Source organism: Pseudomonas sp. B20(2017), from assembly GCF_002113125.1.
Lineage (GTDB): Bacteria > Pseudomonadota > Gammaproteobacteria > Pseudomonadales > Pseudomonadaceae > Aquipseudomonas.
On the sequence record NZ_NEJP01000015.1, the window covers coordinates 1 to 57,671 of the forward strand.

Genomic DNA, 57,671 nt, shown 5'->3' on the forward strand with positions numbered 1-57,671 from the left:
AACAACTTCAACCACTTGCGCTTCCGATCTCTCGTTAGCGGGAGGCGAATTCTACAGCGTTACACGCTGCTGTCAACACCTCTTTTTCTCCGCTTTCGATCGAGAAGATCGAACCGTTGAAAGCGCCAGAAAAACCGGCATTTCCAACTCCTTCCAGGCTCCGATGAACTGAAGCGACCCATGCTCGAAACCTACTTAACTCATTGAATATCAAGGAGTTTTCCGTTTCGACTGCGCCGGAAGTGGGGCGAATTATAGACATCTAAAATTCGCCGTCAACCCCTTATTTCAACTTTACTCAGATTTCAGCGTAATCCGTGCAAAAGCTTTCTTGCCCGCCTGACAAACGTGCGTCGCACCCAGTACGTATATAAAGGAACGATCAACAACCTCACCATCTACACGCACACCACCGGAAGCCAGCAGATCACGAGCAGCCGCCGAGTTCTTCACCAAGCCTGCCTTATTAAGGACAGCAGCAATCGGCATATCCTCGGCAGCAGTCAGCTCGACCTCTGGCAGATCATCCGGCAGCTCGCCATCCTTCATACGGTTACCCGCACCACGGTGAGCATTGGCCGCAGCCTCTTCACCATGGAAGCGCGCAACAATCTCTTCAGCCAGCTTGATCTTGATATCACGCGGATTGGCACCCGCTTCAACATCGGCGCGGAAAGCGTTGATCTCATCCATCGAACGGAAGCTGAGCAACTCGAAATAACGCCACATCAAAGCATCCGGGATCGAGACCAGCTTGCTGTACATGACACCCGGCGCTTCCTGGATACCGACGTAGTTACCCAGCGACTTGGACATCTTCTTCACGCCATCCAGACCTTCAAGCAATGGCATCGTCAGAATGCACTGGGCTTCCTGGCCATAACCGCGCTGGAGCTCACGCCCCATCAGCAGGTTGAACTTCTGATCAGTACCACCCAGCTCAACGTCAGCGCGCAAAGCTACCGAGTCATAACCCTGCACCAGCGGATAGAGGAATTCGTGAATGGCGATCGGCTGATTGGTGGTGTAGCGCTTGTCGAAGTCGTCACGCTCAAGCATGCGAGCAACGGTGTACTGCGAAGTCAGACGAATAAAGTCTGCAGGCCCCATCTGATCCATCCAGGTGGAGTTGAACGCAACTTCGGTTTTCGCCGGATCAAGAATCTTGAACACCTGAGTCTTATAGGTCTCGGCGTTTTCCAGAACCTGCTCACGAGTCAGCGGAGGGCGAGTGGCGCTCTTGCCGCTCGGGTCACCGATCATTCCGGTGAAATCACCAATAAGGAAGATCACCTGATGCCCCAGCTCCTGGAACTGACGCAGCTTATTAATAAGCACAGTGTGACCAAGGTGCAGATCCGGCGCAGTTGGATCGAAGCCGGCCTTGATTCGCAGCGGCTGGCCACGCTTGAGCTTTTCGATCAGCTCGGACTCGACCAACAGTTCTTCCGCACCACGTTTAATCAGCGCTAGCTGCTCTTCAACCGACTTCATAACAGACCCGCAAGGCTCAGATTCAAAGGGAACCAACCATACAAGATCGCGCACCAAATACAAGTTTTGCCCGGCGCACGGACGCCAATCCACGGACAGGGCGTCCGCAGACTTGCTTCAGGGATGATTTGGTTATATTTTATACAGTTATTTCATCTTCATCATGTCATTCATCTTTTCCAATTCATCTTTTTCAAAGTCAAATTACTTATGACCACTGAACCGTCTAAAGCGCCACCGCTTTACCCGAAGACCCACCTGCTCGCCGCAAGTGGTATCGCCGCCCTTCTCAGCCTGGCGCTCCTGGTGTTTCCATCCAGTGATGTTGAAGCCAAAAAGACAACGCTGAGCCTTGAACTGGAAAGTCCTGCTGAACAACTGACACAAGATCAAGACGCTGCCGACGCCGCTCAAGCCACAAATGAGTCTGTAGCCTCCCCTTTCGCCCAGATCGAAAACAGCGCCGAAGAGACGCAGGAAACAGCTCAGGCCGCACCAGCGCCGACACCGGTAGCCGAAGAAAAGAAGGCCCCAAATCACAGGGAAGTGATCGTCTCCAAGGGCGATACGCTTTCTACACTGTTCGAGAAAGTCGGCCTCCCGGCCGCGGCCGTCCATGAAGTCCTGGCCAGCGATAAACAAGCCAAGCAGTTCAGTCAGCTCAAACATGGCCAGAAACTCGAATTCGAATTGAATCCACAAGGCCAACTGACCAACCTGCACAGCAAGGTCAGCGACGTTGAAACCATCACCCTGACCAAGAACGACAAGGGTTATGTGTTCAACCGCGTTACCGCCAAACCGACTGTTCGCACTGCTTATGTGCACGGTGTGATCAACAGCTCGCTGTCGCAGTCCGCCGCACGCGCAGGCCTGTCCCACAGCCTGACCATGGACATGGCCAGCGTGTTCGGCTACGACGTCGACTTCGCTCAGGATATTCGCCAGGGTGACGAGTTCGATGTGATCTATGAACAGAAAGTGGTCAATGGCAAAGCCGTTGGCAACGGTCCGATCCTGTCCGCCCGCTTCACCAACCGCGGCAAGACTTACACCGCCGTGCGTTACACCAACAAGCAGGGCAACAGCAGCTACTACACCGCCGATGGCAACAGCATGCGCAAAGCGTTCATCCGTACACCGGTGGACTTCGCCCGCATCAGCTCTAAATTCTCCATGGGCCGCAAACACCCGATCCTCAACAAGATCCGCGCCCACAAAGGCGTCGACTATGCCGCCCCGCGCGGTACGCCGATCAAGGCTGCCGGCGACGGCAAAGTGCTGCTGGCCGGCCGTCGCGGCGGTTACGGCAACACCGTGATCATCCAGCACGGCAACACTTACCGTACGCTGTATGGCCACATGCAGGGCTTCGCCAAAGGCGTGAAGACCGGCGGCACAGTTAAACAGGGCCAGGTGATCGGTTACATCGGCACCACCGGCCTGTCCACCGGACCGCACCTGCACTATGAGTTCCAGGTGAACGGTGTTCACGTCGATCCGTTGGGCCAGAAGCTGCCGATGGCCGACCCGATCGCCAAATCCGAACGCGCTCGCTTCCTGGCGCAGAGCCAGCCGTTGATGGCTCGCATGGACCAGGAAAAAGCCACCATGCTGGCTTCGAGCAAACGTTAAGCCATGGCCCTGTATATCGGCGTGATGTCCGGCACCAGTCTCGACGGGCTGGACATCGCCCTGATCGAGCAATCCTCGGCGATCAATCTGGTCGCCACGCACTACATCCCCATGCCTGAAACCCTGCGCGCCGAGATGCTTGGCTTGTGCGCCAGCGGCCCCGACGAGATCGCCCGTTCGGCGATTGCCCAGCAGAACTGGGTGAAGCTCGCCGCGCACGGGATCCATACCCTCCTCGAACAGCAACAGCTCAAGCCTGAAGCCATTCGCGCGATCGGCAGCCACGGCCAGACCATTCGCCACGAACCCGCACGCGGTTTCACCGTGCAGATCGGCAACCCTGCCCTGCTCACGGAACTGACCGGCATCACCGTCGTCAGCGACTTCCGCAGTCGCGATGTGGCGGCTGGCGGTCAAGGCGCTCCGCTGGTTCCTGCCTTTCATGAAGCGTTATTCGAAGAGCGTACCGGTAACCGTGCAGTCCTGAATGTCGGCGGTTTCAGCAACCTCAGTCTGATTGAGCCGAACAAACCTGTAGCCGGTTTCGACTGTGGGCCTGGGAATGTGCTGATGGATGCCTGGATTCATCAGCAACGGAGCGAGAACTACGACCGTAACGGGCAGTGGGCAGCCAGCGGCAAGGTCGAACCGACCCTGCTGAAAGCCCTGCTCAGTGATCCGTTTTTCGTGACCCAAGGCCCGAAGAGCACCGGCCGCGAAGTCTTCAACCTGCCTTGGCTGGAGCAGCAACTGTCGCGCCTGCCAGGTTTCGCACCCGAAAACGTACAGGCGACACTGCTCGAACTGACGGCGCTGACCATCGTCGAATCGCTGCAAAGCGCTCAATCGAATACAGAAGAACTCCTGGTCTGCGGGGGCGGCGCCCACAACGCCACGCTGATGAAGCGCTTGGCCGACCTGCTACCCAACGCCAAAGTCGCCAGTACCGCGACCCACGGCGTCGATCCGGACTGGGTCGAAGCCATGGCCTTCGCTTGGCTGGCCCACTGCTGTCTGGAAGGGATCACCGCCAATCGCCCGAGCGTCACCGGCGCCAAAGGCCTGCGCGTACTCGGCGCCATCTACCCCAACTGACAAATCGCAGATAACAAAACGCCGCAGAACCGTGAGATTCTGCGGCGTTTTATTGTGTACGGTGAAGCGCGATCAGATCGAGAACGAGGAGCCGCAACCACAAGTGGTGGTGGCATTCGGGTTCTTGATCACGAAACGCGAGCCTTCCAGACCTTCCTGATAATCCACCTCGGCACCCGCCAGGTACTGGAAACTCATCGGATCGACCACCAGACTGACGCCTTCGCGCTCGACGATGGTGTCGTCCTCGGCCACATCTTCATCGAAGGTGAAGCCGTACTGAAACCCTGAACAACCGCCGCCCGTAACGAATACGCGCAGCTTCAAGCGATCATTCCCCTCTTCATCGACCAGGCTCTTCACCTTGTGCGCGGCACCTTGAGTGAATTGCAAAGCCGTGGGGGTGAAGGATTCGACGCTCATGCTGACTATCTCCCGGCGTTACGCCGCCATAATGCGTGATGACGCGCATTATCCGCTTGTCCTAGAAAATCGGTCAACTATTGTTACGGTATATCAATAAACCTGATCAACCGACCAGAATGCAAAAAGGCCCGTCAAACGGGCCTTTTACCAAGCAAGATCAGTCGTTACGGCAGCATGCCCGCATGGGACAGACCCAGACGCTCATCCAGCCCGAACAGGATGTTCATGTTCTGCACCGCCTGTCCCGACGCGCCCTTGACCAGGTTGTCGATCACCGACAGCACCACCACCAGATCACCATCCTGTGGACGGTGAACGGCAATGCGGCAGACGTTGGCGCCACGCACGCTGCGGGTTTCCGGATGGCTGCCGGCCGGCATCACGTCGACGAACGGTTCATTGGCATAACGTTTTTCGAACAGCGCCTGCAGGTCCACCGAGCGATCTACGACGGTCGCGTAGAGCGTGGAGTGAATGCCACGAATCATCGGCGTCAGGTGCGGCACAAAAGTCAGACCGACATCCTTGCCTGCGGCACGACGCAGCCCCTGGCGAATTTCCGGCAGATGACGGTGACCTTTCACCGCATAAGCCTTCATGCTTTCCGACGTTTCGGAGTACAGCGAGCCTACAGCAGCGCCACGACCGGCACCGCTGACACCGGATTTGCAGTCGGCGATCAGATGAGAAGCGTCGGCAATGCCCGTCTCAAGCAACGGAAGGAAACCCAGCTGCGTCGCGGTCGGATAGCAACCCGGCACCGCGATCAGGCGTGCTTTCCTGATTTGCTCACGATTGACTTCCGGCAAGCCGTAAACCGCCTCGTCCAGCAACTCCGGCGCACCGTGCGGCTGGCCGTACCACTTGGCCCATTCATCGGCGTCCTGCAGTCGGAAGTCAGCCGACAGGTCGATGACCTTGGTGCCGGCCGCCAGCAATTCGCCGGCCAGTGCGTGAGCAACGCCGTGCGGAGTCGCGAAGAACACCACGTCGCAAGCGCCCAACGTTTTGATGTCCGGCACGCTGAATGCCAGACCATCGTAGTGACCGCGCAGGTTCGGGTACATGTCAGCCACGGCCAGACCGGCCTCGGATCGGGAAGTGATCACAACCACTTCTGCCTGCGGATGCTGTGCCAACAGACGCAGCAGTTCGACACCGGTGTAACCCGTGCCGCCGACGATACCGACCTTGACCATAAACCTGCCCTCAACGAACCCACTGGAAAGCCGTCGATAATAGGGGCCGCGCGCCCCTGCGACAACCGTCAAGGTGACGTGCGGGCGCTCAAGCCTCTACTATCCGGCCTACCGTGAATTAGGGAATTACCAAAAATGCTCTATCTGTGGATCAAAGCGCTACATATCGTCAGCATCGTGTGCTGGTTTGCCGGCCTCTTCTATCTTCCGCGACTGTTCGTTTATCACGCGCAAAGTGAAGACACGATCAGCAAGGAACGCTTCAGCATCATGGAGCGCAAGCTGTATCGCGGCATCATGGGCCCGGCGATGATCGCCGCACTGATCTTCGGCGGCTGGCTGATCTACCTCAACCCGGGCATCTTCAGCAGCGGTGGCTGGATCCACGCCAAACTGACGCTGGTCGTGCTGTTGATCGGTTACCACCACATGTGCGGCGCGCAGGTAAAACGTTTTGCCCGTGGCGAGAACACCCGCAGCCATGTCTTTTATCGCTGGTTCAATGAAGTGCCGGTTCTGATATTGCTGGCTATCGTAATTCTGGTCGTGGTCAAGCCGTTCTAACTTCAACAAATACAACTTTCCGGGGTACTTCCGATGTCGCTGCCCGCTCTGCTCGAACAAGGTCTGCGCCTGCCCGTGGTGGCAGCGCCGATGTTCCTGATCTCCAATCCTGAACTGGTGCTGGCGTGCTGCCGCAACGGCGTGGTTGGCAGCTTCCCGGCGCTGAATCAACGCGAAAGCAGCGGTTTCAAGGCCTGGCTGGAGCAGATCGAAGCGGGACTGGCGACGTTGGAGAACCCGGCGCCGTACGCGGTGAACCTGATCGTCCACCACAGCAACCCGCGTCTGCAGGCTGACCTGAACATCTGCGTCGAGCACAAAGTCCCCATCGTCATCACCAGTCTTGGTGCCGTGAAGGAACTGGTAGACGCCGTGCACAGTTACGGCGGCCTGGTCTTCCACGACGTGACAACCCGTCGCCATGCCGAGAAAGCCGCCGAGGCCGGTGTCGATGGCTTGATCGCTGTTGCAGCCGGCGCCGGTGGGCATGCCGGGACGTGGAGCCCGTTTTCGCTGATTGCCGAGATCCGCGAGTTCTTCGACAAGACCCTGTTGCTTGCAGGATGTTTGAACCACGGGCATGAGATTCTCGCCGCACAACTGCTCGGCGCGGATCTGGCCTACTTCGGCACGCGATTTATCGGCACCACTGAAAGTCATGCGCCTGACGCCTACAAGGAGATGCTGCTGACTGCCAAAGCCGCCGACATCATTCATACTCCTGCCGTGTCCGGTGTACCGGCCAGTTTCATGCGCCAAAGCCTGGAGGCCGCCGGTTTCGACATGGCAGCCCTGCAAGGCAAGGGCGAAGTGAATTTCGGCGACAAGCTCAAGCCGATCAACGACGAAGCCAAGGCCTGGAAAACCGTGTGGTCTGCGGGCCAGGGCGTGGGGCAGATCGACGATCTGCCAAGCGTGGATCAACTGGTGGCGCGTCTTGATGCCGAATACCGCCAGGCCCTGGAGCACGCAGCGCAACTGCCGAAACGCTGGCCACGTTGAATGAAACCCGGCCAGTCGCTGTCTGACTGGCCTTAGTCTCAATTTATCTCGCGACAAGGATGCCTCGGCCATGAGCGAACCCCGTTACAAGATCGTTTTCGACGGCGCGCTCCAGCCCGGCGTCGATATCACCACGGCCAAGCTCAACCTGGCCGATCTGTTCAAAAGCGATGTCGCCGCCATCGAGCGTCTGTTCAATGGCCGCACCGTCGCGCTCAAGCGTGATCTGTCCCACAGCGATGCGCAGACTTATCTGCAAGCGCTGGGCAAGACCGGGATCGATGCCCGGATCGAAACCGAAACGCCCATCGAGCTGAACCTGTCGGATGTCCACGAGCAAAGCGCCGCCCCGACTGAGCCCGATTCGCCTTATGCGCCCCCTCGCGCCGCCGTCGGTGAAACCCTGCCGGCATTCGCGCCTCTCAAACCGTTCAGCGTTGAAGGCCGGATCGGCCGCTTGCGTTACCTGGCATGGTCGATGGTGTTGAGCCTGGTAGCCCTGCCAATCGTCAGCGTGTTCGCGCTGATCGGACTGGGCCTGGTGAGCGCCGACTCGACGACCGGCCTGATCATCGGCGGTCTCCTCGCCTTCTTACTGTTTCTGGCCTTCGCGATCGTCGGCATCCTCTTCAGCGTCCAGCGCTTACACGATATCGGCTGGTCGGGGTGGCTCTGGCTGCTGACCCTGGTGCCATTCGTGGGCAGCTTCTTCCCTCTGGTGATCATGGTCGTGCCGGGTAATGCCGGCGCCAATCGCTATGGCCCACCGCCTCCGCCGAACAGTACGGCAGTCAAAGTGCTGTGCTCGCTGTGGATCGTGTTTATCGGGCTGTTTTTCATAGGTGGCATGCTGGGCGGAATCACTGCGATCCAGCAGGAATATGAAAGCAGCCTTGAAAGCAGCTACGAGAGCGGTTCGGTGACCACCGATGAAATCGATGTCGAAGTCGAGCCCGCCGTGAATTCGGCAGACGATGCAGCCGAAGCCGCCCTCGCCCCTGTAGACTCTGCGAAAGAATGAACAACGCTCCCCGCCGTGACACCTGCGTCCACGGCGCGGCGCTGTTGCGATGGAGATTTGCATGACCCGTTACGCTCTGATCACCGGCGCCTCCAGCGGCATCGGTCTGGCCATGGCCGAAGCCCTGGCGCGCCGTGGCCGCAGCCTGATTCTGGTGGCCCGCCAGCGTGATCAGCTGGAAAGCATTGCGCTTGAACTGACCCAGCGCTTCGGCGTGGAGGTACTGTTTCGCGCCTGCGATCTCGGTGAGCCGCTGCGCCTGTCCGGTTTTCTGCTGGAGCTCGAGGAAGGCGACCGGCAGATCGATCTGTTGGTCAATTGCGCCGGCATCGGTACTTGCGGCCCGTTCCTGGCCCAGGACTGGATGACCGAACAGGACCTGATCGAAGTGAACATCCTCGCCCTCACCCGCCTCTGCCATGCCATCGGCAACAGCATGGCGTTGCAGGGTGGCGGTCAGATTCTCAATGTCGCGTCGGTGGCCGCCTTCAACCCCGGCCCCTGGATGAGCACCTACTACGCCAGCAAGGCGTATGTTCTGCATTTCTCGGAAGCACTGCGGGTGGAACTGAAGAAGTGTGCGGTCAAAGTGTCGGTGCTCTGCCCCGGCCCGACCCGCACCGCGTTTTTCCGTACAGCACAACTGAATGACGACAAACTCAAAGGCAGCAATTTGCTCATGAGCCCCGAGGAAGTCGCGTTGTATACCGTGCGCGCCCTGGAGAAAAACCGCGCGATCATCATTCCCGGACGCCGGAACCGCTGGTTCGCCTTTTTGCCTCGGCTCGGTTCGCGCTGGCTCAATCGAACGATTGTCGGCATGGTCAACAAGGCTTACTGCCCGCGCTGAAAAGCCCTACGGCAAAACACTGGGCGGGCTTATCCCCCTATGAGTACACTCAGGCCAGCCCAAACAATGGAGAAAACAGCTGTGGATACTCTGTTCACCAAGATCATCAACCGGGAAATCCCGGCGAAGATCATCTACGAGGACGACCAGGTTCTGGCGTTCCACGACATCGCCCCACAGGCACCGGTGCACTTTCTGGTGATCCCGAAGAAACCGGTGCGCACTCTCAACGACCTGACCGAAGACGACAAGGCACTGGCCGGGCATATCCTGTTCACCGCCCAGCGTCTGGCGCTGGAACTGGGTTGCGAGGAAGGCTTCCGGGTGGTGATGAACTGCAATGAAATGGGCGGGCAGACTGTCTACCACATTCACATGCACGTGCTCGGTCAACGCCAGATGAACTGGCCTCCGGGCTGATTGAACTCCAAGATCGGTGGGAGCGCCCTGCTCCCACATGACCCAGCGCAAACCTTCCCCGGCCGATTCGGTTAAACTGGCCGCCGAGATTCTTCCCGGAGGTCAGCATGACTACCCAACGTCACTACTCGCCCATTGATCGTCTTCTGCTGCAAGCCGATGCCGCGATGCGTACCCTGCTGCCCTTCAGTGGCCAGCCGTACCGTCCGTCGCCGGCGATCGTGCAGCCCGATGTGCAAATGAGCGATGAGGACACCCGCCACGTCGCCGGCCTGATGCGCATCAACCACACCGGTGAAGTCTGCGCCCAGGCGCTGTATCAGGGCCAGGCGCTGACCGCCAAGCTGCCACAGGTACGCGAGGCCATGGAGCATGCGGCCGAAGAAGAGATCGATCATCTGGTCTGGTGCGAACAGCGCATTCACCAGTTGGGCAGCCACACCAGTGTGCTCAACCCACTGTTCTACGGGATGTCGTTCGGGATCGGCGCAGTCGCCGGGTTGATCAGCGACAAGGTCAGTCTCGGGTTTGTCGCCGCCACCGAGCATCAGGTCTGCAAGCACCTGAACGAGCATTTGGAACAATTGCCGGCCGAGGACGAAAAATCCCGGGCGATTCTGGAGCAGATGCGTATCGATGAAGAACATCACGCGGAAAGTGCACTGGAGGCCGGCGGTTTCCGCTTCCCGGCACCGGTAAAGTTCGGCATGAGCCTGTTGGCCAAAGTGATGACCAAGAGCACTTACCGTATCTGAAAAACGCCCATGAAAAAGGCGACTGCCGCAAAGCAGTCGCCTTTTTTTGTGCCCGGAGTTCTTAGCTCGGCATATTGCGCGCGTAGAAAATTTCCAGCATTTCGTGTTTCACACGCTCAGTCACCTGAGCACGTTGCTCGGAAGACAGGTTGCTGGTGGCATCGCCGAACAGGTAATTGTCCAGTTCGAAGTTCTTCAGCAGCATTTTGGTGTGGAACAGGTTTTCCTGGTACACGTTCACGTCGGTCATCTGGTACGCGTCGCGGGTGTCTTCGGAGAGGTAGTTCTGGATCGAGTTGATCTCGTGGTCGATGAAGTGCTTGTTGCCTTCAACGTCACGGGTGAAGCCGCGCACACGGTAATCCACGGTCACGATGTCCGAATCGAACTGGTGAATGAGGAAATTGAGCGCTTTGAGCGGTGAAATGACACCACAGGTCGACACGTCGATGTCCACACGGAAGGTCGCGATACCGGCGTCCGGATGGATTTCCGGGTAGGTGTGCACCGTGATGTGGCTCTTGTCGAGGTGGGCCAGGATGATTTCGGGCAATGGGCCCGGAGACTCTTCGATCTGGCTTTCGGTCGGGGTCACCGGCTCTTCCGAGATCAGAATCGTGACGCTGGCACCCTGAGGCTCATAGTTCTGACTCGCAATGTTCAGAATGTTGGCACCAATGATTTCGACAACTTCCGTGAGGATCTGCGTCAGGCGTTCGGCGTTGTACTCTTGATTGATGTACTCGACGTAAGCCTGCTGGTCTTGCGGGGTTTCCGCGTAGCAGATGTCATAGATGTTGAAGCTCAAGGTCTTTGTCAGGTTATTGAACCCGTGGAGCTTGAGTTTGCTTTTCACCGTTAAAAACTCTCTATGTATGCGGCACGGCCGCGTGATCAAGCATGCCCGTCAAGTGCGAACAACGCACCTGCGTAGGACGGTTAACACCTCTTCGCGATGGCGATTTTGGTTATCTGTTCAGGCGGATGACCCGTCGGTTGACTGATCACGGCCCTGAAAAAAGTGGCGCATTATGCAGACGTCAGCGGGGGATCGCCAGAGTCTGCACTGCTTTTATGATAGTTGAATGTCGGCTCAGCCGAGTTCGACGATTTCGTAGTCGTGGGTGATCGCTACACCGGCGGCGCCGAGCATGATCGAGGCCGAGCAATACTTCTCGGCAGACAGTTCGATGGCGCGTTTGACCTGGGCTTCTTTCAGGCCACGGCCCTTGACCACGAAGTGCATGTGGATTTTGGTGAACACTTTCGGATCTTCGGTCGCGCGCTCGGCTTCCAGAAAGGCTTCGCAGCTTTCAACGGCCTGACGGGACTTCTTCAAAATGCTGACCACGTCGAAATTGCTGCAACCGCCGACACCCAGCAGGAGCATTTCCATCGGGCGGACTCCGAGGTTACGACCACCGGCGTCCGGCGGACCGTCCATGACCACGACATGACCGCTGCCGGATTCGCCGAGGAACATGGCTTCGCCAGCCCATTGGATGCGTGCCTTCATCGCCAAGACTCCACTGTAGAAAAAAGGGTCGCCAGCTTAGCACAGGGCCCTGCCCGGACAGCGAGCACGTTCCTAGGACGAATGCACCTTTAACGTAGGTGATTTCTCGAAATTTCGACGAAGTGTCTGGTAAGCTGGCGCCAATTCGCTGGCGCCCTCGCCAGACTGTGTAGCAACCGCCTCAGCGCCTCATATAAAAACCAAATATAACCGTGCAGTCTTTTCGGGATACAACCATGGTTGGTATTACCCCCACACCCAAAATCAAGAACCTCGACAAGCTGCTGATGCATTGCCAGCGCCGGCGTCATGCGGCCAAGAGCAACATCATCTGCGCCGGGGATCGCTCCGACACGCTGTACTTCATCATTCGCGGTTCGGTCACGATCCTGATCGAGGATGACGACGGCCGCGAAATGATCATCGCGTACCTGAATGCCGGGGACTTCTTCGGTGAGCTGGGTCTTTTCGAAGAGGCCGGCCAGGAGCAACAGCGCAGCGCCTGGGTGCGGGCCAAGGTTGAATGCGAAGTCGCGGAAATCAGCTACGCCAAGTTCCGCGAATTGTCGCAGCAGGATCCAGACATTCTTTACGTCCTCAGCGGACAAATCGCACAACGCCTGCGCAACACCACTCGCAAGGTCGGAGACCTGGCGTTCTTCGACGTCACCGGCCGTGTCGCTCGCTGTTTGCTGGAGCTGTGCAAACAACCGGACGCGATGACCCACCCCGATGGCATGCAGATCAAAGTGACCCGTCAGGAGATCGGCCGGATTGTCGGTTGTTCACGGGAGATGGTCGGCCGCGTCCTCAAGGATCTGGAAGAACGCAACCTGGTGGATGTGAAAGGCAAGACCATGGTGGTCTTCGGTACTCGCTGAATTCCAAAGCTCAGTCGGCGTAGATCTGCGCCAGCATCAAACGAAAGAGCTCATCAAGACGCGCCAGTGCATGGGGCGCCGGGAATTTCTCATGCAGAGCGATGTGGCTGGCGGCACGAACCCGCTGCTCCAGACCACACGCTTCGTTGAAGCGGTTGACCGCCGCCACCATCGACTCACGCTCGTCCTCCACCAGCATCGCGCCGTGCACCAACCCCACCGGACGCTGACCGCCCTGACTCTGACGCCAGCGCTGGGCGGTGCCGACCATCTTGCGACCGTCGAGATTGACGTTGAAGCGCCCATCGCAGAACGCCCCGTCGATTTCACCCAACGACGAAGTGCCACCCAACTCGTCCAGCAACTCGCAGATCGGATCGCATAACCGCCGGTAAGCGGTTTCGATGCGGTTCAGATCGCCTTCGCTGCGAGGCGGTGCGTAGACCAGTGCAATGTTGATGGTGGAAGCCGATTGCGGAACAGGTTCGCCGCCGGTTTCACGCAACAGCACCGGCCAACCGGCAGCAGCGGAGACTTCGCAGGCGTGATCGAATCCTGGGAGGCGATTCAGGCGGCGCGGCATGACCAAAGCACGGTCGCTGGGTTGCCAAAAAAGCAGACCAGATTCGGCATCACCAGCGCAGACCGAGGCCAGAAGATCCTGTTCGGCTTGCAGGCCGGCTTCGATGGTCAGGGAAGTTGGAGTCATCAAGGTATCCACCAGACAGTTAAATCTGTAGAGCTTTCAATGCCGTCATCGCGAGCAGGCTCGCTCCCACATTGGAATGAGTTTCCCTGTGGGAGCGAGCCTGCTCGCGATTGGGTCCGACTCGGTCTACCGAAACTCAGTCGAGGGTCGAACCACTCACCGGAACGCCGCGCTCCGGGAAGAACAGACGCTGCAGTTCGATGCCCGGGCTTTCGGCGCGCATGAACGCTTCGCCGACCAGGAACGCGTAAACATCGCTGATTTCCATCAGTTCGACATCGGCACGATTGAGGATCCCGCTCTCGGTGACCACCAGCCGATCGCGCGGAATGCGTGGCAGCAGGTCGAGGGTGGTTTCCAAACTGACATCAAAGGTGTGCAGATTGCGGTTGTTGACCCCGACCAGTGGCGTGTCGAGGGTTTTCAACGCGCGCTCCAGCTCGTCGCCGTCGTGCACTTCCACCAATACGTCGAGACCGACGTCTTTGGCGACTGACGCCAGTTCAGCCATTTTCACGTCATCCAGCGCAGCGACGATCAATAACACGCAATCGGCGCCAAGGGCACGGGCTTCGACGATCTGATACGGATCGATCATGAAGTCCTTGCGGATCACCGGCAGCGAGCACGCCGCGCGGGCCTGTTGCAGGTAAACATCGGCGCCCTGAAAGTAGTCGATATCGGTCAGCACCGACAGGCAGGTCGCCCCGCCCTTCTCGTAGCTTTTGGCGATGTCGGCGGGAACGAAGTTCTCGCGGATCACGCCCTTGCTCGGCGACGCCTTCTTGATTTCGGCGATCACGGCCGGTTGTTTCTTCTTGGCCTGCGCCAGCAGTGCCTGGGCAAAACCACGGGGTGCATCGGCCGCCTTGGCCAGACTTTCCAGCTCGCTCAGGCTCACACGGGTGCTACGCTCGGCGACTTCCTGAACCTTGCGGGCCAGAATGTTTTCCAGAACCGTCGGTACACTCATCCCTCATTCTCCACTTTGAATACCGCGGTAAAGGCACCCAACTCCTCGAGTTTCTCCCGAGCAAGACCGGTGTGCAGAGCGTCGTGGGCCAGTGCCACGCCCTCTTTCAGACTTGTTGCCAGGTCGGCGGCGTACAGCGCCGCGCCGGCATTGAGCACGATCATTTCGGCAGCCTTCTGACCGTTCTCGGTCTTGCGCTTGCCCAGTGCATCGCGGATCAGCGCCAGCGAGGCTTCCGGGCCTTCGACCGACAGACCGTGCAGGCTCTGGCTCTTCATGCCCAGATCTTCCGGTTCGACCCAATATTCGGTGATTTGATCGTCCTTCAACTCGGCAACAAAGGTCGGTGCCGCCAGACTGAATTCGTCCAGACCATCCTTCGAATGCACCACCAGCACGTGTTTACTGCCAAGACGCTGCAAGACTTCAGCCAACGGCCGGCACAGCGCAGGCGTGAACACGCCCACCACCTGATGTTTCACACCGGCCGGATTCGTAAGCGGGCCGAGCATGTTGAACAAGGTACGCAGGCCGAGATCGCGACGCGGGCCGGCAGCGTACTTCATGGCTTTGTGGTGAGTCTGGGCAAACATGAAACCGATGCCGACGTTGTCGATGCAGCGCGCCACTTGAACCGGGGTCAGGTTGAGGTAGATGCCGGCGGCTTCCAGCAGATCAGCGCTGCCGCTCTTGCCCGACACCGCACGGTTACCGTGTTTGGCCACGGTGCAGCCCGCCGCCGCCACCACAAAGGACGATGCGGTCGACACGTTGAAAATATTCGCGCCGTCACCGCCGGTGCCGACCACATCAACCACGCCGTCGAGAGTCTTGAGTTCGACCTTGTCCGCCAGCTCGCGCATCACCGATACGGCGCCGACGATTTCGTCGATGCTTTCGCTCTTCATGCGCATGGCCATCATGAACGCGCCGATCTGCGCGTCCGTGCATTGGCCGGTCATGATTTCGCGCATCACGTCGCGCATTTCATCGGTGCTGAGGTCGAGGTGATCGACGATACGGCTCAGGGCTGTCTTGATATTCATGGAAAGTCCTTAGCGCGTGCCGCCGGTTTGTTTGAGGAAGTTGGCGAACAGTTCATGGCCCTGTTCGGTGAGGATCGATTCCGGGTGGAACTGTACGCCCTCGATGTTCAGGGTCTTGTGACGCAGACCCATGATTTCGTCGACCGAACCGTCATCGTGCTGGGTCCACGCGGTCAGCTCCAGGCAATCGGGCAACGTTTCGTGTTTGACGATCAGGGAATGATAGCGAGTGACGGTCAGCGGACGGTTCAGACCGGCAAACACACCCTTGTCCTCGTGGAATACCGGGCTAGTCTTACCGTGCATCACCTGGCGGGCGCGGACGACGTCGCCGCCAAAGGCCTGGCCGATCGATTGGTGGCCGAGGCAGACGCCGAGGATCGGCAGTTTGCCGGCAAAGTGCTTGATGGCTTCGATGGAAATGCCGGCTTCGGTCGGCGTACACGGGCCTGGGGATACAACGATCCGCTCAGGGTTGAGCGCTTCGATTTCGGCGATTGTCAGTTCGTCGTTGCGCACCACTTTGACCTCGGCACCCAGCTCGCCGAGGTATTGCACAACGTTGTAAGTAAAGGAGTCGTAGTTGTCGATCATCAGCAACATGGCGTTTCGAACCTCTTGAATTCTGACTTGAAGACAGCCTTCGGATGACTTGCCAGGGCGCTGCACACTGCCGGACGCGCAGGTCGCATCGGCACAGCGGCATTTCAAACGGGCAAGGAAGGCAAAGCGATACAGATCCGGCGGGGCCGGCAGAAAAGATTCAGGCGCGCCAACGCCAGCGGGCGTGTGCCTTGATGACTTGATCCAGAAGTTTGCTGGTGATCAACACGGGGAAGGTCTCGTTCATACGTTTCGGCACAGTAACTTAGCTGGGCGGAGCGTGCAATATGGCCGGGGCCGTGGGGACTAAAACAATGGGAGGGTTGACGACCGATGGCAAAACGCCGGAAGTTTTTGGTACTGTCGTTTCGTTCACTACAACAATAAATAAACGGACTTGCTCATGATCAAACAGACGTTGTTTGTACCGCTCGCCGGATGCCTGCTCGCGATGGCCTGCGCCCAGGCGAACGCCGCACCCAATCCTTATTCGAATTTCGTGGTCTTCGGCGACAGCCTTAGTGATGCGGGGACTTTCACCGACAGCGGCGGCCCGGCCGGCGCCACCGAACGCTACACCAACCGCACGGGCCCGAACTATCAGGACGGCAGCGGTGAGTTCTACTCACTCAACGCCACGCAATTGCTCGGTGGCCGTCTCGGCTTCACCCCGGACCAGACCGCCTCCTCGTCCTCAGCGGTACGTGCCGGCCAAGGCCAGCCGGACGGTAACAACTGGGCTGTGGGCGGCTACCGCACCGACCAGATTCTCGACTCGATCACCAGCCAGTCCGCCACTGGCGAACGCACCCGCGCCGGTTATCTGCCGTCGAACGGTTTCCGCGCCGACCCGAATGCCCTCTATTACCTGACCGGGGGCGGCAACGATTTCCTCCAGGGCCGCGTCACCAGTCTCCCTCAGGCGAATGCCGCCGCCGATCGACTGGTCGACAGCGTACGCACACTGCAAGGTGCCGGCGCCCGTTACATCATGGTCTGGCTGTTGCCGGACATCGGCCTGACACCGGCTATCAACGGCTCGCCGCTGCAAGCCTTCACCTCGCAACTCAGCGCCCAGTTCAATACCGAACTGGTCAGCCAGTTGCAGAGCGTCAACGCCAACGTCATTCCGCTGAACGTTCCGGTTCTGCTCAAAGAGGCATTCGCCAATCCGGCGCAGTTCGGCCTGGCCACTGACCAGAATCTGGTCGGTACCTGCTTCAGCGGCAGCGGCTGCACCGAGAACGCCCGATACGGGATCAACAGCGCCACCCCGGATCCGACGAAGCTGATCTACAACGACGCCGTCCACCCGACCGAAGCCGGGCAGCGCCTGATTGCCGATTACGCTTACTCGCTGCTGGCCGCGCCATGGGAAGCGACCCTGTTGCCGCAAATGGCTCAAGGCACCTTGCGCTCGCATCAGGATGAGCTGCGCAACCAGTGGCTGGCGGATTGGGAAAACTGGCAGGCCGTTGGCCAATGGCGGGCAATTGTCGCCGGCGGTGGCCAGCATCAGGATTTCGACAGCCAGAGCAGCGGCGCCAGCGCCGACGGCAACGGTTACAACCTGAACATCGGCGGCAGCTACCGTCTCAACGACGCGTGGCGCGTGGGCGTGGCGGCGGGTTTCTACAACCAGAAACTCGAGGCCGGCGACAACGACTCGGACTACAAGCTGAACACTTATCTGGGCACCGCGTTCGCCCAGTACCAGCAGAACCGCTGGTGGGGTGACGCCGCCGTGACCGCCGGGCATCTGGATTACGACAGCCTCAAACGCAAATTCCAGCTGGGGGTCAACGAGCGCGGCGAGAAAGGCGATACCGACGGTTATGTGCTGGCCTTCAGCGGACGCGTGGGTTACGACATTGCGCCGCAAGCGAGCAGCCCATGGCATCTGTCGCCGTTCGTCAGTGCCGACTTTGCCAAGGTTGAAGTCGATGGTTATTCGGAAAACGGCGCCGACTCCACCGCACTGACGTTCGATGACCAGTCGCGCATCTCCCGCCGTCTCGGCCTCGGGATTCAGGGCAAGTATCAGATCACCTCGCAGACCCAGGTGTTCGGCGAATTCGCCCATGAGCGCGAGTACAACGACGACACCCAAAATGTGACGATGAATCTCAACAGCCTGCCGAACAACCGCTACACCCTGGCCGGCTATACCCCTCAAACCAACCTGAACCGCCTGAATCTAGGCGTGAGCCACAACCTCACCAAGGACCTGGCATTGCGCGCCAGCTACGACATCCGCAAGGATGACGACTTCACCCAGCAAGGGATCAACGTCGGCGTAGCACTCGACTTCTGATTCGCAGGCCATAAAAAACGCGGTGCCCTCACAGGCGCCGCGTTTTTTTATGGCTGAATCATCAATCACTCAGTCCGGGGTTTGCTCGGCCAGCGCAACAGCGCGGAACATCGCCCGACGCTTGTTGATGGTTTCTTCCCACTCCAGCGCCGGCACCGAGTCGGCGACGATACCGCCACCGGCCTGCACGTGCAGTTCGCCGTTCTTGATCACGGCGGTACGGATCGCAATCGCGGTGTCCATGTTGCCGTTCCAGGCGAAGTAGCCGACCGCACCGCCATACACACCACGCTTGACCGGCTCCAGCTCGTCGATGATTTCCATCGCGCGGATCTTCGGTGCGCCGGACAAGGTACCCGCCGGCAGGATCGCCCGTAGTGCGTCCATCGCCGTCAGCCCGGTTTTCAACTGACCGGTCACGTTGGACACGATGTGCATCACGTTGGAATAACGCTCGATGACCATCTTCTCGGTGAGCTTCACCGAACCGATTTCCGAAACGCGACCGGTGTCGTTGCGTCCGAGGTCGATCAGCATCAGGTGCTCGGCAATCTCCTTGTCGTCCGACAGCAGGTCTTCTTCCAGCGCCACGTCGGCCTCTTCGGTGGCCCCGCGAGGACGGGTGCCGGCAATCGGGCGCACGGTGATCAGGTTGTCTTCGACCCGCACCAGCACTTCCGGCGAACTGCCGACGACGTGGAAATCGCCGAAGTTGAAGAAGTACATGTACGGCGTCGGGTTGAAGCAACGCAGTGCGCGGTACAGATCGATCGGCGCCGCCTTGAAGTCGATCGACATGCGCTGGGACGGCACGACCTGCATGCAGTCACCGGCGAGGATGTATTCCTTGATGGTGTCGACGGCTTTTTCGTAGTCGTCCTGGGTGAAACTGGAGCGGAACACCGGCTCGGCCGCCTGCTGCTTGCTGAAATCCAGGCCACGGCGCGGGGTGATCGGCTGACGCAGTTTTTCCAGCAGTTGCTGCAATTGCGCCTGGCCCTGCTCGTAGGCATCGGCCTGCGCCGGATCGGCCAGCACGATCGCGTGCATCTTGCCGGCGAGGTTGTCGAACACCACCACCGCATCGGAAACCATCAGCAGGATGTCCGGCACGCCCAGCGGATCCGGGTTCGGGCATTTGCCGAGGCGCTTCTCTACATAACGCACACAGTCGTAACCGAAGTAACCCACCAGACCGCCGTTGAAACGCGGCAGACCGGCGATGGTCGGCACGTTGTAGCGGGCCTTGAAGGTTTCAACGAAAGCCAACGGGTCTTCGACGTCGTGGCTTTCGGTCTCGACGCCATCGACGGTGATGCTGACGTGATGATCGTGAACCCGCAGCACCGTGCGGCACGGCAGGCCGATGATCGAGTAACGACCCCATTTCTCGCCGCCCTGCACCGATTCGAGCAGGTAGGAATTGGGCTGGTCGGCCAGTTTCAGGTAGATCGACAGCGGCGTGTCGAAGTCGGCCAGGGTTTCACAGGCCAGCGGGATGCGGTTGTAGCCGTCAGCGGCCAGACGCAGGAATTCTTCGCGAATCATAGGGTGCCTCGTGGTGTGAGGTGCAAATCAGTCAGGTGTGCAAACGCGCCGGCAGGCCGGCCAGGAACAAGTCAGGCGCGCCAACGCCAGCGGGCCAGGGCCTTGATGACTTTCATCCAGAGTTTGCGGGTGACCACCACGATGGCGTTTCCAGAAGGGGATTGAGAAGCGTCGGGCAACGTTATCTCAGCGGCCGTATCCAGGCAACCGGGAATTAGCTTGCGCAGATCGTCGATCACCAGCGCTGGGGATTCCTCGGCAATCGGCCGGCCATGGTTGTAGCCGTAACTCAACGCAACACATTTGACCCCCGCCGCTTTCGCCGCCAGCACGTCGCTGCGCGAATCGCCGACGAACAGCGATTGCGAGGCCGGAATGCCGGACATCTTCATGACGAAGAACAGCGCCGCCGGGTCGGGCTTCTTCTGCGGCAGGGTGTCGCCGCCGATGATCCACTTGAAGTAGCGGCCGATCTTCATCTGATCCAGCAGCGGCGCGACGAAGCGCTCCGGCTTGTTGGTGATCAGCGCCATGGCCACGCCCTGCTTGTGCAGCCATTTCAGAGTGTCGCGCACGCCGGGATAGACCACGGTCAGCTCATGGCTGGCGCCGTAGGCTTCCATGAAAACCTCCAGCGCATGCTCGGCTTCGACGTCATCCACGGCGGAATGATCGATGCCGCCGGCCAAAGCGCGGCGCACCAGCACCGGCGCACCGTTGCCGACCCACTCGCGCACCGACTCGATACCGGCAGGCTTGCGCCCGAGGGAGAGCAGCATGTTATCCACAGCCGCCGCCAGGTCTGGTACCGAATCGATCAGCGTGCCATCCAGATCGAACATCACCAACCGCGGCAGTTGCCCCGGGAACAGCTGCTCAAAACCGCTCATGGGCGAGCCAGCGCCAGTTCGGAACGCATCTTGTCGATGACTTCTTGATAGTTCGGCGCATTGAAGATCGCCGAGCCGGCCACGAAGGTGTCGGCGCCAGCGGCAGCGATTTCACGGATGTTGTTGACGTTGACGCCGCCGTCGATTTCCAGGCGGATGTCACGGCCCGAAGCATCGATGATCGCGCGCGCTTCGCGCAGCTTCTCGAGGGTGCCGGGGATGAATTTCTGCCCGCCGAAGCCCGGGTTGACGCTCATCAGCAAGACCATGTCGACCTTGTCGATCACGTACTTGAGCACATCCAGCGGAGTCGCCGGATTGAACACCAGGCCGGATTTGCAGCCGCCCTCACGGATCAGTTGCAGCGAACGATCGACGTGCAGCGTGGCTTCCGGGTGGAAGGTGATGTAGGTGGCGCCGGCCTCGATGAAATCGCCGACGATGCGATCCACCGGGCTGACCATCAGGTGCGCGTCGATCGGCGCGGTCACGCCGTACTTGCGCAGCGCGGCGCAGACCATCGGGCCGATGGTCAGGTTCGGTACGTAGTGGTTGTCCATGACATCGAAGTGGACGAAGTCGGCACCGGCGGCCAGTACGTTGTCCACTTCCTCGCCGAGGCGGGCGAAGTCGGCGGAGAGAATCGACGGAGCAATAACGAAGGGCTGCATGACGCACCTTTTCTGAGCTAAATCACGATGGCGCGCATTGTATACCTCAAGTTTCCGCGCGCGCACCGTGACCGCGATGATTGGGTTGTGCCATGACCGGCGGCCGCCAGATTCTCAGTAGGCCGCCCGGTAGATCTTCTCGATGTCGGCGGCGCTGAGCTTGCGCGGGTTGTTGCGCATCAGACGCTCGATCCCCGCGGCCTCTACGGCCATGGCCGGGATCGCTTCTTCGGGCACGCCGAAACTGCGCAAACCCAGCGGGATTTCTACCGCCGCGCACAGTTCGGTCATCGCAGCGACGGCGCTGTCGGCCGCTTCATTGAGACTCAGATGAGCGGTCTTTACCCCCATGGCTTCGGCAATATCCTGCATCCGTTCGACGCAGGCCATCTTGTTCCAGGTCATCACATACGGCAGCAACAGCGCATTACTGACGCCGTGGGCAATGTTGAAGCGCCCGCCCAGCGGATACGCCAGCGCATGCACCGCGCCGACCCCGGCGTTGCCGAACGCCATGCCGGCCATCAGGCTGGCGGTGGCCATGTCTTCCCGGGCCTGCAGGTTGGACGGATTGGCGTAGGCCTTGGGCAATGAGCGAGCGATCAACTTGATCGCGCCGATGGCCAGCGAATCAGTGATCGGCGAGGCATTCAGCGACAAGTAGGATTCGATGCCATGCACCAGCGCGTCGACGCCACTGGCGGCGGTGACACTGCGCGGGCAGGTCAGGGTCATCTGCGGGCTGACCAGCGCCACATCCGGCAACAAATAATCGCTGACGATGCCCTTCTTCAGTTGGGCGACCTTGTCCGAAAGAATGGCGACATTGGTCACTTCGGAACCGGTGCCGGCCGTGGTCGGGATGGCGATCAGCGGCGGGCCCTTGCGCGGCACCTGATCGACGCCGAACAGATCCTCCAGCGCGCCGTGATAACCGGCATACGCCGCGACGCTCTTGGCGATGTCGATGGCACTGCCGCCGCCGAGACCGATCAGCCCGTCATGCCCGCCCTCTCGGTAGACACGCATGCAATCCTCGACAATGGCGATTTCCGGATCCGGCAGCACCCGGTCGAAGATTTCGTACTCGCGCTCGCCGATCTGCGCCAGCGCCAGCTCCACCGTGCCGGATTTCACCAGCGCGGCATCGGTGACGATCAGCGGGTTGTCGATGTCCAGCCGCGTGAGCTCGGCCGCCAGTTGCTCGATGGCCCCGGCGCCGGTGATCAGTTTGTGAGCGATCTTGAACGAGGAAAGACTCATCGTGCGCAGCCTCTTATAGATGTGGGAGCTGAGCACAAGCGTAGCTGGGGAATTCGGGTTGTCTGTCATTCAGCGCATGAATGATCAGAGCAGCACTTGTGGGAGCGAGCTTGCTCGCGAAGGCGGCGTCACATGTGTAATCTGTATCGCCTGACACATCGCTTTCGCGAGCAAGCTCGCTCCCACAGGTTTTGGTGGCGGACTCTTAGACCTGAGCAGTACGCAGCTTCTCACTCCGCCCACGCAACCACTCCAGCGTCAGCAACAGAATCACCGAGAAGGCAATCAGCAGCGTTGCAGCCGCCGCAATAGTCGGACTCAGGTTCTCGCGAATCCCGCTGAACATCTGCCGTGGCAACGTCGCCTGCTCAGGACCTGCGAGAAACAACGTCACCACCACTTCATCGAACGAAGTCGCAAAGGCAAACAGCGCCCCGGAAATCACCCCCGGCGCAATCAGCGGCAAGGTCACCCGACGGAATGTCACCAGCGGCGAGGCACCGAGACTGGCCGCCGCCCGCACCAGATTGTGGTTGAAGCCCTGCAACGTCGCCGACACCGTGATGATCACGAACGGCACACCGAGCACCGCGTGCACCACGATCAGCGAGAAGAAACTGTTGCCCAGCCCCAGCGGCGCGAAGAACAGGTAACTGGCCACACCGATGATCACCACCGGCACCACCATCGGCGAAATCACCAGCGCCATCACCAGCGGCTTGCCGGGGAAGTCGCCACGGGTCAGGCCGATGGCCGCCAGCGTGCCGAACACCATCGCCAGCACGGTCGCGGCCGGGGCGACGATGATGCTGTTCTTCAGCGAGCGCATCCATTCCGCCGAAGCGAAGAAGTCCTGATACCAGTGCAGCGAAAAGCCCTGCAGCGGGTACACCAGGAAACTGCCCGAGTTGAACGACAGCGGCACGATCACCAGCACCGGCAGGATAAGGAACAACAGGATCAAGCCGCAGAGAATCCGCAAGCTGTAGAACCACACCCGCTCGACGGGCGACATATAAGGACTCAGCATTTCAAATTCCCCTTAGCTTAGGCGCAGGCGACTGGCGCCCACCAGCCAGCTGTAGATCAGATAAAGCACCACGGTCGCCAGCAGCAACAGCCCGCCGAGCGCGGTGGCCATGCCCCAGTTGATGCTGGTGTTGGTGTAGAACGCGACGAAGTAGCTGACCATCTGATCGTTCGGGCTGCCCAGCAGCGCCGGGGTGATGTAGTAGCCGATGGCGAGGATGAACACCAACAGGCAACCGGCGCCGACACCGGCGTAGGTCTGCGGGAAGTACACCCGCCAGAAACTGGCGAACGGATGGCAGCCGAGGGAAATCGCGGCGCGCATGTACGTCGGCGAGATGCCTTTCATCACGCTGTAGATCGGCAGGATCATGAACGGCAGCAGGATGTGCACCATCGAGATGTAAACCCCGGTGCGGTTGAACACCAGCTCCAGCGGTTTATCGATGATGCCCATCGCCATCAGCGCGCTGTTGATCAATCCGCCGGATTGCAGCAACACGATCCACGCGGCGACTCGCACCAGAATCGACGTCCAGAACGGCAGCAGCACCAGAATCATCAGCAGGTTGCTTTGACGCGACGGCAGGTTGGCCAGCAGGTACGCCAGCGGATAGGCCAGTACCAGGCAGATCACGGTGATGATCAGGCCCATCCAGAAAGTCCGGGCGAAGATATCGAGGTAGATCGCCTGATCCGGGGTGGCCGGGGCAATTTCGCCGAGGTCGTCGATGCGGTGATCCACCGCCGCCAACAGATAGAACGGGGTGATGCTGCTGGTGTTGCGCTTCACCGCTTGCCAGTAGGCCGGATCGCCCCAACGCTCGTCGAGGCCCTCCAGCGCTTCTTTATAAGAGGCCGGTTCGCTGGCAAACGGCAACGAGCGGGCGGTTTTGGTCAGCAGGCTGCGATAGCCGGCCAACTCCATGTTCAGGCGCTTGGACAGATCGCCCAGGGTCTGGTTTTTGCGCGCTTCGGCGAGGTCTTCGCTGGCGGCTTTATAGACCGGTTCTGCGGGCAGGCCTCGACCGTCCCACGCAGCAATTGCGGTCACGGTGCGCGGCATGCCGCCGACCACTTCCGGGTTGCCGACGCTTTTATAGAGCAGCGCCACGATCGGCACCAGGAACACCAGCAACAGAAACAGCACCAGCGGCGCGATCAGCGCCTGGGCCTTCCAGCGGTTGACCCGCTCGGCGTGCTTGAGCCGCTGCTTCAAGGTGGGGCTGTTGCCCTCGTTCAGGGGAACGGCGATGGCCATGACGTACTCCGCAAATCTTTGATCGTTACAGAGGTGGCAAGCCACCTCGAACTTTTAATGTGGGAGCGGGCTTGCTCGCGAAGGCGGCGTGTCAGTCGACATCAAGGTGAATGTGCTGACGCTTTCGCGAGCAAGCCCGCTCCCACAGGAGGGCGAGCCCTCTGGTTACTTCGCAGCCCAGGAATTGAAGCGCTGCTCCAGTTGCTCGCCGTTGTCAGCCCAGAAGCTGACGTCGATCTGCACCTGGTTGGCGATGTTTTCCGGGGTGGTCGGCATGTCTTTCAGGATTGCCTTGTCCAGCAACGGCACTGCCTGAGAGTTGGCCGGGCCGTAGGCGATGTTTTCCGAGTAGGTCTTCTGCTGCTGCGGCTGCACCGAGAACGCGATGAATTTCTTCGCCGCTTCTGCACGCTTGGCGTCCAGGCCTTTCGGAATGGCCCAGGCGTCGAAGTCATAGATACCGCCGTTCCACACCACTTTCAGGTTGGACTCTTTCTGCACGGCAGCAATACGACCGTTGTAGGCCGAGCTCATGACCACGTCACCGGAAGCGAGGTATTGCGGCGGCTGGGCGCCGGCTTCCCACCACTGGATGTTCGGTTTCAGCTCATCCAGTTTCTTGAACGCGCGATCCTGACCGCCCTTGCTGGCCAGTTCCTTGTACACGTCTTTGGGCGCAACGCCGTCGGCCATCAGTGCAAATTCGAGGGTGTACTTGGCGCCTTTACGCAGGCCACGCTTGCCCGGGAATTTCTTGGTGTCCCAGAAATCCGCCCAACTGGTCGGTGCGGTTTTCAGCTTGTCGGCGTTGTAGGCCAGCACGGTCGACCACACGAAGAAGCCCACGCCGCACGGCTGGATCGCGCCTTTGACGTAGTCTTCGGACTTGCCGAACAGTGCAGGATCCAGTTGTTCGAACATGTCTTCGTCGCAGCCACGGGACAGTTCCGGCGATTCAACCTCTACCAGATCCCAGGACACGCTCTTGGTGTCGACCATGGCTTTGACCTTGGCCATCTCACCGTTGTACTCGCCGGCGACGATCTTGCCGTTGCCCGCCGCTTCCCACGGTGCATAGAAGGCTTTGACTTGCGCCGCCTTGTTCGCCCCGCCAAACGACACCACGGTCAGATCCGGCCCAGCGGCCATTGCGCTTGCCGCACCCATCAGGCCCAGGGTCAGGGCTGTGAACTTCAGGGATCTCAACATTTATTGTTCTCTCCACGTGCAGGGTTGGTGTTGGTATTGCCGGGGCGCTTAATGCGCCTCTAAAAGTGGGTCGAGCGCGCGAACGTGCTCGACCTGCCAGCCAAGCGGAACCACGTCACCGACCGCGAGCGCAGGATCGAGCTCGGCAATCGGTTGTTTCACGAAGAAGTCGGTCTTGCCGCAGACTTCCAGGCGCACCCGGACGTGGTCGCCCAGATAGATGAATTCGGCCACCCGCCCGGAGAAGCGGTTGACGCATTGGTCGCTCGAACCGTTGAGGCTGACGCGCTCCGGACGAATCGACAGGGTGACCGGTTCGCCGGTCTGGCCGATGTTGACCGCCAGCGCCTCGACCTTTTCTCCGCGTCCCAGCTCGACCACACAGCGCTCGCCGTTCTGGCTGAGCAGGCGACCGTTGAGGCGGTTGTTCTCGCCGATGAAGTTGGCGACGAAGGTGTTTTTCGGTTCTTCGTAGAGGGTACGCGGCGGAGCGATCTGCTGGATCTCGCCCTGGTGGAACACAGCAACGCGGTCGGACATGGTCAGGGCTTCGCCCTGGTCGTGGGTCACGTAAACCACGGTCACGCCGAGGCGCTGGTGCAGGTGTTTGATTTCCATCTGCATGTGCTCACGCAGTTGTTTGTCGAGAGCACCCAAAGGTTCGTCCATCAGCACCAGTTGCGGCTCGAACACCAGTGCGCGGGCCAGCGCCACACGCTGTTGCTGACCGCCGGACAGTTGCGCCGGGTAACGCGATGCGAAGGCATCGAGCTGGACCATGCTCAGGACTTTCTTGACCTTGTCGCTGACGTCGCTCTTGTTCAGGCCACGCACGGTCAGCGGGAACGCCAGGTTCTCGGCGACGGTCATGTGCGGAAACAGCGCGTAGTTCTGGAACACCATGCCGATGTCGCGCTTGTGCGGCGGCACGTTGTTGATCGCCCGCCCGGCCAGGAGGATTTCACCGGCGGTCGGGGTTTCGAAACCGGCGAGCATCATCAGGCTGGTGGTCTTGCCCGAGCCGGACGGCCCGAGCAAGGTGAGGAATTCGCCCTTGCGAATGTCCAGGTTGAGGTCTTTGACGATCAGGTTCTCGCCGTCGTAGCTCTTCTGCACTCCACGAAAGCTGACCAGCACATCGCTGGCCCCTGCGTTTGATTCGACCTGGCTCATACCCACACCTTTGTTATTGATGACTGCTGTGGGATTAAGCCTAGTGGCTGCTCGCAGTCACGCAAATCGGGGCGCAGGAGAGAATCGCCTCAGCCGGATGGAAGGCCGGGGGTAGGGATTGCCCTACAAGGATGGCGTTAATGGATAAAGCAGTGGCGAGCGCTGAGCTGCAAGCTTCAATAACAAGCAGAAGCGCGTGTCGCTAACAGATATGCCCAATATCGCAGGATCGATGAAGAAACCTGTGGGAGCGAGCTTGCTCGCGAAAGCGGTGTGTCAGTCGCCATCTTTTCTGTCTGCCACGGCCTCTTCGCGAGCAAGCTCGCTCCCACAGTGGATAGAGGTGTGGTTCAGAGAAGTTTGTGCTCCATCGCGTACTTCACCAGCTCGGCGAGCGAAGTGATGTTGAGTTTCTGCATCAGCCGCGCCTTGTGGGTGCTGATGGTCTTGCTGCTCAAGGCCAGTTGCTGGGCGATGTCATTGACGTTGGCACCCTGGGCCAGGCGTTCGAACACCGAGAACTCGCGCTCCGAAAGCAACGAGTGCAGCGGCCGCGCATCGGTCAGGCCGACTTCGAAAACCATGCGGTCGGCCAGCTCCGGATCGATGTAGCGCCCGCCGGCCGCGACCTTGCGAATCGCCGTCAGCAGCAACGCCGGATCGCTGTCCTTGGTGGCATACCCGGCGGCGCCGACCTTCAGCGCCCGGGCGGCCATCTGCGCTTCGTCGTGCATCGACAGCACCAGAATCGCCGGTGGATGGTTCAGCGCGCGGATCCGCGGAATCGCTTCGAGCCCGTTGACGCCGGGCATCGAGATATCCAGCAGCACCACTTCGCAGGGCACGTTGCGCAGGGTTTCCAGCAACTGCTCGCCATTGCTCGCCTCCCCCACCACTTGCAGATCCTTGGCCAGGCCGATCAATTGCTTGATGCCTTCGCGAACGATGGTGTGGTCTTCGGCTACGAGTACACGGATCACTTACTTCTCCTCATCCAGTGGCACCCGCACGCTCAGTGTGGTGCCCTCGCCCGGCTCGCTGTCGAGTGACAGCTGCCCGCCCATGATTAACACCCGCTCGCGCATGCCCACCAGTCCGAAGGATGTCGGCCTGCCGGCAGCGGCGACAAATCCTACGCCATCATCGCTGACCGTCAGACACAATTCGTCGCCTTCCTGCGCCAACGTCAGTTCCACAGTATGCGCCTGGGCATGGCGCATGACGTTGGTCAGCGCCTCCTGAAGAATGCGGAACAGGCCGATGGCCTTGGCGTCGCTGAGCGGCGCAAGATTGTCCGGCACCTGCACCAGACACGGAATCTGCGTGCGCGCCTCGAACCGCCGCGCCTGCCACTCGATCGCCGAAGCGATCCCGGCATCGAGGATCGGCGGGCGCAATGCCGTCGCCACATCCCGCACCAGCTGGAACAACTGGGCAATCAAACGCTTCATGCTGTTCAGCCGTTCGTTCAGACCCGGGTCGAGTTGCGCGTAGGCCAGTTCGCACATCGACGTCTCCAGTTTCAGCACCGTCAGCATCTGTCCCAGCTCATCGTGAACCTCGCGGGCAATCCGCGCCTTTTCTTCTTCCCGCACGCTTTCCAGATGCGCCGACAACTCGCGCAGTTGCTCGCGGGAGGCCGCCAGCTCCAGTTCGATGCGTTTGCTTTCGGTGATGTCCCAGACAATGCCGTCCCAGACATAGGCGCCGCCCTCCAGCTGACGGGTGATGGCCTTGATCTCGGCCCAGCGCTGCTCGCCCTGGCGCGTGAGAATCCGGCCCTGCCACGACCAGTCGCTGTCGGTGTCCAGCGCCTGGTCCTGGGTCTGGTGATAAGCGGCCCGGTCATCCGGATGCACCAGGCTGCGCAGGCCCATGTCGCGATGGGCGATGGCGGCCGGCGCGTAGCCGACCAGACTTTCGCTGCCCTCGCTGATGTAGGCAAAGTCGATCTGCCCGGTCACCGGTGCGCGCTCGAGACGGAACACCAGCCCCGGTACATTGGCCGCGATGCCTTGCAGCCGCGCCTCGCTTTCCTGCAACGCAGCCAGGGCACGACGACGCTCGGTGACATCGGTGAGATAAACCACCAGGTACTCGCCATCGCGAAAACGCAGGAAGCTCAGCGACACGTCCGCTGGCAGCACACTGCCATCGGCGCGCACACAGTTGGTTTCAAAACTCAGCGGCCCTTCTTCGCTGGCCCGGGCGCGTTTCCACAAATTGAGCCAGCGATCCATGTGCAGGTCCGGTTCGAAGTCGATCAACGGCCGGTCGATGATGGCGCCCTGTGGATAACCGAGCATGTTTTCTGCCGCACGATTGGCGTAGCGCACATGGCTATCCCAATTGACCCAGAGAATGCCGACGGTGCTCTGATCAATGGAAAACTGGGTCAGACGCAGGGCTTCTTCGCTGGCGGCGCGCAGGGCGATGTCTTCCCGCGCATCGAGCAGGCGTTGCTCAAGACTGCGTTGCTGGCGGCGTTGCCAGAACACAATCGCCACGCAACTGAGCAGCAACACCGCGAACAACAGACTCAGGTTCTGCCAGAAGCCCGGTGATTCTGAGAGCCGTGGATATTTGGGTTGCAGCCATTGAGCATGCAGGCGCTCCAGATCCTTGGCCGGAATTGCGCGCAGGGCGTTCTCGACGATTCCGGCCAGCTCCGGCCAGTCACGACGGGTGCCGATGCGCAGCAGTTGCGGCAAACCGATGTCACCGACCACCACCAAACCGGCAAACTCCGGCTCCGCCGACAGCCGACCGAGCTGCGCCTCATCAACCACCGCGTAGGACGCCTGTTGACTCAGCAACAGTTGCAGCGCCTGACGCTCCATCGGTACGCCTTGCAGATTCAGGTGGGGATAGTTGCCGCGCAGGTAATCGGCGGTGACGCCGGGCATGCGCACGGCGACGCGGGTCTGGCTGTCGAGTTTTTCCAGCTCCACGGTCGCGCTGCTCCTCTGGTCGCTGACCACCAGTTGCGGCACGCGCATGTACGGGTCGGAGAACTGCCACAGACGCAGTCCGCCCGGGGTCTGGGTCAGGCCCGGAGCGATGTCGATTTCGCCGTCCCGGGCAGCGGTCTCGAGTTGTGCCAGATCCTGAAAATTGCGCCAGCTCAGCTCGACATTCAGTGCCTTGGCCAATGCCTTCATCACTTCGACGTTGGCCCCCGACAGCCGCTGCAAGCGCCGGTCGTATTGCGCGTACGGCGCCTGCAACACCAGACCGACGCGCAGTTCATTGTGCTGCGCGAGCCACTGCTGTTCGCTCGCCGACAACCGTGCGAGGTGACTCGGTGGCGCAGGCGCCGCCCAGCCCATCAAGGGAAACGCCAGACAGCCGATAACCCACAGGCAGCAAAAACGCATCATTGAAGTCTCATACACTGACAAATTCTGACCAACCCATTAGGCTGCCGGGATAACTTCTGGCCTGGAATAACCGATGCCCCCTGTCTATCGCCTGGCAATGCCAGCATTGTGCCTGTCGCTGATCCTGCCTTGTGCGTTTTCCGTCGAAGCCGCGGATCCGGCACCCGCCCCCGCCGCAGAAAAAGCCGCCGAAGAAAAACCGGTCGAACGCCAGCCACTGCTTGAGCGTAGTCAGGAAGAAGCCGCAGCACTCGAACGCAAGGTTCCGGCCCAGGAACAACAGCAACTGCAAGCGGGCAGCGACACCTTCCTCGCCCTGTGGAAACCGGCCAACACCGCCGAACCCAAAGGCGCGGTGATCCTCATTCCCGGCGCCGGCGAAACCGCCGACTGGCCCCAGGCGATCGGCCCGTTGCGCCGCAAGTTGCCGGACGTCGAGTGGAGCAGCCTGAGTATCACCCTGCCCGACCTGCAAAGCGATGCCATCGCACCGCGCGTGGTCGAAGCACCCGCCGCAGCGAAAACCGCTGACCCCGGCAGCAAGGATTCGACCACTGCCGAGCCGATCGAACAAGCCGCCGGTGGCGAAGCCGATGTGGCCGATAAGGTCGTTGCAGAAACCTCCGAGGAACAGTCCAAGGCCGACGCCGAGCGAATTTTCGCCCGCATCGACGCCGCGCTGGCCTACGCCGAACAACAGAGCGCGCGCAGCATCGTCGTCCTCGGCCATGGCACTGGCGCCTACTGGGCGGCGCGCTACATGAGCGAGAGGCAGAACTCGCAGATCGAGAAGCTGATGCTGGTGGCCGCGCAGACCCCGACCAAGGCACAACCGCAACTGGTGGAACTGACGCCGACCCTGAAGCTGTCGACTGTGGATATTTTCTACATGGATAAACCGCTGGATCGCAATGCGGCGCTGGAGCGCATGCAGGCGAGCAAGCGACTGAAGACCTCCGCGTTCAGTCAGGTCGCACTCAAGGCCTTGCCGGACAACAAGGCCGAGCAGGAACAATTGTTCCGCCGGGTGCGGGGCTGGTTGAATCCGCAGAGCCCGGACTAAAATTCCGGACCGTCAAAACGCAGACAAAAAAGTCGCAGCCCGACGCTGCGATTTTTTTATGCCTAACGAAAATCCCGCCGTTCGCGAATCAACGTGTAGGCATTGTGCAATTCGCGGGTCCTCTCGGTGGCATCGCGCACCTGCGCCGGCGTGGCGCCCGTCCCGGCCACCTTGTCCGGGTGATGCCGGCTGAGCAGACGTCGATAGGCACGTTTGATCTGCGCCGGTTCGCTGGTGGCCGATACGCCGAGCAGGCGCATCGCCTCCTGATAGCTGACCGCCGCGCTAACGATCGGACGCTTGTGCGGCTCGTAGTCCGCCGCCAGCGCCTGGATCTGGTGCGTCGTCCAGCCCAGCCACTTGCCCCACTGCCCCAGCAATTCCCGCTCGCTGACACCGGCCCGACCATCGGCCCAGACCATCCGCCAGCAGGCGCGCAACACGCCTTCGGCCGCATGGGGTTGAGCACTCAAGCGACGCAGATAACCGCGCAGATTATCGTTGCCGGACTTGCCGCGATTGAACGCGGCAATCGCCCGGCGCTGTGCCGGCTCGCTCATTTCCAGCGAGCGCATCTCCTGACGCGCCTGCTGGATGTGACCGTCCGTGACCCGCCCGTCGCTCTTGGCCAGACGCCCGAGCAACACGAACAACAGTTCGTCGTTGCGCAGCATCGGCCTACCACCGAGTTTTTCACGCAAATGCCCCCAGCTCTGCAAATGCAGGCGCCGATCCAGCGCCTGCCCCAACAAAGCACCAAGCATGGCCCCCGGAATGCTGGCGATAGCAAAACCCGCTCCGGCTCCAATCAGAGTCCCTGGCCACAACATATCAGCGACTCGCTTCTATCAAGGCTTCGGCTTCGGCCAGACGCTCGTGCGTACCGACATCGACCCAGTGACCTTTCAACCGCTCGCCGGTCACCTGCCCGTCCGCCATGGCTTTACGCAACAGCGGCGCCAGTTTGAAGGCACCGTCGCTGCAGCCGTCGAACAACTGCGGATGCAGTACGGCGATGCCGCTGTAGGTCAGGGTCGCCGCATCGGCCTGGCCATCATGCACTTGGCCGTCGGTCAAGGTGAAATCGCCTGTCGGGTGATGGGCCGGGTTGTCCGCCAGCACCAGATGCGCCAGGCCGGAGACCGGCTGATGCAGCACGCTGAAGTCGTAATCGGTCCAGATGTCACCGTTGACCACCAGAAACGCCTCATCGCCCAACAGCGGCAACGCGCGGAAAATACCGCCGCCGGTTTCCAGTGGCTCACCCTCTGGCGAGTACTGGATCGACACGCCGAACTGCGAGCCATCGCCCAAGTGATCTTCAATCTGCTGGCCGAGCCAGGCATGGTTGATCACGATCTCATTGAAACCGGCCGCGGCCAGGGCACGCACGTGATATTCAATCAGCGGCACGCCGCCGGCACGCACCAGCGGCTTCGGGGTGGTCAGGGTCAGCGGGCGCATGCGCTCGCCTTTGCCGGCCGCCAGAATCATTGCCTTCATGCCGTCACTCCACCACGCAGACTGGCGAGCAGTGCCTGCAAATCCGCCAGCTCGGGACGGCGCGCGATGACCGCTTCTATATAAGAGAAGAAACGCGGCACATCACCGAGGTAACGCGGCTTGCCATCGCGATGGCAGATGCGGGCGAAGATGCCGATGACTTTCAGATGGCGCTGCACGCCCATCAGGTCGCTGGCACGCAGAAACTCTTCGAAATCCGGCTGCACCGGAATGCTCAGTGCCGACGCCTGCTGCCAGTAGCTTTCCAGCCAGCCGCGCACACGTTCTTCAGGCCAGCTGAGGAATGCATCCTTGAACAGGCAAGTCACGTCGTAGGTCACCGGGCCATACACGGCGTCCTGGAAATCCAGCACGCCGGGATTCGGCTCGCTGAGCATCAGGTTGCGCGGCATGTAGTCGCGGTGCACCAATACTTTCGGCTGGGCCAGGGCGCTGTCGATCAGCAGTTCGCTGACCCTTTGCCACTGCTGCTGTTGGGTGGCATCGAACTCGACGCCCAGCTCGCGCTTCACGTACCACTCGGGGAACAGCTCCAGCTCGCGGCGCAACAACGCGACGTCATAGCTCGGCAGCGGCGCCACCATCGGCAGCTGCTGAAAAGCCAGCAGCGCTTGCAGGGCATCGCTGAACAACGCGTCGGCATTTTCGCTGTCGATCACGTCCAGATAGGTCTGGTTGCCCAGGTCATTGAGCAAAAGAAAGCCACGTTCGAGGTCTTCGGCATAAATTTTCGGCACGTTGATACCGGATTTCGCCAGCAAAAAGGCGATATCCACGAACGGTTTGCAGTTTTCCTGAGGCGGCGGCGCGTCCATCACGACGAAGCTGCGACCCGCGCCTTCCCAACGGAAATACCGGCGGAAACTCGCGTCGCTGCTGGCCGCGGTCAACGTGGCCGGGGGTACGGCTCCCCAGCCCTGATCTGCAAAAAGGGTTGCCAACTGTTCATCGAGCCAAACTTTCAGGTGTTGCAAGCGTACATCTTGATCAGGCATTGCAAGGGTCTCCGACGGCGCTAGCCGTCAAGCGGGTCATGCTTTATTATCCAGCATCTTTTTCAGACCATCGAGAGGCGTGCGGCCCACACCGCGGGCAGATGGCACGCAGGAAGCCCGGACTAATAAGATGGCATTGAAATCCCCCGCGTTTCGTAAAAAATTTCCGTTGTTGGTAACCGGCAGTCTGCTGGCTATGCAACCTCTGGCCAGTTCATTCGTTGTTGCCGCCGAGCAGTATGACTGCGCCGTGTCGGCAACGGGTGGCTGGGCCTGCTCGCCGAAGACGCCGGCCGCTGCCTTGCCGCCGCGTCCCGTGCATGACGGCAGTGCCGTCAGCGCCGCTGGCGAAGCCCCGGCTCAGAGCGGCTCCACCGCGGAGTCCGGGCCCAAGCCGGTACTGGTTACCGAGTCCAAGGGCCGCGGCCTGAAATCCCGTAGCGAAGACTACAGTCACCTCGACTGGGTTCCGCGCGAGAAGCTCACCGCCGCCCAACTGGCCGAGACCGGTCCTTACTGCTCTGGTTCCTATATCGAACCGATTCGTCCTGGCATGAATGACAAGACGAATAAAAGTGACGCCCCGACCTTCATCGGTGCCAAGGCATCGCGTTATCAGCAGGATTCGCAGGTCGCGAGTCTGGCCGGTGACGTGGTCATGCGTCAGGGCAGCATGCAGGTCGAAGCCGACGAGGCCAACCTGTATCAGGCCGAAAGCCGTGGCGAACTGGCGGGCAACGTGCGCATTCGCGACAACGGCGCGCTGATCGTCGGCGACCACGCCGATGTGCAGCTCGACACCGGTGAAGCCAAGGTCGACAACGCCGAATACGTGATGCACAAGTCGCGCATCCGCGGTAACGCGCTGTACGCCAAGCGTGCCGAAAACGCGATCATCCGTCTGAAGGACGGCACGTACACCACGTGCGAACCGAACAGCAACGCCTGGCAGCTCAAGGGCAACAACATCACCCTGAACCCTGCCACCGGCTTCGGTACTGCGACCAACGTGACGCTGCGGGTCAAGGACATTCCGGTTCTGTACACGCCGTACATCTACTTCCCGATCGACGATCGTCGTCAGTCGGGTTTCCTGCCGCCGACCATCGGCACCGGCAGCGACACCGGCTTCATGCTGGTGACCCCGTACTACTTCAACCTGGCGCCGAACTACGATGCCACGTTGTATCCACGCTACATGGCTAAACGCGGTCTGTTGATGGAAGGCGAGTTCCGCTATCTGACCAAGTCGAGCGAAGGCCAGTTCGGTGCCGCGTACCTCAACGACGAGGACGACGAGCGCAAGGGCCAGACCGACTACGACAAGACTCGCTACATGTACAACTGGCAACACAAGGGTGGTCTCGACTCCCGCGTGTTCACCCAGGTGGATTACACCAAGATCAGCGATCCTTATTACTTCCAGGACCTGCAGACCGACCAGATCGGCGTGAAAAGTGCCGACTACGTGAACCAGCAGGGCTCGGTCACCTATCGTGGCGACAGCTACACCGCCCGGTTGAACGCCCAGGCGTACCAGCTGGCAACCGTATCGAACATCACACCGTATGACCGTCTGCCGCAGATCACCTTCAATGGTCAGCTGCCGTATCACCCGGAAGGCCTGAACTTCGATTACGAGACCGAGATCGTGCGGTTTGATCGCGATCTGAAAAACGGCAACTTCGTGAATGAAGACGGCACTATCGAGCCTCGACTAGACAACAACGTGTTCGGCCTCGCTCGCGCCAATGGCGACCGCCTGAATCTGAAACCAGGCGTCAGCCTGCCGATGAACTGGACCTATGGCTTCCTCAAGCCGTCGCTGAAGTACCAGTACACCCAGTACCAACTGGATCTGGACGGCACCGGCAAGTCGCAGATTGCTGCCCAGACCGCAGAGCAGAACAAACTCAACGGTACCTTCGACAGCAACCAGAGTCGCGGCGTCCCGATCGCCAGTGTTGATGGTGGCCTGTACTTCGACCGTGACACTTCCTACTTTGGCAAGAACTACCGCCAGACCCTGGAACCACGCCTGTTCTACCTCTATGTGCCTGAGGTGGACCAGGAAGACATTCCGGTATTTGACACCAGTGAGTACACCTTCAACTACGCCTCGCTGTTCCGCGACAACCGCTTCTCCGGTTCCGACCGTGTCGGCGACGAGAACAAGCTGTCGCTGGGCGTGACCAGCCGCTGGATCGAAGACGACGGCTTCGAGCGTCAACGCATCAGCGTCGGCCAGGCCCTGTACTTCAAGGACCGCAAGGTTCAACTCCCGGGTATCGCGTTCAACGATCGCGACGACGCCAAATCCAGCGTCTCGCCATACGCGTTGGAATACGAATACCGCTGGAACCGCGACTGGCGTACCACTGCCGACTACAACTGGGATCCAGACAGCCGCAGCCCGCGTTCCGGCAGCGCGATGTTCCACTACCAGCCTGAAGACAACCCGAACAAGGTGGTCAACGTCGGCTATCGCTATCGCAACGACCAGGTCCGTTACGACCAGAACACCGGTAAATGGTCGGTGGGTGGTGGTGACTACGGCACCCCGGGCCAGCCTGGCTACGTGAAGGACTACTACAAGATCCAGCAGCATGATTTCTCGGTCATCTGGCCGATCGTTCCGCAGTGGAGCGCGATCAGCCGCTGGCAGTACGACTACAACCGCAACCGCACGCTGGAAGCCTTCGGTGGTTTCGAGTATGACAACTGCTGCTGGAAACTGCGCCTGATCAACCGTTACTGGGTCAGCTATGACGAATTCAGTCAGAACGCCCCGGAAAACGAAAAAGGCGACCACGGCGTCTTCCTCCAAATTGTTCTGAAGGGACTCGGCGGCCTCACCGGCGCCAAGGTAGAGAGCTTCCTCGACAAAGGCATCCAAGGTTATCGTCAACGTGAAGACCAAGCTTTCTGATTGTCTGCGCCCGCTGATGCTGGGCGCGCTGTTCCTGGGTACTGCGGCCAACGCCGCGGTGCAGTCCATCGATAAAGTGGTGGCCATCGTCGACAACGACGTGGTCATGCAGAGCCAGCTGGATCAACGCGTCCACGAAGTTCAGCAAACCATCGCCAAGCGTGGCGGCGGTCTGCCGCCTCCGGGCGTACTGGATCAGCAGGTGCTCGAACGCCTGATCGTCGAAAACCTGCAATTGCAGATCGGCGAACGTTCCGGCATCCGTATCACCGATGAAGAGCTGAATCAGGCGGTTGGCACCATTGCCCAGCGCAACAACATGACCCCGGAGCAGTTCCGCATCGCCCTGTCCCGCGATGGCCTGTCCTATGAGGACGCTCGCGAGCAGATCCGTCGTGAAATGATCATCAGCCGTGTACGCCAGCGTCGTGTGGCCGAACGTATTCAGGTCTCGGAACAGGAAGTGAAGAACTTCCTCGCCTCCGACCTGGGCAAGATGCAACTGTCCGAAGAACTGCACCTGGCCAACATCCTGATTCCGACCCCGGAAAGCGCCAACTCCGAAGCGATTCAGAGTGCTGCTCGCAAGGCAATGGACGTTTACCAGCAGCTCAAACAAGGTGCCGACTTCGGCCAGATGGCCGTGGCCAACTCCGCAAGCGACAACGCGCTGGAAGGCGGCGATATGGGCTGGCGTAAAGCTGCTCAACTGCCACCGCCGTTCGACCGTGAACTGAGCAGCATGACGCCGGGCGACATCACTCAACCGGCACGCACTCCGGGTGGTTTCATCATTCTGAAGCTGCTGGAAAAGCGTGGTGGCGAAAGCCAGATGCGCGACGAAGTGCATGTGCGTCACATCCTGGTCAAGCCAAGTCCGGTTCGCGACGAAGCCAAGACCAAGGAACTGGCTCAGTCGCTCTACAACCGCATCGAAGCCGGTGAAGATTTCGCCGAACTGGCCAAGAAGTATTCGGAAGACCCGGGGTCTGCCCTCAACGGCGGCGACCTGAACTGGATCGACCCGAACGCACTGGTACCGGAATTCCGCGCCGTGATGGCCAAGTCCCCGCAGGGTCAGCTGTCCAAGCCGTTCCAGACCCAGTACGGCTGGCACGTTCTGGAAGTCCTTGGCCGTCGCGCCACCGACAGCACCGAACAGGCCCGTGAGCAGCAAGCAATGACCGTACTGCGTAACCGCAAATACGACGAAGAGCTGCAAACCTGGCTGCGTCAGATCCGTGACGAAGCGTACGTAGAGATCAAACTCCCTGGTGCAGACCAGGCAGCGCAGTGAAACCCAAGCGTTTCGCGCTGACACCCGGCGAACCGGCCGGCATCGGTCCCGACCTGTGCCTGCTGCTCGCCTCGCAAGCCCAGCCACACCCCCTGATTGCCATCACCAGCCGCGACCTGCTCCAAGAGCGGGCCGCGCAGCTGGGGCTGGCCGTCAGTCTGCTGGAAGTCGCACCGGGCAATTGGCCGGACGTTCCGGCGCCCGCCAACAGCCTGTATGTCTGGGACACCCCGCTCAGCGCCCCCGTGGTCGCCGGGCAACTGGACAAGGCCAACGCCGCATTCGTCCTCGAAACCCTGACCCGCGCCGGCACTGGCTGCGTGAACGGCGACTTCGCCGGAATGATCACCGCCCCGGTGCACAAGGGCGTGATCAACGAATCGGGCATCGCGTTTTCCGGTCATACTGAATTTCTCGCCGACCTGACCCACACCGCCCAAGTGGTGATGATGCTCGGCACCCGCGGTTTGCGCGTGGCGCTGGTCACCACTCACCTGCCCTTGCGCGACATCGCCGATGCGATCACACCGGAGCGGCTGGAGCGGGTCACGCGGATTCTGCACGCTGATCTGCAACAAAAATTCGGTATCGCCCAACCGCGCATCCTGGTCTGCGGGCTCAATCCGCACGCCGGTGAAGGCGGACACCTGGGCCATGAAGAAATCGACATCATCGAACCCACATTGGAGCGCCTGCGCGGCGAGGGCATGGACCTTCGTGGCCCGCTGCCTGCCGACACTCTGTTTACCCCCAAATATCTGGAGCACTGCGACGCAGTGCTGGCGATGTACCACGACCAGGGCCTGCCCGTGCTGAAATACAAAGGCTTCGGCGCCGCGGTCAACGTGACCCTGGGCCTGCCGATCATCCGAACTTCGGTCGACCATGGCACCGCCCTGGATCTGGCCGGCAGCGGCAAGATCGACACCGGCAGCCTGCAAGTCGCCCTGGAAACCGCCTACCAGATGGCCGAGACCCGTTTATGACCGAGCAATACCAACACAAGGCGCGCAAACGCTTTGGCCAGAACTTCCTGCATGATGCCGGCGTTATCGACCGCATCCTGCGTTCCATCAGTGCCAAGGCCGGCGACCGCATGCTGGAAATCGGGCCGGGCCAGGGCGCACTGACCGCCGGCATTCTCAACTCCGGCGCACAGCTGGACGTAGTGGAGCTGGACAAGGACCTGATCCCGATCCTCAACCAGCAGTTTGCCGGCAAGAGCAATTTCAACCTGCATCAGGGCGATGCGCTGAAGTTCGACTTCAACAGCCTGAATGCTGCGCCGAACAGCCTGCGCGTGATCGGCAACCTGCCGTACAACATCTCCACGCCGCTGATTTTCCACCTGCTGAACAATGCTTCGATCATTCGCGACATGCACTTCATGTTGCAGAAGGAAGTGGTCGAGCGTCTGGCCGCAGGTCCTGGTGGTGGTGACTGGGGTCGGTTGTCGATCATGGTTCAGTACCATTGCCGCGTAGAACATCTGTTCAACGTCGGGCCGGGCGCATTCAACCCGCCACCGAAAGTCGACTCGGCGATCGTCCGTCTGGTACCGCACGCAGTACTGCCGCACCCGGCCAAGGATCATCGCCTGCTCGAGCGCGTGGTTCGCGAAGCTTTCAACCAGCGCCGCAAAACCCTGCGCAACACCCTCAAACAACTGCTCAGCAACGCTGAAATCGAAGCCGCCGGCGTTGATGGCAGTCTGCGTCCCGAGCAACTGGATCTGGCGGCATTCGTACGTCTGGCCGACCAGCTCGCGGTACAGGTCCCGGCAACCCCCGCCGCCGACTGACAGCCGATGAACGCTATCGGGCAGGACGCCACTCTGGTTTACTGCCCGATACTTGCCTAGACTGATTCCCCATCAGCTACGCCTCGCGTTCCGCTTCGTTTAAGGCCCTTTTGCATGTCCGATCCTCGTTATCAGGTCGATGTCAGCGTCGTTACCCACTATCTGGCAGACCAATCGCAACCCGAGCACGACCGCTTCGCCTTCGCCTACACCATCACCGTACAGAATAATGGCGAGCAGCCCGCACGCCTGATGTCGCGTCACTGGGTGATCACTGACGGCGACGGCCATGTCGAAGAAGTCCGCGGCGCCGGTGTCGTCGGCCAGCAACCACTGATCGACTCAGGCAAAAGCCACACCTACAGCAGCGGCACGGTCATGACTACCAAGGTCGGCACCATGCAAGGCACTTACGAAATGGTTGCCAGCGACGGCAAACATTTCGACGCAATCATCAAGCCCTTCCGCCTCGCCGTCCCCGGAGCCCTGCACTGATGGCGACGTATGCCGTGGGGGACCTGCAAGGCTGCCTCGAACCGCTGAAATGCCTGCTCAAGCAGGTTGCGTTCGATCCGGCGATCGATCGGCTGTGGCTGGTCGGCGACCTGGTCAACCGTGGCCCGCAATCGCTGGAAACCCTGCGTTTTCTATATGGCATGCGTGAATCGCTGGTTTGCGTGCTGGGCAATCACGACCTGCACCTGCTGGCGGCCGCTAAAAAGATCGAGCGCCTGAAAAAGTCCGACACCCTGCGCGAGATTATCGAAGCCCCCGACGGCCCGGTGCTGATGGAGTGGTTGCGTCAGCAAAAGCTGATGCACTACGACGAAGTGCGTGATGTCGCCATGGCCCACGCCGGCATCCCGCCGCAATGGTCGCTGCGGCGCGCTCTGAAGTGCGCCGCCGAAGTCGAAACCGCCCTGCGCGACGACAATCTGTTTCCCGCCTACCTCGACGGCATGTACGGCAACGAACCGGCGAAGTGGGACAACGATCTCAAAGGCGTCACCCGCCTGCGAGTCATCACCAATTATTTCACCCGCATGCGTTTCTGCACCGCCGAAGGCAAGCTCGATCTCAAGAGCAAGGAAGGCCTCGACACCGCGCCGCCGGGCTACAAGCCCTGGTTCCAGCACAAGGAACGCAAGACCCGTGGCCTGCGGATCATTTTCGGTCACTGGGCGGCGCTGGAAGGCAACGTCCAGGAACCCGGCATCTGCGCCCTCGACACCGGTTGCGTGTGGGGCGGTAGCCTGACCCTGATGAATGTCGACAGCGGCGAACGTTTGTCATGCAAATGCGACGAACACGGGGCCGTCCTGCCCAGCGTCGCACCACTGATCACCGAATCTTCTCCCGTCAGCGCCCCGCGCTAGACTGCGTTTTCAGCCGAGCCACAGGAGCCCGCCATGAGCGAATTCAAACGTATCCCCCCGGAACAGGCCCAGGCCCTGCGCGAGCAAGGTGCTGTGGTCGTCGACGTCCGTGACCCGGCAACATTTGCCGCACTGCACATCAGCGGTTCGAAGCATCTGGACAATCATTCCCTGCATGCTTTCATCCAGGGCGCCGACCTCGATGCCCCCACCGTCGTGGTCTGCTACCACGGCAACTCGAGCCAAGGTGCTGCGGCGTATCTCGTGAGCCAGGGCTTCTCCGACGTCTACAGCATGGACGGCGGCTTCGAACTGTGGCGTACGACTTTTCCTTCGGAAACTGCGCAAGGCACCTCCGAATAATTTTTTTGTAACGTGCAAGCCCCGGCTCCCGTGGGCTCGCGCGGTGGCAGACGAACGGTCTGCCACAACTAATTACGTATCTCGCCTTTACCTCCCGAATTCCCAACTATCCTTAAGCCCAGGCCATCCAAAACAGGGGAGAGCCGGTACACCGGCGCACGGGTCATCGGGAGTGACTTTCGCGATTTTCGATCGTGGAAGGGTTCTGGGGGGTAAACAACAGCTGCCATTGCAGCTGCTTGCCAGCATCGACTGAGTGATCCGGCGTCGGCTCCACGTATCGAGCGAGGTGACGTCATGAGTATCTTTAGCCACTTCCAACAACGCTTCGAGTCCACACGCCAGGAAGAATTCTCCCTGCAGGAGTACCTGGAACTGTGCAAAAAGGATCGCAGTGCCTACGTTTCCGCCGCCGAGCGTCTGTTAATGGCCATCGGCGAACCGGAATTGCTCGACACCTCGACCAATTCGAGGCTGTCGCGAATCTTTTCCAACAAGGTAATCCGTCGCTATCCGGCCTTTGAAGACTTCCACGGCATGGAAGAATGCATCGACCAGATCGTGTCGTATTTCCGCCATGCGGCCCAAGGCCTGGAAGAGAAGAAACAGATCCTCTATCTGCTCGGCCCCGTCGGCGGCGGTAAATCGTCTCTGGCCGAGAAGCTGAAACAACTGATGGAAAAAGTGCCCTTCTATGCCATCAAGGGCTCGCCGGTATTCGAATCGCCACTGGGTCTGTTCAACGCCACCGAAGATGGCGCGATCCTCGAAGAGGACTTCGGCATTCCACGGCGCTATCTGAACACCATCATGTCGCCATGGGCCACCAAACGTCTGGCCGAATTCGGCGGCGACATCAGCCAATTCCGCGTGGTCAAGCTGTACCCGTCGATCCTCAACCAGATCGCCGTCGCCAAGACCGAACCGGGCGACGAGAACAATCAGGACATTTCCGCTCTGGTCGGTAAAGTCGATATCCGCAAACTCGAAGAATTCCCGCAGAACGACGCCGACGCCTACAGCTACTCCGGTGCGCTGTGCCGGGCCAACCAGGGCCTGATGGAATTCGTTGAAATGTTCAAGGCACCGATCAAGGTGCTCCATCCATTGCTGACCGCCACTCAAGAAGGCAACTACAACAGTACCGAAGGCCTCGGCGCAATTCCGTTCACCGGGATTCTGCTGGCCCACTCCAACGAATCGGAGTGGCACACCTTCCGCAACAACAAGAACAACGAAGCCTTCATCGACCGGATCTACATCGTCAAGGTGCCGTACTGCCTGCGGGTCAGTGACGAGGTGAAGATCTACGACAAGCTGCTGTTCAACAGCTCCCTGTCCAAGGCGCATTGCGCGCCGGATACCCTGAAGATGCTCGCGCAGTTCACCGTACTGTCGCGCCTGAAAGAGCCGGAAAACTCCAACATCTACTCCAAGATGCGCGTGTATGACGGCGAAAACCTCAAGGATACCGATCCGAAGGCCAAGTCGATCCAGGAATACCGCGATGCAGCGGGCGTCGATGAAGGCATGAACGGTCTGTCGACCCGGTTTGCGTTCAAGATCCTGTCCAAGGTCTTCAACTTCGATCCGCATGAAATCGCTGCCAACCCGGTACACCTGCTCTATGTGCTGGAACAGCAGATCGAACAGGAACAGTTCCAGGCCGAAACCCGCGAACGCTATCTGCGCTACCTGAAAGAGTACCTGGCGCCGCGTTATATCGAATTCATCGGCAAGGAGATCCAGACCGCCTACCTCGAGTCTTACAGCGAGTACGGCCAGAACATCTTCGACCGCTACGTGCTGTATGCGGACTTCTGGATTCAGGATCAGGAATACCGCGATCCGGAAACCGGCGAGATCCTCAACCGCGTCGCCCTCAACGAGGAGCTGGAAAAAATCGAGAAACCGGCCGGCATCAGCAATCCAAAGGATTTCCGCAACGAAATCGTCAACTTCGTGTTGCGCGCCCGGGCCAACAACAACGGCAAGAACCCGACCTGGCTCAGCTACGAAAAACTGCGGGTGGTCATCGAGAAGAAAATGTTCTCGAACACCGAAGACCTGCTACCAGTCATCAGCTTCAACGCCAAGGCCAGCAAAGAGGATCAACAGAAACACAACGACTTCGTTACGCGAATGGTCGAACGCGGCTACACCGACAAACAGGTACGACTGCTTTCCGAGTGGTATCTGCGGGTCAGAAAATCACAGTAAACCGCGGCCGGTCAGACCGGTTGTCGTCAGCCCGAGGCCTGTGCCTGCATTTTCTGCTACACAGGCCTCTGGAAGGTGTTCGAAAGGCGGTAGCGAGGTTCAAGCAGCACCCAAAGCGCTTGGGGGAGCGTGTACGTCCCTTGGCATTCGGTTCAATGCTGCATGACCGCTCGCCCCTTTGCAGGACAGCTTCTAAGGAGCAGTCATGAGCTATGTGATCGACCGACGTCTCAATGGCAAGAACAAGAGCACGGTGAACCGTCAGCGTTTCCTGCGGCGTTACCGTGACCATATCAAGAAGGCTGTCGAAGAGGCGGTCAGCCGGCGTTCCATCACCGACATGGAGCACGGCGAACAGATCAGCATTCCCGGTCGCGATATCGACGAACCGGTGCTTCACCATGGTCGCGGCGGCAAGCAGACCGTGGTTCACCCCGGCAACAAGGAATTCACCGCTGGCGAACACATCGCCCGTCCGCCCGGAGGCGGAGGTGGCCGTGGGCCGGGCAAGGCCGGTAACTCCGGCGAAGGCATGGACGAGTTCGTCTTCCAGATCACCCAGGAAGAATTCCTCGAATTCATGTTCGAGGATCTCGAACTGCCGAACCTGGTCAAGCGCAACCTGACCGGTACCGACACCTTCAAGACCGTACGCGCAGGGATCAGTAACGAAGGCAATCCGTCGCGGATCAACATTATTCGCACCCTGCGTTCTGCTCATGCACGGCGCATTGCCCTGTCGGGCAGCAGCCGCGCCAAACTGCGCGAAGTCAAAGAGGAACTGGCGCGACTCAAACGCGAAGAGCCGGATAACTTCGGCGATATTCAGGATCTCGAGGCGGAAATCGAAAAACTCAGCGCGCGCATCCACCGCGTGCCATTCCTCGATACTTTCGACCTCAAGTACAACCTGCTGATCAAGCAGCCAAACCCCAGCTCGAAAGCCGTGATGTTCTGCCTGATGGACGTTTCCGGCTCCATGACCCAGGCGACCAAGGACATCGCCAAACGGTTTTTCATTCTGTTGTACCTGTTCCTCAAGCGGAACTACGACAAGATCGACGTGGTGTTCATCCGCCACCACACCAGCGCCCGCGAAGTGGACGAAGAGGAGTTTTTCTACTCCCGCGAAACCGGCGGCACCATCGTCTCCAGTGCCCTGAAACTGATGCAGGAGATCATGGCCGAGCGCTATCCGAGCAACGAGTGGAACATCTACGCCGCCCAGGCTTCCGACGGCGATAACTGGAACGATGACTCGCCGATCTGCCGCGACATTCTGATCAACCAGATCATGCCGTTCGTGCAGTACTACACTTACGTGGAGATCACCCCACGCGAACATCAGGCCTTGTGGTACGAGTACGAACGCATCGCCGAAGCCTTTTCCGACACTTTTGCCCAGCAACAACTGGTCTCGGCCGGGGATATCTATCCGGTCTTCCGTGAACTCTTCCAGCGCAGGTTAGTGACATGACCGCCAAGACCGCCAAAGAGCAGAAGCGCCAACCCATATCCACCGGCTCGGAATGGACCTTCGAGCTGATCCAGGCGTACGACCGCGAAATCGCCCGCATCGCGGCCGGCTACGCCCTGGATACCTACCCTAACCAGATAGAAGTGATCACCGCCGAACAGATGATGGACGCCTACGCTTCGGTCGGCATGCCGCTGGGCTATCACCATTGGTCCTATGGCAAACATTTCCTCAGCACCGAGAAATCCTACAGTCGCGGGCAGATGGGGCTGGCGTACGAGATCGTGATCAACTCGGACCCGTGCATCGCATACCTGATGGAAGAAAACACCATCTGCATGCAGGCACTGGTGGTTGCGCATGCCTGCTACGGCCACAACAGTTTCTTCAAGGGCAACTATCTGTTCCGCACCTGGACCGATGCCAGTTCGATCATCGATTACCTGGTGTTCGCCAAGCAGTACATCATGCAGTGCGAGGAGCGCCACGGGATCGACGCCGTGGAGGATCTGCTCGATTCCTGCCACGCCCTGATGAACTACGGTGTCGACCGCTACAAACGTCCGTATCCTATTTCCGCCGAGGAAGAACGGCGTCGGCAGAAGGATCGCGAAGAGCATCTGCAGAAGCAGATCAACGACCTGTGGCGCACCATTCCCAAAGGCGCGGACAAATACAGCGACAAGGACAACGCACGCTTCCCGGCCGAACCGCAGGAAAACATTCTGTATTTCATCGAGAAACACGCCCCGCTGCTGGAGCCCTGGCAACGCGAGATCGTGCGGATCGTGCGCAAGATCGCTCAGTATTTCTATCCACAGCGCCAGACCCAGGTGATGAACGAAGGCTGGGCGACGTTCTGGCACTACACGTTGATGAACGACCTGTATGACGAGGGCCTGGTGACGGACGGCTTCATGATGGAGTTCTTGACGTCCCACACCAGCGTGGTGTTCCAGCCCGGATTCGACAGCCCTTATTACAACGGTATCAACCCGTATGCGCTGGGGTTTGCGATGTATCGCGACATCCGTCGCATGTGCGAAGAGCCCACGGAAGAAGACCGTCGCTGGTTCCCGGAAATCGCCGGCAGCGACTGGCTGTCGACCATCAAGTTCGCCATGAGCAGCTTCAAGGATGAGAGCTTCATCCTGCAGTACCTGTCACCCAAGGTGATCCGCGACCTGAAGCTGTTCAGCATCCTCGATGACGATCAGAAGGACGATCTGCTGGTGCCCGCAATCCATGACGAGGGCGGTTACCGGATCATTCGCGAGACCCTGGCCGCGCAGTACAACTTGGGCAACCGCGAACCGAACGTGCAGATCTACAGCATCGACCGCCGCGGCGACCGCTCGCTGACCCTGCGCCACCAGCAACACGACCGCAAACCGCTGGGTGATTCCACTGAGGAGGTCCTGAAACACCTGCATCGGCTGTGGGGCTTCGACATTCATCTGGAAACCCTGCAGGGCGACCAGATCATGAAGACCCATCACGTTCCTCCCCGCAGCGAACACAGCGAGGGGGATTACGGTCGCCTCGACCTGGCCGTCATTCATCTTTGATCCCGTTCAGGCCTCCGAAAGTCCGGCGCAAGGGTTATCCTGTCGGGCCAACGGAGGTTTTTATGCAGATTTACAAGGTCGGCGGTGCGGTTCGTGATCGCCTGCTGGGCAAACCGGTCACGGATATCGATTGGGTGGTGGTCGGCGCGACCACAGAAGAAATGCTTGCCAAGGGATTTCGCCCGGTCGGCGCGGACTTCCCGGTTTTTCTTCACCCGAAAAGCGGCGAGGAGTACGCCCTCGCCCGCACCGAGCGCAAGAGCGGTCGCGGCTATGGTGGTTTCACCTTTCACGCCAGCCCCGAAGTCACGCTTGAAGAAGACCTGATCCGCCGCGACCTGACGATCAACGCCATGGCCGAAGACGATCAGCAAAACCTGACTGATCCCTATCACGGCCAGCGCGATCTCGAAGAGCGGATTCTGCGCCACGTTTCCCCCGCATTTGCCGAAGATCCGCTCAGGGTTCTGCGTGTTGCGCGCTTTGCCGCCCGTTACGCGACGCTCGGCTTCAAGGTCGCGCCCGAAACCCTGGAGCTGATGCGTCAGCTCAGCAAATCGGGTGAACTGGAAGCCCTTACGGCCGAACGCAGCTGGAAAGAGATTTCCCGCGCACTGATGGAAGATCAACCCCAAGTGTTCATTCAAGTGTTGCGCGATTGCGGCGCCTTGAAGGTACTGATGCCGGAGGTCGATGCCTTGTTCGGCGTGCCGCAACCGGAAGCCCATCACCCGGAAATCGACAGCGGCATTCACACCCTGAGCGTGCTTGAGCAGTCAGCCTTGCACAAGCAGCCGCTGACCGTGCGCTGGGCCTGCCTGTTGCACGACCTCGGCAAAGGTCTGACTCCAGAGGATGAATGGCCACGGCATATCGCCCATGAGCATAAAGGCCTGAAGTTGATCAAAGCGGTCAACGAGCGCTTCAAGGCACCGAAAGACTGTCAGGAACTGGCCTTGCTGGTCGGCCAATATCACACCCATGGGCATCGTGCCCTGGAATTGAAGGCTTCGACCTTGCTTGAGTTGCTGCAAAGCTTTGACGTTTACCGTCGACCACAGCGGTTCGAAGAATTCATCAGCGCGTGCGAGATGGATGCTCGAGGCCGCAAAGGGCTTGAGCAGCGCAGTTATCCACAGGCGGATTACCTGCGCGGCGCGGCCAATGTGGCGCGCGGCGTGGCAGTGCAGCCGTTGCTGGAGAAGGGATTCAAAGGCCCGGAACTGGGCGAGGCACTCAAGCGCGAACGGCTCAAAGCGCTGAAGGTTTACAAGGAATCGGCGGCGTCCTGAAAACATTTGATCCACCCTCGCCAGGGCGGATCAAACCGTTCAAGCCAGACCTGGAGGCGTGAGCTGAGTACCGCGCCATTCAAATCCGACCGGTGCCAGCACCTGATCGATCTGCGCTTCGGCCCACAATGTGGCAAAGCTTTTTCCTGCACCGGGATGCACCCGATCCGGCGCAATCAGCGACAGCGGCCACAGCACAAAGGCATTTTTCAGGATTTCCGCACGAGGCAGGATCAGGCCGTCGAAGTTGCCCGCCAGATCGCCGTACAGCAACACGTCGATATCCAGCGGCAAGCCCTTGCGATCCGGCGCATAACGACCGTTATCCGCTTCAATGAACTTCAAGCGGCGATCCAGCTCGATCAACGGCAGATCGGTGAACGCCGACACCACGAAGTTGAAGAACGGCCCGCTCTTGATTCCCACCGGCTGGCTTTCGAATACAGGCGAGCAGCGGATATCCACCAGAAACGTGGACAAGGCATCCAGACCGGCCTGCAAATGGGTTTCGCGCTCGATATTGCTACCGAGCCCGAGATAGACCTGGGTCAGCGACATCCGCGCTCGATCTCCACACCCACACCCCCCTTGGCGGCCGGTACGGCACCTGGCTTGGTCAGCTTGAGGCGCACCCAGGTGATCTTGAATTCGCTCATCAGCACTTCAACCAGACGCTCGGCGAAGGTCTCGACCAACTGATACTGGGATTGCTCGGCAAAGGCCTGGATTCGCGTGGACACACTGGCGTAATCGAGCGCCAGGGTCAGGTCGTCACCGGCAGCGGCCGGGCGATTGTCCCAGGCGAAACTCAAATCAAGACGCAGGCACTGTCGGATGCCACGCTCCCAGTCGTAGGCACCGATCACGGTGTCGACTTCCAGGCCCTCGATAAACACTCTGTCCAAGCACTTTTCTCCGCTGCACGACAAGGGCGCAATGCGCCGTTAGAATCAGGGCGTCCTCGCCCGGAATAGTTAGCATGTTTTGGTTACTGGCGATCCTCGCCTACCTGCTCGGCTCTCTGTCCTTCGCCATTTTGCTCAGCCGCCTGACCGGAAATCCGGATCCGCGAATGAGTGGCTCGGGTAATGCCGGCGCCACCAACATGCTGCGCCTGGCCGGACGCAAACTCGCGATCTTTACCCTGCTGGGTGATCTCTGCAAAGGCCTGCTGCCGGTGCTGATCGCTTCGACTGTAGGCCTTTCACTGCAGGATCAGGCGTGGATCGGCGTCTGCGCCGTGATCGGTCACCTGTTCCCGTTGTACTTCCGCTTTCGCGGCGGCAAGGGCGTCGCCACGGCAGCCGGCATGCTGCTGGGCCTGTATCCACCCGCTGCGCTGCTGGCCGTGTGCGCCTGGCTGCTGACGTTCTACCTGACCCGCACCAGCTCGCTGGCGGCGCTGATCGCCACTCCGCTGACCCTGCCGTTGCTGGCCTGGCAGGAACCCGCAGCACTGTTGCCGATGAGCACGCTGACACTGCTGATCGTCTGGCGCCACCGGGGCAATCTACGCGACCTGTTCGCCGGGCGCGAACGGCATTTTTAAATACCGCACGTGAGCGCCGCTCATTACAGCGCCGACAGCTGCTCCATCGGCCAGCGCGCCTGCACACTGATCGCCAGGCTTTCCTGCTGACCGGCCTGCAAACGCTGGCAACCGGCAAACGCGATCATCGCGCCGTTATCGGTGCAAAACTGGGGACGGGCATAGAACACATCGCCTTTCATGTCGCCGAGCATCTTCTCCAGCGATACACGCAATGCCTTGTTGGCACTGACGCCGCCGGCGATCACCAGACGCTTCATGCCGGCCTGCTTCAGGGCCCGCTTGCACTTGATGGTCAAAGTCTCCACCACGGCCTGCTGGAACGCCAGCGCGATGTCGCAACGGGCTTGCTCGCTGTCGTCCCCGGCGCTGACACATTGCTGCCAAGTGTTAAGGGCGAAGGTCTTCAGGCCGCTGAAGCTGAAATCCAGGCCCGGGCGATCACACATCGGACGCGGGAAGGTGAAACGTCCTGCGACGCCCTTCTCTGCCAGCTTGGCGATTTCCGGTCCGCCCGGATAATTCAGGCCCATCATTTTTGCAGTCTTGTCGAACGCTTCGCCCGCCGCATCGTCCAGCGTTTCGCCGAGCAGGCTGTATTGGCCGATGCCATCGACCTGAACCAGCTGCGTATGACCACCGGAGACCAACAAAGCGACGAACGGGAATTCCGGCGGTTTTGGCTCCAGCATTGGCGCCAGCAAGTGGCCTTCCATGTGGTGCACGCCGAGCGCCGGAATGCCCCAGGCAAAAGCCAGCGCCTGGGCGCAGGAAGCCCCCACCAGCAACGCCCCGACCAGGCCGGGACCCGCGGTGTAGGCGATGGCGTCGATCTCGGTCGGTACGCAGTCGGCCTCGGCCAGCACCTGACGAATCAGGGGCAGCATGCGCTTGACGTGATCGCGCGAAGCCAGCTCCGGCACCACGCCGCCATAAACGCGATGCAGGTCGATCTGACTGAACAGCGCATCGGCCAACAGGCCGCGTTCGCTGTCGTACAAAGCGACGCCGGTTTCGTCGCAGGAAGTTTCTAATCCCAGTACTAGCATGGGTTTGCGCCTTGTTTAGGCTAAATTCGAAGGCGCGCATAATAGTCGCCGCGTGATGCCCCGACCAGCGGTTTTCGATCAGAGGCTTTGCATTCCGAGCGATGAGGGGTTAACATCCGCAACCCTTAAAAACCGACGTCTTCAAGTGCTCTTTTGCCGCGAGGATGTTGACCCCGGTAATGAATGAAGGTAGCTCTGGATGCCAGCCGTCAAAGTTAAAGAGAACGAACCCTTCGACGTAGCTCTGCGTCGTTTCAAGCGCTCCTGCGAAAAAGCCGGTGTACTGGCTGAAGTTCGTAGCCGCGAATTTTACGAGAAGCCAACTTCTGAGCGTAAGCGCAAGGCAGCTGCTGCTGTTAAGCGTCACGCCAAGAAAGTTCAGCGCGAACAGCGCCGCGCCGTTCGTCTGTACTAATACACAGACGATCGTAGCAAGCTTCTGCCAAGCCCGGCCCTCAGCCGGGCTAATGGCATTTGCGTAAAACGCTTGATGCTTCACCGTCGAAGCCGCAGATGCGACCGAGACAAACCCGCTTCACCGCGTCAGGCCTGGCTCTTTTGCCAGCGGTGCACGTCTTTTCTGACGAGCCTTTCAAGGCTACTGACGAGCACACCCACTGATTCCTCTTACGACGATCAGCCCAAGGCACCTGCTTGCGTGCCCGCTTCATGAGCTATCCGAGGCCGATTACAGGCCGTCAGCGGATTCAGCGCAACATTTTCGAATAGTCGAAGACTGATGAGTACTAACGTCAGTGGATTTTCGGCAGATACACTTCCCGACAGCGATTACGCAAACGACACCGGTCGAGCCGCCCCACGTGCGTGCATCACTCAATGACCCGCGTCCGGCCGCCTTTCGCATCGGATCCATTACAGCGCAGACGAGAACGCCATGGCCGGGCTGATTCCCCAGAGCTTCATTGACGACCTTCTGAACCGCACCGACATCGTCGATGTGGTCAGCTCGCGCGTGCAATTGAAGAAGGCCGGCAAGAACTACACCGCCTGCTGCCCGTTCCATAAAGAGAAAACCCCGTCGTTCAGCGTCAGCCCCGACAAGCAGTTCTATTACTGCTTTGGCTGCGGCGCCGGCGGCAACGCCCTCGGCTTTCTCATGGATCACGACAACCTGGACTTCCCCCAGGCCGTCGAGGATCTGGCCAAAGCCGCCGGCATGGAAGTCCCGCGTGAAGAAGGCGGCCGCTCGAACAAACCGCGCCAACCGACCGACTCTCCGCTGTACCCGCTACTCACCGCCGCGGCCGACTTTTACCGGCAGGCTCTAAAGAGCCATCCGGCACGCAAGGCGGCGGTGGATTACCTCAAGGGACGCGGCCTGACCGGCGAGATCGCCCGAGACTTCGGCCTCGGATTTGCACCGCCGGGCTGGGACAACCTGCTCAAACACTTGAGCAGCGACACCTTGCAGCAGAAGGCCATGATCGAAGCCGGCCTGCTGATCGAGAATGCCGAAACCGGCAAACGCTATGACCGCTTCCGCGATCGCGTGATGTTCCCGATTCGCGACACCCGTGGACGAATCATTGCTTTCGGCGGCCGAGTGCTCGGCGACGACAAGCCAAAATACCTGAACTCGCCGGAAACCCCGGTGTTTCACAAAGGCCAGGAACTCTACGGCCTTTACGAAGCCCGCAAAAACAATCGCAACCTCGACGAAATCATCGTCGTCGAGGGCTATATGGACGTCATCGCCCTCGCCCAGCAAGGCCTGCGCAATGCTGTGGCGACACTGGGCACCGCGACCAGCGAAGAACACCTCAAACGCCTGTTTCGCGTCGTGCCGAACGTGCTGTTTTGCTTCGACGGCGACCAGGCCGGCCGCAACGCCGCCTGGCGCGCGCTGGAAGCAACGCTTTCCAGCCTTCAGGACGGACGTCGTGCACGCTTCCTGTTTCTGCCCGAAGGCGAAGACCCGGATACGCTGATTCGCGCCGAGGGCACTGACGCCTTCCGCGCCCGGATCAATCAGCACGCACAGCCGCTGGCGGACTACTTCTTCCAGCAACTGACCGAAGAAGCCGACCCGCGCTCGCTGGAGGGCAAGGCCCACATGGCCACGCTCGCGGCACCGCTGATCGACAAGGTCCCCGGCGCCAACCTGCGCATCCTGATGCGCCAGCGCCTGACCGAGATCACCGGTCTGAGCAGTGAAAGTGTCAGCCAACTGGCCCAGAGCGCCCCGCAGGAAGCACCGCCGGCCTACGACCCGGGCATCGATTACGACGCCATGCCGGACTACAGCGACTACCATCAGCCGCAGTCACAGGACATGTATGTGCCGCAGCAGGAATGGACGCCGAAGAAATCCGGCGCCGGCGGCAAGAAATGGGACAAGAAACCATGGGACAAAAACGGCAAGCGTGGCGGTGATCGCGACCAGCCCCGTGCCCCACGCGTGCCGGCCGCCGTCGAACCACCAACCCTGGCCGCCCTGAGAACCTTGCTGCATCACCCGCAACTGGCGGAAAAAGTCGAGGATGCCGGGCACTTTGCAGACGAAAACCAGACCAACGCACAACTGCTGGTGGCACTGCTCGAAGCCGTACAGAAGAATCCCAAGCTAAACTCATTTCAGTTGATCGCGCGATGGCACGGAACCGAACAGGGCCGACTGCTCAAGGCATTGGCGGAAAAGGAATGGCTGATTGACGGAGACAACCTTGAACAACAGTTTTTCGACACCATTACTAGCTTGTCAGCCCGCCAACGCGAGCGGAATCTGGAACAACTGCTCAGGAAAGCGCGTCAAAGCGAACTGAGCATCGATGAGAAAAATCAACTGCGCGACCTTTTAAGTCGCAATGTTTCCGCATCAAACCCGACCTCAACTGGCGCGTGAGGTCATAGCTCAGGTATAATCCTCGGCTTGTTTTTTGCCCGCCAAGACCTTCAGTGGATAGGGTGTTATGTCCGGAAAAGCGCAACAGCAGTCTCGTATTATTGAGTTGATCAAACTGGGTCGTGAGCAGAAGTATCTGACTTACGCCGAGGTCAACGACCACCTGCCCGAGGATATTTCAGATCCGGAGCAGGTGGAAGACATCATCCGCATGATTAACGACATGGGGATCCCCGTACACGAGAGTGCTCCGGATGCGGACGCCCTTATGCTGGCCGACGCCGATACCGACGAGGCCGCTGCGGAAGAAGCAGCCGCTGCGTTGGCGGCGGTGGAGACCGATATCGGTCGTACCACTGACCCGGTGCGCATGTACATGCGCGAAATGGGTACGGTCGAGCTTCTGACTCGTGAAGGCGAAATCGAAATCGCCAAACGTATCGAAGAAGGCATCCGTGAAGTGATGAGCGCCATCGCGCACTTCCCTGGCACGGTTGACTATATTCTCTCCGAGTACACTCGCGTCACCACCGAAGGTGGTCGCCTGTCCGACGTTCTGAGCGGTTATATCGACCCGGACGACGGCATTACGCCGCCTGCCGCCGAAGTACCGCCGCCAATCGACGCGAAAGCGGCGAAAGCGGAAGAGTCCGACGACGATGACGATGCCGAATCTTCCGATGACGAAGAAGAAGCCGAAAGCGGTCCGGATCCGGTCATTGCTGCCCAGCGTTTCGGCGCCGTGGCCGACCAGATGGAAATCACCCGCAAGGCCCTGAAAAAGCACGGTCGTCACAACAAGGCAGCGATTGCCGAACTGTTGGCCCTGGCCGATCTGTTCATGCCGATCAAACTGGTGCCGAAGCAATTCGAAGCCCTGGTCGAGCGTGTTCGCAGTGCCCTGGATCGTCTGCGTCAGCAAGAGCGCGCGATCATGCAGCTGTGCGTACGTGATGCACGTATGCCGCGTGCCGACTTCCTGCGCCAGTTCCCGGGCAACGAAGTCGACGAAAGCTGGTCCGACGCCCTGGCCAAAGGCAAGAGCAAGTACGCCGAAGCCATTGCCCGCGTGCAACCGGACATCATCCGTTGCCAGCAAAAGCTGACCGCGCTGGAAACCGAGACCGGCCTGACCATCGCCGAGATCAAGGACATCAACCGTCGCATGTCGATCGGTGAGGCGAAAGCCCGCCGCGCGAAGAAAGAAATGGTTGAAGCGAACTTGCGTCTGGTGATCTCCATCGCCAAGAAGTACACCAACCGTGGTCTGCAATTCCTCGATCTGATCCAGGAAGGCAACATCGGTCTGATGAAAGCGGTGGACAAGTTCGAATACCGTCGTGGTTACAAGTTCTCGACTTATGCCACCTGGTGGATCCGTCAGGCGATCACTCGCTCGATCGCCGACCAGGCCCGCACCATCCGTATTCCGGTGCACATGATCGAGACGATCAACAAGCTCAACCGTATTTCCCGCCAGATGCTGCAGGAAATGGGTCGTGAACCGACCCCGGAAGAGCTGGGTGAGCGCATGGAAATGCCTGAGGACAAGATCCGCAAGGTATTGAAGATTGCCAAAGAGCCGATCTCCATGGAAACCCCGATCGGTGATGACGAAGACTCCCATCTGGGTGACTTCATCGAAGACTCGACCATGCAGTCGCCAATCGATGTCGCCACTGTTGAGAGCCTGAAAGAAGCGACACGCGAAGTGCTGTCCGGCCTTACTGCCCGTGAAGCCAAGGTACTGCGCATGCGTTTCGGTATCGACATGAACACCGACCATACGCTCGAAGAAGTCGGCAAACAGTTTGACGTGACCCGTGAGCGGATCCGTCAGATCGAAGCCAAGGCGCTGCGCAAGCTGCGCCACCCGACGCGAAGCGAGCATCTGCGCTCCTTCCTCGACGAGTGACACCATAACCCCCGGCCCAGGCCGGGGGTTTTGTTTATATGGCAGATTAAATACCCAGCTCCACCCTCCCCCCGCGCACAGCCCGTCTACACTCGAAACATTCCCCCGAGCCATAACGAGACCGTTATGCCCAGACTGGCGTCCGTGCTTTTTTTGCTGTCACTGATGATCTGGACCGCAACGGCTGACGCGCTGACTCTGACCGATGAAGAACGTAGCTGGCTGGCGGCTCACCCGGACTTGCGACTGGGTGTCGACGCGTCGTGGCCGCCCTTCGAGTTTCGCGACGACCAGAACCGTTATCAGGGCCTGGCGGCGGACTATATCGATGTGATTCGCCAACGCCTGGCGGTCAAACTCACGCCCATCGAGCCGGTGAGCTGGACCGTAGTGCTCGAACAAGCGAAAAACGGCAAGATCGACCTGTTGCCTGGCATCATGTCCACCCCGGAACGCCAGAGCTACCTGTCGTTCACCCGCCCTTATCTCGACTTTCCGATCGTCATCCTCGCCCACGTCGGCGGCCCGCAACCGCGCAAGCTCGAGGAGCTTTACGGTCTGAAAATCGCCGTGGTCGAGAACTACGCGCCCCATGAGCTGCTGCGCACCCATCATCCCGACCTGAATCTGGTGGCGATGCCCAACGTCAGCTCCGCGTTGCAGGCCCTGGCCACCGATGAAGTGGACGCGGTGGTCGGCGATCTGGCCTCCAGCGTCTGGAGCCTGCGTCAGCTCAAACTGGATGGTTTGTATGTCAGCGGCGAAACCCCTTATCGCTACCAACTGGCGATGGGCGTTCCTCGGGACAACAAAATGCTGGTGAGTATTCTGGATAAAGTTCTGGCCGACATGTCCCCGGAAGAAATCAGCAGTATTCAGGAGCACTGGGTAGGCAACGTCCTCGATCATCGGACATTTTGGTCTGACCTGCTGGTTTACGGTTTACCGGGGCTATTGCTTCTGGTCATCGTCCTGGCGATGGTGATCCGCATCAACCGTCGTCTCAGTTCGGAAATCGCCCGACGCATCGATCTTGAACAAGAACTGCGCAGCAGCGAATACCACTATCGCGGACTGGTGGAGAGCCTCTCGGCCATCGCATGGGAAGCACGAATCAGCGATTTCACCTACAGCTACGTTTCCCCCCATGCCGAGGACCTGCTCGGCTATCCACTGTCGCACTGGCTGATTCCCGGCTTCTGGCGCAACATCATCCACCCGGCGGACCTCACACGCGCACAGAGCTTCTGCGATCACGAAGTGCTGGCCGGGCGCGATCACAGTCTCGATTACCGGGTGATCACCGCTGACGGCCGTTGTTTGTGGGTGCGTGACATTGTCAGCCTGATCGAACATGGCCATGAACCGGTGATGCGCGGTCTGATGATCGACATCAGCGAAACCAAACGCACCGAGGAAGCACTACGACTATCGGAGCAGAAGTTTGCGTCGGTATTTCAACA

General features: G+C 60.0%; 52 protein-coding genes (1 of these 52 running past the window's edge). 27 read left to right on the forward strand and 25 right to left on the reverse strand.

Going from position 1 to position 57,671, the window contains the following annotated elements; translation table 11 throughout:
• Positions 1–294: 294 nt before the first annotated feature.
• Positions 295–1,494: a tyrosine--tRNA ligase gene (gene tyrS / locus CAF63_RS20970; RefSeq protein WP_011336180.1), complete on the reverse strand. Its 1,200-nt coding sequence runs from the start codon at positions 1,492–1,494 to the stop codon at positions 295–297.
• Between the two features lie 210 nt (positions 1,495–1,704).
• Between tyrS and CAF63_RS20975 the strand changes: the two genes are divergently transcribed.
• The gene (locus tag CAF63_RS20975; protein WP_085688419.1) at positions 1,705–3,129 is read left to right on the forward strand and encodes a peptidoglycan DD-metalloendopeptidase family protein; all 1,425 of its coding nucleotides are present in this window, start codon (positions 1,705–1,707) and stop codon (positions 3,127–3,129) included.
• Between the two features lie 3 nt (positions 3,130–3,132).
• Entirely contained in the window at positions 3,133–4,224 is a 1,092-nt protein-coding gene (locus CAF63_RS20980) for an anhydro-N-acetylmuramic acid kinase (protein ID WP_085688422.1), read from the forward strand.
• Positions 4,225–4,296: 72 nt separating this feature from the next.
• On the opposite strand, the gene erpA is transcribed toward CAF63_RS20980, so the two are convergent.
• Complete coding sequence (gene erpA, locus CAF63_RS20985) at positions 4,297–4,647, reverse strand: iron-sulfur cluster insertion protein ErpA (protein ID WP_003228776.1); 351 nt, start codon at positions 4,645–4,647, stop codon at positions 4,297–4,299.
• Between the two features lie 167 nt (positions 4,648–4,814).
• Positions 4,815–5,849, reverse strand: a complete 1,035-nt coding sequence (gene argC, locus CAF63_RS20990; protein WP_085688424.1) for an N-acetyl-gamma-glutamyl-phosphate reductase — start codon at positions 5,847–5,849, stop codon at positions 4,815–4,817.
• Between the two features lie 135 nt (positions 5,850–5,984).
• Between argC and hemJ the strand changes: the two genes are divergently transcribed.
• The 6 genes from hemJ (at position 5,985) to coq7 (ending at position 10,461) form a co-directional block, all read left to right on the forward strand.
• On the forward strand, positions 5,985–6,413 hold the full coding sequence (gene hemJ, locus CAF63_RS20995) for a protoporphyrinogen oxidase HemJ (protein WP_085688426.1): 429 nt from the start codon (positions 5,985–5,987) through the stop codon (positions 6,411–6,413).
• Positions 6,414–6,446: 33 nt separating this feature from the next.
• Positions 6,447–7,415 carry a nitronate monooxygenase family protein gene (locus CAF63_RS21000; RefSeq protein ID WP_085688428.1) on the forward strand — a complete coding sequence of 323 codons (969 nt, stop codon included), beginning with the start codon at positions 6,447–6,449 and terminating at the stop codon, positions 7,413–7,415.
• A 70-nt stretch (positions 7,416–7,485) separates the two neighbouring features.
• Positions 7,486–8,436: a DUF805 domain-containing protein gene (locus CAF63_RS21005; protein ID WP_085688431.1), complete on the forward strand. Its 951-nt coding sequence runs from the start codon at positions 7,486–7,488 to the stop codon at positions 8,434–8,436.
• 61 nt (positions 8,437–8,497) lie between these two features.
• Positions 8,498–9,286: an SDR family oxidoreductase gene (locus tag CAF63_RS21010; RefSeq protein ID WP_085688433.1), complete on the forward strand. Its 789-nt coding sequence runs from the start codon at positions 8,498–8,500 to the stop codon at positions 9,284–9,286.
• Positions 9,287–9,367: 81 nt separating this feature from the next.
• Complete coding sequence (locus CAF63_RS21015; protein ID WP_007956318.1) at positions 9,368–9,706, forward strand: histidine triad nucleotide-binding protein; 339 nt, start codon at positions 9,368–9,370, stop codon at positions 9,704–9,706.
• 107 nt (positions 9,707–9,813) lie between these two features.
• The gene (gene coq7 / locus CAF63_RS21020; protein WP_007956317.1) at positions 9,814–10,461 is read left to right on the forward strand and encodes a 2-polyprenyl-3-methyl-6-methoxy-1,4-benzoquinone monooxygenase; all 648 of its coding nucleotides are present in this window, start codon (positions 9,814–9,816) and stop codon (positions 10,459–10,461) included.
• A 61-nt stretch (positions 10,462–10,522) separates the two neighbouring features.
• Here the strand turns inward: coq7 and speD are convergent, their stop codons facing one another.
• On the reverse strand, positions 10,523–11,317 hold the full coding sequence (gene speD / locus CAF63_RS21025; RefSeq protein ID WP_007956315.1) for an adenosylmethionine decarboxylase: 795 nt from the start codon (positions 11,315–11,317) through the stop codon (positions 10,523–10,525).
• Positions 11,318–11,554: 237 nt separating this feature from the next.
• Positions 11,555–11,977, reverse strand: a complete 423-nt coding sequence (locus CAF63_RS21030) for an OsmC family protein (RefSeq protein WP_003228794.1) — start codon at positions 11,975–11,977, stop codon at positions 11,555–11,557.
• A gap of 236 nt (positions 11,978–12,213) precedes the next feature.
• Here CAF63_RS21030 and crp point away from each other — a divergent pair, with 236 nt between their 5' ends.
• Complete coding sequence (crp, locus tag CAF63_RS21035; protein ID WP_011336190.1) at positions 12,214–12,858, forward strand: cAMP-activated global transcriptional regulator CRP; 645 nt, start codon at positions 12,214–12,216, stop codon at positions 12,856–12,858.
• Between the two features lie 10 nt (positions 12,859–12,868).
• Here crp and CAF63_RS21040 read toward each other — a convergent pair whose 3' ends face one another.
• The 4 genes from CAF63_RS21040 to CAF63_RS21055 form a co-directional block, all read right to left on the reverse strand.
• On the reverse strand, positions 12,869–13,567 hold the full coding sequence (locus tag CAF63_RS21040) for a biotin/lipoate A/B protein ligase family protein (protein WP_085688435.1): 699 nt from the start codon (positions 13,565–13,567) through the stop codon (positions 12,869–12,871).
• Between the two features lie 136 nt (positions 13,568–13,703).
• The gene (trpC, locus tag CAF63_RS21045) at positions 13,704–14,540 is read right to left on the reverse strand and encodes an indole-3-glycerol phosphate synthase TrpC (RefSeq protein WP_085688437.1); all 837 of its coding nucleotides are present in this window, start codon (positions 14,538–14,540) and stop codon (positions 13,704–13,706) included.
• The gene (trpD, locus tag CAF63_RS21050) at positions 14,537–15,586 is read right to left on the reverse strand and encodes an anthranilate phosphoribosyltransferase (protein WP_039768098.1); all 1,050 of its coding nucleotides are present in this window, start codon (positions 15,584–15,586) and stop codon (positions 14,537–14,539) included. The genes trpC and trpD overlap by 4 nt, the downstream gene beginning before the upstream one ends.
• Before the next feature lie 9 nt (positions 15,587–15,595).
• Entirely contained in the window at positions 15,596–16,189 is a 594-nt protein-coding gene (locus tag CAF63_RS21055) for an aminodeoxychorismate/anthranilate synthase component II (RefSeq protein ID WP_007956309.1), read from the reverse strand.
• Between the two features lie 403 nt (positions 16,190–16,592).
• Here CAF63_RS21055 and estP point away from each other — a divergent pair, with 403 nt between their 5' ends.
• Positions 16,593–18,503 carry an esterase EstP gene (gene estP / locus CAF63_RS21060; protein WP_085688439.1) on the forward strand — a complete coding sequence of 637 codons (1,911 nt, stop codon included), beginning with the start codon at positions 16,593–16,595 and terminating at the stop codon, positions 18,501–18,503.
• A gap of 69 nt (positions 18,504–18,572) precedes the next feature.
• Here estP and trpE read toward each other — a convergent pair whose 3' ends face one another.
• From trpE to CAF63_RS21110, 10 genes are all read right to left on the reverse strand, one after another.
• The gene (trpE, locus tag CAF63_RS21065) at positions 18,573–20,051 is read right to left on the reverse strand and encodes an anthranilate synthase component I (protein ID WP_085688441.1); all 1,479 of its coding nucleotides are present in this window, start codon (positions 20,049–20,051) and stop codon (positions 18,573–18,575) included.
• A gap of 71 nt (positions 20,052–20,122) precedes the next feature.
• Positions 20,123–20,941: a phosphoglycolate phosphatase gene (locus CAF63_RS21070; RefSeq protein ID WP_085688443.1), complete on the reverse strand. Its 819-nt coding sequence runs from the start codon at positions 20,939–20,941 to the stop codon at positions 20,123–20,125.
• Positions 20,938–21,612: a ribulose-phosphate 3-epimerase gene (gene rpe / locus CAF63_RS21075; protein ID WP_085688445.1), complete on the reverse strand. Its 675-nt coding sequence runs from the start codon at positions 21,610–21,612 to the stop codon at positions 20,938–20,940. Before rpe ends, CAF63_RS21070 begins: the two co-directional genes overlap by 4 nt.
• 114 nt (positions 21,613–21,726) lie before the next feature.
• Positions 21,727–22,875 carry an iron-containing alcohol dehydrogenase gene (locus tag CAF63_RS21080; protein WP_085688447.1) on the reverse strand — a complete coding sequence of 383 codons (1,149 nt, stop codon included), beginning with the start codon at positions 22,873–22,875 and terminating at the stop codon, positions 21,727–21,729.
• A gap of 205 nt (positions 22,876–23,080) precedes the next feature.
• Positions 23,081–23,905: an ABC transporter permease gene (locus tag CAF63_RS21085; RefSeq protein ID WP_085688449.1), complete on the reverse strand. Its 825-nt coding sequence runs from the start codon at positions 23,903–23,905 to the stop codon at positions 23,081–23,083.
• Between the two features lie 12 nt (positions 23,906–23,917).
• Positions 23,918–25,165 (reverse strand): ABC transporter permease, encoded by a 1,248-nt coding sequence (locus CAF63_RS21090; RefSeq protein WP_007959935.1) that lies wholly within the window; start codon positions 25,163–25,165, stop codon positions 23,918–23,920.
• A 165-nt stretch (positions 25,166–25,330) separates the two neighbouring features.
• A complete protein-coding gene (locus tag CAF63_RS21095) occupies positions 25,331–26,374 on the reverse strand; it encodes an ABC transporter substrate-binding protein (protein WP_007959933.1) in 1,044 nt (347 codons plus the stop codon).
• A 48-nt stretch (positions 26,375–26,422) separates the two neighbouring features.
• Positions 26,423–27,547, reverse strand: coding sequence for an ABC transporter ATP-binding protein (locus CAF63_RS21100; RefSeq protein ID WP_007959931.1), 1,125 nt, complete (start codon positions 27,545–27,547; stop codon positions 26,423–26,425).
• 350 nt (positions 27,548–27,897) lie between these two features.
• Positions 27,898–28,527 (reverse strand): response regulator transcription factor, encoded by a 630-nt coding sequence (locus CAF63_RS21105; RefSeq protein WP_007959929.1) that lies wholly within the window; start codon positions 28,525–28,527, stop codon positions 27,898–27,900.
• Positions 28,528–30,927, reverse strand: coding sequence for a PAS domain S-box protein (locus tag CAF63_RS21110; protein WP_085688451.1), 2,400 nt, complete (start codon positions 30,925–30,927; stop codon positions 28,528–28,530).
• Between the two features lie 73 nt (positions 30,928–31,000).
• Here CAF63_RS21110 and CAF63_RS21115 point away from each other — a divergent pair, with 73 nt between their 5' ends.
• Entirely contained in the window at positions 31,001–31,990 is a 990-nt protein-coding gene (locus CAF63_RS21115) for an alpha/beta hydrolase family protein (RefSeq protein WP_085688452.1), read from the forward strand.
• Between the two features lie 62 nt (positions 31,991–32,052).
• Here CAF63_RS21115 and CAF63_RS21120 read toward each other — a convergent pair whose 3' ends face one another.
• From CAF63_RS21120 to CAF63_RS21130, 3 genes are read right to left on the reverse strand one after another with little or no spacing between them, the layout of a single operon-like run.
• Positions 32,053–32,820, reverse strand: a complete 768-nt coding sequence (locus tag CAF63_RS21120) for a TerB family tellurite resistance protein (protein WP_085688454.1) — start codon at positions 32,818–32,820, stop codon at positions 32,053–32,055.
• Position 32,821: 1 nt separating this feature from the next.
• On the reverse strand, positions 32,822–33,493 hold the full coding sequence (gene murU / locus CAF63_RS21125) for an N-acetylmuramate alpha-1-phosphate uridylyltransferase MurU (RefSeq protein ID WP_085688456.1): 672 nt from the start codon (positions 33,491–33,493) through the stop codon (positions 32,822–32,824).
• Positions 33,490–34,509: an aminoglycoside phosphotransferase family protein gene (locus tag CAF63_RS21130; protein WP_085688458.1), complete on the reverse strand. Its 1,020-nt coding sequence runs from the start codon at positions 34,507–34,509 to the stop codon at positions 33,490–33,492. Before CAF63_RS21130 ends, murU begins: the two co-directional genes overlap by 4 nt.
• Positions 34,510–34,639: 130 nt before the next feature.
• On the opposite strand from CAF63_RS21130, the gene CAF63_RS21135 reads away from it, so the two are divergent.
• The 11 genes from CAF63_RS21135 to CAF63_RS21185 all read left to right on the forward strand — a co-directional run bounded on the left by CAF63_RS21135 (position 34,640) and on the right by CAF63_RS21185 (position 48,832).
• The gene (locus CAF63_RS21135) at positions 34,640–37,438 is read left to right on the forward strand and encodes an LPS-assembly protein LptD (RefSeq protein WP_085688460.1); all 2,799 of its coding nucleotides are present in this window, start codon (positions 34,640–34,642) and stop codon (positions 37,436–37,438) included.
• Positions 37,419–38,735, forward strand: a complete 1,317-nt coding sequence (gene surA, locus CAF63_RS21140) for a peptidylprolyl isomerase SurA (RefSeq protein WP_143491785.1) — start codon at positions 37,419–37,421, stop codon at positions 38,733–38,735. The genes CAF63_RS21135 and surA overlap by 20 nt, the downstream gene beginning before the upstream one ends.
• Positions 38,732–39,721, forward strand: coding sequence for a 4-hydroxythreonine-4-phosphate dehydrogenase PdxA (gene pdxA / locus CAF63_RS21145; protein WP_085688462.1), 990 nt, complete (start codon positions 38,732–38,734; stop codon positions 39,719–39,721). The genes surA and pdxA overlap by 4 nt, the downstream gene beginning before the upstream one ends.
• Positions 39,718–40,536: a 16S rRNA (adenine(1518)-N(6)/adenine(1519)-N(6))-dimethyltransferase RsmA gene (gene rsmA / locus CAF63_RS21150; RefSeq protein ID WP_085688464.1), complete on the forward strand. Its 819-nt coding sequence runs from the start codon at positions 39,718–39,720 to the stop codon at positions 40,534–40,536. The genes pdxA and rsmA overlap by 4 nt, the downstream gene beginning before the upstream one ends.
• Before the next feature lie 114 nt (positions 40,537–40,650).
• The gene (gene apaG / locus CAF63_RS21155) at positions 40,651–41,031 is read left to right on the forward strand and encodes a Co2+/Mg2+ efflux protein ApaG (RefSeq protein ID WP_039768081.1); all 381 of its coding nucleotides are present in this window, start codon (positions 40,651–40,653) and stop codon (positions 41,029–41,031) included.
• Positions 41,031–41,912: a symmetrical bis(5'-nucleosyl)-tetraphosphatase gene (locus CAF63_RS21160; RefSeq protein WP_085688466.1), complete on the forward strand. Its 882-nt coding sequence runs from the start codon at positions 41,031–41,033 to the stop codon at positions 41,910–41,912. Before apaG ends, CAF63_RS21160 begins: the two co-directional genes overlap by 1 nt.
• 33 nt (positions 41,913–41,945) lie before the next feature.
• Entirely contained in the window at positions 41,946–42,275 is a 330-nt protein-coding gene (gene glpE, locus CAF63_RS21165; RefSeq protein WP_007959911.1) for a thiosulfate sulfurtransferase GlpE, read from the forward strand.
• 297 nt (positions 42,276–42,572) lie between these two features.
• Positions 42,573–44,495 carry a PrkA family serine protein kinase gene (locus CAF63_RS21170; RefSeq protein WP_064599839.1) on the forward strand — a complete coding sequence of 641 codons (1,923 nt, stop codon included), beginning with the start codon at positions 42,573–42,575 and terminating at the stop codon, positions 44,493–44,495.
• A 205-nt stretch (positions 44,496–44,700) separates the two neighbouring features.
• Positions 44,701–45,972 carry a YeaH/YhbH family protein gene (locus CAF63_RS21175; RefSeq protein WP_007959907.1) on the forward strand — a complete coding sequence of 424 codons (1,272 nt, stop codon included), beginning with the start codon at positions 44,701–44,703 and terminating at the stop codon, positions 45,970–45,972.
• Complete coding sequence (locus CAF63_RS21180; RefSeq protein WP_085688468.1) at positions 45,969–47,540, forward strand: SpoVR family protein; 1,572 nt, start codon at positions 45,969–45,971, stop codon at positions 47,538–47,540. The genes CAF63_RS21175 and CAF63_RS21180 overlap by 4 nt, the downstream gene beginning before the upstream one ends.
• A 62-nt stretch (positions 47,541–47,602) precedes the next feature.
• Positions 47,603–48,832: a multifunctional CCA addition/repair protein gene (locus tag CAF63_RS21185; RefSeq protein ID WP_085688470.1), complete on the forward strand. Its 1,230-nt coding sequence runs from the start codon at positions 47,603–47,605 to the stop codon at positions 48,830–48,832.
• A gap of 39 nt (positions 48,833–48,871) precedes the next feature.
• On the opposite strand, the gene folK is transcribed toward CAF63_RS21185, so the two are convergent.
• Positions 48,872–49,390 (reverse strand): 2-amino-4-hydroxy-6-hydroxymethyldihydropteridine diphosphokinase, encoded by a 519-nt coding sequence (gene folK, locus CAF63_RS21190; protein ID WP_085688472.1) that lies wholly within the window; start codon positions 49,388–49,390, stop codon positions 48,872–48,874.
• Positions 49,381–49,737: a dihydroneopterin aldolase gene (folB, locus tag CAF63_RS21195; protein ID WP_064599849.1), complete on the reverse strand. Its 357-nt coding sequence runs from the start codon at positions 49,735–49,737 to the stop codon at positions 49,381–49,383. The genes folK and folB overlap by 10 nt, the downstream gene beginning before the upstream one ends.
• A 74-nt stretch (positions 49,738–49,811) precedes the next feature.
• On the opposite strand from folB, the gene plsY reads away from it, so the two are divergent.
• Entirely contained in the window at positions 49,812–50,381 is a 570-nt protein-coding gene (plsY, locus tag CAF63_RS21200) for a glycerol-3-phosphate 1-O-acyltransferase PlsY (protein WP_085688474.1), read from the forward strand.
• A gap of 23 nt (positions 50,382–50,404) precedes the next feature.
• On the opposite strand, the gene tsaD is transcribed toward plsY, so the two are convergent.
• Positions 50,405–51,430: a tRNA (adenosine(37)-N6)-threonylcarbamoyltransferase complex transferase subunit TsaD gene (tsaD, locus tag CAF63_RS21205; RefSeq protein ID WP_085688476.1), complete on the reverse strand. Its 1,026-nt coding sequence runs from the start codon at positions 51,428–51,430 to the stop codon at positions 50,405–50,407.
• A 199-nt stretch (positions 51,431–51,629) separates the two neighbouring features.
• Between tsaD and rpsU the strand changes: the two genes are divergently transcribed.
• From rpsU to CAF63_RS21225, 4 genes are all read left to right on the forward strand, one after another.
• A complete protein-coding gene (gene rpsU / locus CAF63_RS21210; protein WP_002551877.1) occupies positions 51,630–51,845 on the forward strand; it encodes a 30S ribosomal protein S21 in 216 nt (71 codons plus the stop codon).
• A 480-nt stretch (positions 51,846–52,325) separates the two neighbouring features.
• On the forward strand, positions 52,326–54,293 hold the full coding sequence (gene dnaG, locus CAF63_RS21215; RefSeq protein ID WP_085688478.1) for a DNA primase: 1,968 nt from the start codon (positions 52,326–52,328) through the stop codon (positions 54,291–54,293).
• A gap of 67 nt (positions 54,294–54,360) precedes the next feature.
• Positions 54,361–56,208, forward strand: a complete 1,848-nt coding sequence (gene rpoD / locus CAF63_RS21220) for an RNA polymerase sigma factor RpoD (protein ID WP_085688480.1) — start codon at positions 54,361–54,363, stop codon at positions 56,206–56,208.
• A 126-nt stretch (positions 56,209–56,334) separates the two neighbouring features.
• Positions 56,335–57,671, forward strand: partial view of a bifunctional diguanylate cyclase/phosphodiesterase gene (locus tag CAF63_RS21225; protein ID WP_085688482.1) — the beginning only. It continues 2,410 nt past the right edge of the window; only the first 1,337 of its 3,747 coding nucleotides appear in the window; it begins with the start codon at positions 56,335–56,337; its stop codon lies off the right edge, out of view.

Bases quoted from the DNA above. Each gene is read 5' to 3' on its own strand.
- tyrS (WP_011336180.1), bottom strand. From the start codon at position 1,494: ATGAAGTCGGTTGAAGAGCAGCTAGCGCTGATTAAACGTGGTGCGGAA.
- CAF63_RS20975 (WP_085688419.1), top strand. From the start codon at position 1,705: ATGACCACTGAACCGTCTAAAGCGCCACCGCTTTACCCGAAGACCCAC.
- CAF63_RS20980 (WP_085688422.1), top strand. From the start codon at position 3,133: ATGGCCCTGTATATCGGCGTGATGTCCGGCACCAGTCTCGACGGGCTG.
- erpA (WP_003228776.1), bottom strand. From the start codon at position 4,647: ATGAGCGTCGAATCCTTCACCCCCACGGCTTTGCAATTCACTCAAGGT.
- argC (WP_085688424.1), bottom strand. From the start codon at position 5,849: ATGGTCAAGGTCGGTATCGTCGGCGGCACGGGTTACACCGGTGTCGAA.
- hemJ (WP_085688426.1), top strand. From the start codon at position 5,985: ATGCTCTATCTGTGGATCAAAGCGCTACATATCGTCAGCATCGTGTGC.
- CAF63_RS21000 (WP_085688428.1), top strand. From the start codon at position 6,447: ATGTCGCTGCCCGCTCTGCTCGAACAAGGTCTGCGCCTGCCCGTGGTG.
- CAF63_RS21005 (WP_085688431.1), top strand. From the start codon at position 7,486: ATGAGCGAACCCCGTTACAAGATCGTTTTCGACGGCGCGCTCCAGCCC.
- CAF63_RS21010 (WP_085688433.1), top strand. From the start codon at position 8,498: ATGACCCGTTACGCTCTGATCACCGGCGCCTCCAGCGGCATCGGTCTG.
- coq7 (WP_007956317.1), top strand. From the start codon at position 9,814: ATGACTACCCAACGTCACTACTCGCCCATTGATCGTCTTCTGCTGCAA.
- CAF63_RS21030 (WP_003228794.1), bottom strand. From the start codon at position 11,977: ATGAAGGCACGCATCCAATGGGCTGGCGAAGCCATGTTCCTCGGCGAA.
- crp (WP_011336190.1), top strand. From the start codon at position 12,214: ATGGTTGGTATTACCCCCACACCCAAAATCAAGAACCTCGACAAGCTG.
- CAF63_RS21040 (WP_085688435.1), bottom strand. From the start codon at position 13,567: ATGACTCCAACTTCCCTGACCATCGAAGCCGGCCTGCAAGCCGAACAG.
- trpC (WP_085688437.1), bottom strand. From the start codon at position 14,540: ATGAGTGTACCGACGGTTCTGGAAAACATTCTGGCCCGCAAGGTTCAG.
- trpD (WP_039768098.1), bottom strand. From the start codon at position 15,586: ATGAATATCAAGACAGCCCTGAGCCGTATCGTCGATCACCTCGACCTC.
- CAF63_RS21055 (WP_007956309.1), bottom strand. From the start codon at position 16,189: ATGTTGCTGATGATCGACAACTACGACTCCTTTACTTACAACGTTGTG.
- estP (WP_085688439.1), top strand. From the start codon at position 16,593: ATGATCAAACAGACGTTGTTTGTACCGCTCGCCGGATGCCTGCTCGCG.
- trpE (WP_085688441.1), bottom strand. From the start codon at position 20,051: ATGATTCGCGAAGAATTCCTGCGTCTGGCCGCTGACGGCTACAACCGC.
- CAF63_RS21070 (WP_085688443.1), bottom strand. From the start codon at position 20,941: ATGAGCGGTTTTGAGCAGCTGTTCCCGGGGCAACTGCCGCGGTTGGTG.
- rpe (WP_085688445.1), bottom strand. From the start codon at position 21,612: ATGCAGCCCTTCGTTATTGCTCCGTCGATTCTCTCCGCCGACTTCGCC.
- CAF63_RS21080 (WP_085688447.1), bottom strand. From the start codon at position 22,875: ATGAGTCTTTCCTCGTTCAAGATCGCTCACAAACTGATCACCGGCGCC.
- CAF63_RS21085 (WP_085688449.1), bottom strand. From the start codon at position 23,905: ATGCTGAGTCCTTATATGTCGCCCGTCGAGCGGGTGTGGTTCTACAGC.
- CAF63_RS21090 (WP_007959935.1), bottom strand. From the start codon at position 25,165: ATGGCCATCGCCGTTCCCCTGAACGAGGGCAACAGCCCCACCTTGAAG.
- CAF63_RS21095 (WP_007959933.1), bottom strand. From the start codon at position 26,374: ATGTTGAGATCCCTGAAGTTCACAGCCCTGACCCTGGGCCTGATGGGT.
- CAF63_RS21100 (WP_007959931.1), bottom strand. From the start codon at position 27,547: ATGAGCCAGGTCGAATCAAACGCAGGGGCCAGCGATGTGCTGGTCAGC.
- CAF63_RS21110 (WP_085688451.1), bottom strand. From the start codon at position 30,927: ATGATGCGTTTTTGCTGCCTGTGGGTTATCGGCTGTCTGGCGTTTCCC.
- CAF63_RS21115 (WP_085688452.1), top strand. From the start codon at position 31,001: ATGCCCCCTGTCTATCGCCTGGCAATGCCAGCATTGTGCCTGTCGCTG.
- CAF63_RS21120 (WP_085688454.1), bottom strand. From the start codon at position 32,820: ATGTTGTGGCCAGGGACTCTGATTGGAGCCGGAGCGGGTTTTGCTATC.
- murU (WP_085688456.1), bottom strand. From the start codon at position 33,493: ATGAAGGCAATGATTCTGGCGGCCGGCAAAGGCGAGCGCATGCGCCCG.
- CAF63_RS21130 (WP_085688458.1), bottom strand. From the start codon at position 34,509: ATGCCTGATCAAGATGTACGCTTGCAACACCTGAAAGTTTGGCTCGAT.
- CAF63_RS21135 (WP_085688460.1), top strand. From the start codon at position 34,640: ATGGCATTGAAATCCCCCGCGTTTCGTAAAAAATTTCCGTTGTTGGTA.
- rsmA (WP_085688464.1), top strand. From the start codon at position 39,718: ATGACCGAGCAATACCAACACAAGGCGCGCAAACGCTTTGGCCAGAAC.
- apaG (WP_039768081.1), top strand. From the start codon at position 40,651: ATGTCCGATCCTCGTTATCAGGTCGATGTCAGCGTCGTTACCCACTAT.
- CAF63_RS21160 (WP_085688466.1), top strand. From the start codon at position 41,031: ATGGCGACGTATGCCGTGGGGGACCTGCAAGGCTGCCTCGAACCGCTG.
- glpE (WP_007959911.1), top strand. From the start codon at position 41,946: ATGAGCGAATTCAAACGTATCCCCCCGGAACAGGCCCAGGCCCTGCGC.
- CAF63_RS21170 (WP_064599839.1), top strand. From the start codon at position 42,573: ATGAGTATCTTTAGCCACTTCCAACAACGCTTCGAGTCCACACGCCAG.
- CAF63_RS21175 (WP_007959907.1), top strand. From the start codon at position 44,701: ATGAGCTATGTGATCGACCGACGTCTCAATGGCAAGAACAAGAGCACG.
- CAF63_RS21180 (WP_085688468.1), top strand. From the start codon at position 45,969: ATGACCGCCAAGACCGCCAAAGAGCAGAAGCGCCAACCCATATCCACC.
- CAF63_RS21185 (WP_085688470.1), top strand. From the start codon at position 47,603: ATGCAGATTTACAAGGTCGGCGGTGCGGTTCGTGATCGCCTGCTGGGC.
- folK (WP_085688472.1), bottom strand. From the start codon at position 49,390: ATGTCGCTGACCCAGGTCTATCTCGGGCTCGGTAGCAATATCGAGCGC.
- plsY (WP_085688474.1), top strand. From the start codon at position 49,812: ATGTTTTGGTTACTGGCGATCCTCGCCTACCTGCTCGGCTCTCTGTCC.
- tsaD (WP_085688476.1), bottom strand. From the start codon at position 51,430: ATGCTAGTACTGGGATTAGAAACTTCCTGCGACGAAACCGGCGTCGCT.
- rpsU (WP_002551877.1), top strand. From the start codon at position 51,630: ATGCCAGCCGTCAAAGTTAAAGAGAACGAACCCTTCGACGTAGCTCTG.
- dnaG (WP_085688478.1), top strand. From the start codon at position 52,326: ATGGCCGGGCTGATTCCCCAGAGCTTCATTGACGACCTTCTGAACCGC.
- rpoD (WP_085688480.1), top strand. From the start codon at position 54,361: ATGTCCGGAAAAGCGCAACAGCAGTCTCGTATTATTGAGTTGATCAAA.